The sequence below is a fragment of the Streptomyces sp. CB01580 genome, assembly GCF_001905795.1.
Lineage (GTDB): Bacteria > Actinomycetota > Actinomycetes > Streptomycetales > Streptomycetaceae > Streptomyces.
Genome location: NZ_LIXJ01000045.1, coordinates 5,490 through 62,932 on the forward strand (window position 1 = coordinate 5,490; position 57,443 = coordinate 62,932).

51 protein-coding genes, 1 rRNA gene and 2 pseudogenes (1 of these 54 only partly in view) are annotated in these 57,443 nt (G+C 72.6%); 44 read left to right on the plus strand and 10 right to left on the minus strand.

The features are described 5' to 3' along the window. Window positions 1-196: 196 nt before the first annotated feature. The 3 genes from rrf (at window position 197) to AMK22_RS40335 (ending at window position 2,401) form a co-directional block, all read left to right on the plus strand. A 5S ribosomal RNA gene (gene rrf, locus AMK22_RS35025) occupies window positions 197-313 on the plus strand. Window positions 314-968: 655 nt separating this feature from the next. After that, on the plus strand, window positions 969-1,673 hold the full coding sequence (locus AMK22_RS40330; protein ID WP_199883407.1) for a hypothetical protein: 705 nt from the start codon (window positions 969-971) through the stop codon (window positions 1,671-1,673). Then, complete coding sequence (locus AMK22_RS40335; protein ID WP_199883408.1) at window positions 1,673-2,401, plus strand: hypothetical protein; 729 nt, start codon at window positions 1,673-1,675, stop codon at window positions 2,399-2,401. Before AMK22_RS40330 ends, AMK22_RS40335 begins: the two co-directional genes overlap by 1 nt. A 56-nt stretch (window positions 2,402-2,457) precedes the next feature. On the opposite strand, the gene AMK22_RS35035 is transcribed toward AMK22_RS40335, so the two are convergent. Continuing rightward, the gene (locus AMK22_RS35035; RefSeq protein WP_073791576.1) at window positions 2,458-3,738 is read right to left on the minus strand and encodes a DUF1015 family protein; all 1,281 of its coding nucleotides are present in this window, start codon (window positions 3,736-3,738) and stop codon (window positions 2,458-2,460) included. Window positions 3,739-3,809: 71 nt separating this feature from the next. Here AMK22_RS35035 and AMK22_RS35040 point away from each other — a divergent pair, with 71 nt between their 5' ends. Together AMK22_RS35040 and AMK22_RS35045 are read left to right on the plus strand one after the other, a co-directional pair. Next, window positions 3,810-4,841, plus strand: a complete 1,032-nt coding sequence (locus tag AMK22_RS35040) for an HAD hydrolase-like protein (protein ID WP_073791578.1) — start codon at window positions 3,810-3,812, stop codon at window positions 4,839-4,841. 205 nt (window positions 4,842-5,046) lie between these two features. After that, window positions 5,047-5,880: an ABC transporter ATP-binding protein gene (locus AMK22_RS35045; RefSeq protein ID WP_073791637.1), complete on the plus strand. Its 834-nt coding sequence runs from the start codon at window positions 5,047-5,049 to the stop codon at window positions 5,878-5,880. Window positions 5,881-5,925: 45 nt separating this feature from the next. On the opposite strand, the gene AMK22_RS35050 is transcribed toward AMK22_RS35045, so the two are convergent. Further along, window positions 5,926-6,273, minus strand: coding sequence for an SCP2 sterol-binding domain-containing protein (locus tag AMK22_RS35050; RefSeq protein ID WP_073791579.1), 348 nt, complete (start codon window positions 6,271-6,273; stop codon window positions 5,926-5,928). 43 nt (window positions 6,274-6,316) lie between these two features. Here AMK22_RS35050 and AMK22_RS35055 point away from each other — a divergent pair, with 43 nt between their 5' ends. From AMK22_RS35055 to AMK22_RS35080, 6 genes are all read left to right on the plus strand, one after another. After that, window positions 6,317-6,679 carry an SPOR domain-containing protein gene (locus AMK22_RS35055; RefSeq protein ID WP_073791581.1) on the plus strand — a complete coding sequence of 121 codons (363 nt, stop codon included), beginning with the start codon at window positions 6,317-6,319 and terminating at the stop codon, window positions 6,677-6,679. A gap of 7 nt (window positions 6,680-6,686) precedes the next feature. Beyond that, window positions 6,687-7,502 (plus strand): TlyA family RNA methyltransferase, encoded by an 816-nt coding sequence (locus AMK22_RS35060; RefSeq protein WP_073791583.1) that lies wholly within the window; start codon window positions 6,687-6,689, stop codon window positions 7,500-7,502. Beyond that, window positions 7,499-8,404: an NAD kinase gene (locus AMK22_RS35065; protein WP_073791584.1), complete on the plus strand. Its 906-nt coding sequence runs from the start codon at window positions 7,499-7,501 to the stop codon at window positions 8,402-8,404. The genes AMK22_RS35060 and AMK22_RS35065 overlap by 4 nt, the downstream gene beginning before the upstream one ends. 179 nt (window positions 8,405-8,583) lie before the next feature. Beyond that, the gene (recN, locus tag AMK22_RS35070; RefSeq protein ID WP_073791586.1) at window positions 8,584-10,329 is read left to right on the plus strand and encodes a DNA repair protein RecN; all 1,746 of its coding nucleotides are present in this window, start codon (window positions 8,584-8,586) and stop codon (window positions 10,327-10,329) included. Window positions 10,330-10,488: 159 nt separating this feature from the next. After that, window positions 10,489-11,289: a hypothetical protein gene (locus tag AMK22_RS35075; RefSeq protein ID WP_073791587.1), complete on the plus strand. Its 801-nt coding sequence runs from the start codon at window positions 10,489-10,491 to the stop codon at window positions 11,287-11,289. Window positions 11,290-11,552: 263 nt separating this feature from the next. Continuing rightward, window positions 11,553-12,650, plus strand: coding sequence for a glycosyltransferase family 4 protein (locus tag AMK22_RS35080; RefSeq protein WP_073791589.1), 1,098 nt, complete (start codon window positions 11,553-11,555; stop codon window positions 12,648-12,650). Window positions 12,651-12,675: 25 nt separating this feature from the next. Here AMK22_RS35080 and AMK22_RS35085 read toward each other — a convergent pair whose 3' ends face one another. Next, on the minus strand, window positions 12,676-14,304 hold the full coding sequence (locus AMK22_RS35085) for a PucR family transcriptional regulator (RefSeq protein WP_073791590.1): 1,629 nt from the start codon (window positions 14,302-14,304) through the stop codon (window positions 12,676-12,678). Window positions 14,305-14,422: 118 nt separating this feature from the next. Next, window positions 14,423-16,225 carry a glycoside hydrolase family 15 protein gene (locus AMK22_RS35090; protein WP_073791592.1) on the minus strand — a complete coding sequence of 601 codons (1,803 nt, stop codon included), beginning with the start codon at window positions 16,223-16,225 and terminating at the stop codon, window positions 14,423-14,425. Window positions 16,226-16,649: 424 nt separating this feature from the next. On the opposite strand from AMK22_RS35090, the gene AMK22_RS35095 reads away from it, so the two are divergent. From AMK22_RS35095 to AMK22_RS35160, 14 genes are all read left to right on the plus strand, one after another. Next, a complete protein-coding gene (locus AMK22_RS35095; protein ID WP_073791593.1) occupies window positions 16,650-18,335 on the plus strand; it encodes a CTP synthase in 1,686 nt (561 codons plus the stop codon). An 89-nt stretch (window positions 18,336-18,424) separates the two neighbouring features. After that, complete coding sequence (locus tag AMK22_RS35100) at window positions 18,425-19,051, plus strand: NUDIX domain-containing protein (RefSeq protein ID WP_073791595.1); 627 nt, start codon at window positions 18,425-18,427, stop codon at window positions 19,049-19,051. Window positions 19,052-19,258: 207 nt separating this feature from the next. Next, window positions 19,259-21,322: a tetratricopeptide repeat protein gene (locus tag AMK22_RS35105; RefSeq protein ID WP_073791596.1), complete on the plus strand. Its 2,064-nt coding sequence runs from the start codon at window positions 19,259-19,261 to the stop codon at window positions 21,320-21,322. A 143-nt stretch (window positions 21,323-21,465) separates the two neighbouring features. After that, window positions 21,466-22,581: an alanine dehydrogenase gene (ald, locus tag AMK22_RS35110; RefSeq protein ID WP_073791638.1), complete on the plus strand. Its 1,116-nt coding sequence runs from the start codon at window positions 21,466-21,468 to the stop codon at window positions 22,579-22,581. Window positions 22,582-22,954: 373 nt separating this feature from the next. Further along, window positions 22,955-24,115: a ParA family protein gene (locus tag AMK22_RS35115; protein ID WP_073791598.1), complete on the plus strand. Its 1,161-nt coding sequence runs from the start codon at window positions 22,955-22,957 to the stop codon at window positions 24,113-24,115. After that, on the plus strand, window positions 24,112-24,702 hold the full coding sequence (locus AMK22_RS35120; RefSeq protein WP_073791599.1) for a hypothetical protein: 591 nt from the start codon (window positions 24,112-24,114) through the stop codon (window positions 24,700-24,702). Before AMK22_RS35115 ends, AMK22_RS35120 begins: the two co-directional genes overlap by 4 nt. A gap of 135 nt (window positions 24,703-24,837) precedes the next feature. Further along, window positions 24,838-26,022: a segregation and condensation protein A gene (locus tag AMK22_RS35125; RefSeq protein ID WP_073791601.1), complete on the plus strand. Its 1,185-nt coding sequence runs from the start codon at window positions 24,838-24,840 to the stop codon at window positions 26,020-26,022. Further along, window positions 26,019-26,666, plus strand: coding sequence for an SMC-Scp complex subunit ScpB (gene scpB, locus AMK22_RS35130; protein ID WP_073791603.1), 648 nt, complete (start codon window positions 26,019-26,021; stop codon window positions 26,664-26,666). Before AMK22_RS35125 ends, scpB begins: the two co-directional genes overlap by 4 nt. Continuing rightward, a complete protein-coding gene (locus AMK22_RS35135) occupies window positions 26,666-27,772 on the plus strand; it encodes a pseudouridine synthase (RefSeq protein WP_073791605.1) in 1,107 nt (368 codons plus the stop codon). The genes scpB and AMK22_RS35135 overlap by 1 nt, the downstream gene beginning before the upstream one ends. Before the next feature lie 221 nt (window positions 27,773-27,993). Further along, a complete protein-coding gene (gene pnuC, locus AMK22_RS35140; protein ID WP_073791606.1) occupies window positions 27,994-28,653 on the plus strand; it encodes a nicotinamide riboside transporter PnuC in 660 nt (219 codons plus the stop codon). Continuing rightward, complete coding sequence (locus AMK22_RS35145) at window positions 28,650-29,729, plus strand: AAA family ATPase (protein ID WP_073791608.1); 1,080 nt, start codon at window positions 28,650-28,652, stop codon at window positions 29,727-29,729. The genes pnuC and AMK22_RS35145 overlap by 4 nt, the downstream gene beginning before the upstream one ends. Then, window positions 29,729-30,460, plus strand: a complete 732-nt coding sequence (locus AMK22_RS35150) for an NUDIX hydrolase (RefSeq protein ID WP_073791609.1) — start codon at window positions 29,729-29,731, stop codon at window positions 30,458-30,460. The genes AMK22_RS35145 and AMK22_RS35150 overlap by 1 nt, the downstream gene beginning before the upstream one ends. Window positions 30,461-30,558: 98 nt before the next feature. Beyond that, window positions 30,559-31,581, plus strand: coding sequence for an ADP-ribosylglycohydrolase family protein (locus tag AMK22_RS35155; RefSeq protein ID WP_073791611.1), 1,023 nt, complete (start codon window positions 30,559-30,561; stop codon window positions 31,579-31,581). A gap of 3 nt (window positions 31,582-31,584) precedes the next feature. Further along, window positions 31,585-32,400, plus strand: coding sequence for a nucleotidyltransferase domain-containing protein (locus AMK22_RS35160; protein WP_073791612.1), 816 nt, complete (start codon window positions 31,585-31,587; stop codon window positions 32,398-32,400). Between the two features lie 27 nt (window positions 32,401-32,427). On the opposite strand, the gene AMK22_RS35165 is transcribed toward AMK22_RS35160, so the two are convergent. Next, a complete protein-coding gene (locus AMK22_RS35165) occupies window positions 32,428-33,132 on the minus strand; it encodes a nucleotidyltransferase domain-containing protein (protein ID WP_073791613.1) in 705 nt (234 codons plus the stop codon). 464 nt (window positions 33,133-33,596) lie between these two features. On the opposite strand from AMK22_RS35165, the gene aroH reads away from it, so the two are divergent. From aroH to der, 5 genes are all read left to right on the plus strand, one after another. Further along, on the plus strand, window positions 33,597-33,959 hold the full coding sequence (gene aroH / locus AMK22_RS35170) for a chorismate mutase (RefSeq protein ID WP_073791614.1): 363 nt from the start codon (window positions 33,597-33,599) through the stop codon (window positions 33,957-33,959). Then, entirely contained in the window at window positions 33,956-35,041 is a 1,086-nt protein-coding gene (locus AMK22_RS35175; RefSeq protein WP_073791615.1) for a prephenate dehydrogenase, read from the plus strand. The genes aroH and AMK22_RS35175 overlap by 4 nt, the downstream gene beginning before the upstream one ends. A 182-nt stretch (window positions 35,042-35,223) precedes the next feature. Further along, on the plus strand, window positions 35,224-35,940 hold the full coding sequence (cmk, locus tag AMK22_RS35180) for a (d)CMP kinase (protein ID WP_073791616.1): 717 nt from the start codon (window positions 35,224-35,226) through the stop codon (window positions 35,938-35,940). After that, on the plus strand, window positions 35,937-36,596 hold the full coding sequence (locus tag AMK22_RS35185) for a lysophospholipid acyltransferase family protein (RefSeq protein ID WP_073791617.1): 660 nt from the start codon (window positions 35,937-35,939) through the stop codon (window positions 36,594-36,596). The genes cmk and AMK22_RS35185 overlap by 4 nt, the downstream gene beginning before the upstream one ends. Window positions 36,597-36,706: 110 nt before the next feature. After that, window positions 36,707-38,176, plus strand: a complete 1,470-nt coding sequence (gene der, locus AMK22_RS35190; protein WP_073791618.1) for a ribosome biogenesis GTPase Der — start codon at window positions 36,707-36,709, stop codon at window positions 38,174-38,176. A gap of 413 nt (window positions 38,177-38,589) precedes the next feature. Here der and AMK22_RS35195 read toward each other — a convergent pair whose 3' ends face one another. Together AMK22_RS35195 and AMK22_RS35200 are read right to left on the minus strand one after the other, a co-directional pair. Next, window positions 38,590-38,958 (minus strand): hypothetical protein, encoded by a 369-nt coding sequence (locus AMK22_RS35195; protein WP_073791619.1) that lies wholly within the window; start codon window positions 38,956-38,958, stop codon window positions 38,590-38,592. A gap of 490 nt (window positions 38,959-39,448) precedes the next feature. Beyond that, entirely contained in the window at window positions 39,449-40,249 is an 801-nt protein-coding gene (locus AMK22_RS35200) for a hypothetical protein (protein ID WP_073791620.1), read from the minus strand. A gap of 355 nt (window positions 40,250-40,604) precedes the next feature. On the opposite strand from AMK22_RS35200, the gene AMK22_RS35205 reads away from it, so the two are divergent. The 5 genes and pseudogenes from AMK22_RS35205 to AMK22_RS35220 form a co-directional block, all read left to right on the plus strand. Then, on the plus strand, window positions 40,605-41,888 hold the full coding sequence (locus AMK22_RS35205) for a glycosyltransferase family 4 protein (protein WP_073791621.1): 1,284 nt from the start codon (window positions 40,605-40,607) through the stop codon (window positions 41,886-41,888). Continuing rightward, window positions 41,885-42,829 (plus strand): transferase, encoded by a 945-nt coding sequence (locus tag AMK22_RS35210; RefSeq protein ID WP_107430714.1) that lies wholly within the window; start codon window positions 41,885-41,887, stop codon window positions 42,827-42,829. Before AMK22_RS35205 ends, AMK22_RS35210 begins: the two co-directional genes overlap by 4 nt. A 260-nt stretch (window positions 42,830-43,089) precedes the next feature. Further along, complete coding sequence (locus AMK22_RS39315; protein ID WP_143203646.1) at window positions 43,090-43,284, plus strand: hypothetical protein; 195 nt, start codon at window positions 43,090-43,092, stop codon at window positions 43,282-43,284. Window positions 43,285-43,376: 92 nt separating this feature from the next. Beyond that, complete coding sequence (locus tag AMK22_RS35215) at window positions 43,377-43,592, plus strand: I78 family peptidase inhibitor (RefSeq protein WP_073791622.1); 216 nt, start codon at window positions 43,377-43,379, stop codon at window positions 43,590-43,592. Window positions 43,593-43,654: 62 nt separating this feature from the next. After that, window positions 43,655-43,857 (plus strand): annotated as a pseudogene (locus AMK22_RS35220) (I78 family peptidase inhibitor); the annotation flags it as partial. Between the two features lie 95 nt (window positions 43,858-43,952). Here AMK22_RS35220 and AMK22_RS35225 read toward each other — a convergent pair. Next, window positions 43,953-44,990 carry a phosphatase PAP2 family protein gene (locus AMK22_RS35225; RefSeq protein WP_073791623.1) on the minus strand — a complete coding sequence of 346 codons (1,038 nt, stop codon included), beginning with the start codon at window positions 44,988-44,990 and terminating at the stop codon, window positions 43,953-43,955. Window positions 44,991-45,531: 541 nt separating this feature from the next. Here AMK22_RS35225 and AMK22_RS35230 point away from each other — a divergent pair. Then, window positions 45,532-47,289, plus strand: a complete 1,758-nt coding sequence (locus AMK22_RS35230) for an MFS transporter (protein WP_073791624.1) — start codon at window positions 45,532-45,534, stop codon at window positions 47,287-47,289. Window positions 47,290-47,446: 157 nt separating this feature from the next. Further along, complete coding sequence (locus AMK22_RS35235) at window positions 47,447-48,661, plus strand: acyl-CoA dehydrogenase family protein (protein ID WP_073791626.1); 1,215 nt, start codon at window positions 47,447-47,449, stop codon at window positions 48,659-48,661. Window positions 48,662-48,683: 22 nt separating this feature from the next. On the opposite strand, the gene AMK22_RS35240 is transcribed toward AMK22_RS35235, so the two are convergent. Beyond that, entirely contained in the window at window positions 48,684-49,127 is a 444-nt protein-coding gene (locus AMK22_RS35240; RefSeq protein ID WP_073791627.1) for a cell division protein SepF, read from the minus strand. A 369-nt stretch (window positions 49,128-49,496) separates the two neighbouring features. On the opposite strand from AMK22_RS35240, the gene AMK22_RS35245 reads away from it, so the two are divergent. The 4 genes and pseudogenes from AMK22_RS35245 to AMK22_RS35260 all read left to right on the plus strand — a co-directional run bounded on the left by AMK22_RS35245 (window position 49,497) and on the right by AMK22_RS35260 (window position 52,968). Next, the gene (locus tag AMK22_RS35245) at window positions 49,497-50,747 is read left to right on the plus strand and encodes a DUF5685 family protein (protein ID WP_073791641.1); all 1,251 of its coding nucleotides are present in this window, start codon (window positions 49,497-49,499) and stop codon (window positions 50,745-50,747) included. A gap of 24 nt (window positions 50,748-50,771) precedes the next feature. After that, window positions 50,772-50,998 (plus strand): annotated as a pseudogene (locus AMK22_RS35250) (F420-dependent methylene-tetrahydromethanopterin reductase); the annotation flags it as partial. 341 nt (window positions 50,999-51,339) lie between these two features. After that, window positions 51,340-52,236, plus strand: coding sequence for a S1 family peptidase (locus AMK22_RS35255; protein ID WP_073791629.1), 897 nt, complete (start codon window positions 51,340-51,342; stop codon window positions 52,234-52,236). A 252-nt stretch (window positions 52,237-52,488) separates the two neighbouring features. Then, the gene (locus AMK22_RS35260; protein WP_073791630.1) at window positions 52,489-52,968 is read left to right on the plus strand and encodes a hypothetical protein; all 480 of its coding nucleotides are present in this window, start codon (window positions 52,489-52,491) and stop codon (window positions 52,966-52,968) included. 42 nt (window positions 52,969-53,010) lie between these two features. Here AMK22_RS35260 and AMK22_RS35265 read toward each other — a convergent pair whose 3' ends face one another. After that, window positions 53,011-53,937, minus strand: a complete 927-nt coding sequence (locus tag AMK22_RS35265) for a DUF4231 domain-containing protein (RefSeq protein ID WP_242434298.1) — start codon at window positions 53,935-53,937, stop codon at window positions 53,011-53,013. Between the two features lie 275 nt (window positions 53,938-54,212). On the opposite strand from AMK22_RS35265, the gene AMK22_RS35270 reads away from it, so the two are divergent. From AMK22_RS35270 to fxsBH, 3 genes are all read left to right on the plus strand, one after another. Beyond that, entirely contained in the window at window positions 54,213-54,941 is a 729-nt protein-coding gene (locus AMK22_RS35270; RefSeq protein ID WP_073791632.1) for a hypothetical protein, read from the plus strand. A 308-nt stretch (window positions 54,942-55,249) separates the two neighbouring features. After that, complete coding sequence (gene fxsA, locus AMK22_RS35275) at window positions 55,250-55,417, plus strand: FxSxx-COOH cyclophane-containing RiPP peptide (protein ID WP_073791644.1); 168 nt, start codon at window positions 55,250-55,252, stop codon at window positions 55,415-55,417. A gap of 30 nt (window positions 55,418-55,447) precedes the next feature. Then, window positions 55,448-57,443: the 5' portion of a radical SAM/SPASM protein FxsBH, inactivated beta-hydroxylase extension form gene (gene fxsBH / locus AMK22_RS35280; protein WP_199883410.1), read on the plus strand. 254 nt of this gene lie beyond the right edge of the window; only the first 1,996 of its 2,250 coding nucleotides appear in the window; it begins with the start codon at window positions 55,448-55,450; the stop codon falls past the right edge of the window.

Genomic DNA, 57,443 nt, shown 5'->3' on the forward strand with positions numbered 1-57,443 from the left:
CCGCCGCCCGTCGCGCGCTGTAGGCCGGTGGAGTGCCGGGCGGCGGAAACGGAAACGTCTTCAGCCGTTGATCGCAGCGGTATTGCCTCCCGGGCTGCGAACAGTCGCACCGGTTGAACAGATTCACTACTTAATTGAAAAGTGTGCTTGTTCGCTAAGAGCCGATGGCCCGCTTTGCGGGTAGGCCCGATAGTGTTTCGGTGGTCATTGCGTTAGGGAAACGCCCGGTTACATTCCGAACCCGGAAGCTAAGCCTTTCAGCGCCGATGGTACTGCAGGGGGGACCCTGTGGGAGAGTAGGTCGCCGCCGAACAATCTTTCAAGGACCCTTGGTCCCAGCGTTCACGCTGGGACCAAGGGTCCTTTTTTGTGCTGTAGCGCGTCGGGTGACCGACTGCGCGAGAATGTCTTGTAACACCCGATGAACAGGAGTCACCCGATGTCCACCAACTCTCCCGACGATCGTTCGGAGCGCGAGCCGCGTCGCCGGGACGGTGGCGACCGGGGCGGCTTCGCGGGGCGTCGTGACGACCGCTTCGGCGGCCCGCGCCGCGACAACTCGCGCCGTGACAACGACCGTGGTGGGTCCCGTCGGGACGAGGGTCGGCCCGCTGGTGGTGGGTTCCGTCGGGATGATCGTCGGGACGACCGCGATCGTGGGTTCCGTCGGGATGATGATCGGCGTGGTGGTGGGTTCCGTCGCGATGACCGTGATCGGGATCGGGATCGTGGGCCGCGTCGCGACGACGTCCGTGGTGGGTACCAGGGGCCGCGCCGCGATGACGACCGTGGTGGGTACCGGGGTCCGCGTCGCGACGACGACCGCGGCGGACGTCAGGGCGGCGGATACCGGCGCGACGACAGCCACGGTGGCTCCGGTGGTGGGTCCCGTCGGGACGAGGGTCGGCCCGCCGGTGGTGGGTTCCGTCGGGACGAGGGCCGGCCCGCTGGTGGTGGGTTCCGTCGGGATGATCGTCGGGACGACCGGGACCGTGGGTTCCGTCGGGATGATGATCGGCGTGGTGGTGGGTTCCGTCGTGACGACCGTGATCGGGATCGGGATCGTGGGCCGCGTCGCGACGACGTCCGTGGTGGGTACCAGGGGCCGCGCCGCGATGACGACCGTGGTGGGTACCAGGGGCCGCGCCGCGATGACGACCGTGGTGGGTACCGGGGTCCGCGTCGGGACGACGATCGCGGCGGACGTCAGGGCGGCGGATTCGAGCGCAGGGACGACCGGCCTCGCACGCCTCGTCGGGATGATCGTCGGGACGACCGCGATCGTGGGTTCCGTCGGGATGATGATCGGCGTGGTGGTGGGTTCCGTCGTGACGACCGTGATCGGGATCGGGATCGTGGGCCGCGTCGCGACGACGTCCGTGGTGGGTACCAGGGGCCGCGTCGGGATGACGACCGTGGTGGGTACCGGGGTCCGCGTCGGGACGACGACCGCGGCGGACGTCAGGGCGGCGGATACCGGCGCGACGACAGCCGTGGCGGCGGATACCGCGGGCAGCGCGACGACCGCGGTGGCCGTGGTGGCTACCGGGGGCGCGACGACAGGGGCGGGTACGGACGGCGTGACGACCGTGACCGCGAGCCCGTCAAGCGGCTCCCCATCCCGGAGGACGTCACCGGTGACGAGATCGACAAGGACGTGCGGCAGGAGCTGATGAGCCTGCCGAAGACCCTCGCCGTGGACGTGGCCAGGAACCTCGTCATGGTGGCCCGGCTGATCGACGAGGACCCCGAGCAGGCGTACACGTACTCCAGGGTCGCTCTGCGGCTGGCCTCGAGGGTGGCCGCCGTGCGTGAGGCGGCCGGGTTCGCCGCGTACGCGACGCAGAAGTATTCGGAGGCGCTCGCGGAGTTCCGGGCGGCCAGGCGGATGACCGGTTCGGTGGACCTGTGGCCCGTCATGGCCGACTGCGAGCGGGGACTGGGACGTCCCGAGCGGGCGTTGGCCATGGCCGGTGAGCCGGAGGTGCGGAAGCTGGACAAGGCCGGTCAGGTCGAGATGCGTCTGGTGGCCGCCGGGGCCCGCCGTGACCTGGGGCAGATCGACGCCGCCATCGTCACGCTGCAGAGCTCCGAACTCGCCTCGAACGCCGTGCACGCGTGGACGCCGCGACTGCGGTACGCGTACGCGGACGCCCTGCTGGCCGCCGGGCGCGAGGGCGAGGCGCGCGAGTGGTTCGGCAAGGCGCTGGAGGCCGACAAGGACGGCGTGACGGACGCGTCCGACCGGCTGGCCGAGCTGGACGGAGTCGAGTTCGTGGACGCCCTCGACGAGAACGAGGGCGAACACGGGAACGAGCGCGCGGACGCCCCGGCGGCGGACGCCGCCCCGGCCGAGCACGAGCGCGACGCCAAGGACGAGGACGGCTCCTCCAAGGCATGAGACATGGGAGAGGGGCGGCACCCACAGCGGGTGCCGCCCCTCTCCCATGTCCGGAATCAGTCGTCGAGAGCGAGGCTCCGCAGCACCAGTCCGGAGGCCGGCTTGGGGCCGAAGGACGTCGACTTGCGTGGCATGGTCACACCCTGCCGGGCGAGGTCCCGCACCACGTCCTCGCGCACCGGGTGCATCAGGACCGCCGTTCCGCCGCGCCGCTCGGCCTGCTCCACCGCGGCCGCCGTGTCGTGGATGTATCCGATGTGCTCCGGGGCGTCCGGGATCCGCCAGACGTGATCCAGCAGGGCCGCGTGCAGGACCGTCGCGTCGAGGGACCGCCAGGCGGCCGGGCGATCGGCCGGAACCGTACGGCGCAGCAGCGCGGGGTCGGGGCGGTCGACCAGGTGGAAGCCGCCGTCGCCGGCGAGCAGGAAGGCGTTCCCCTCGGCCGCCGCCCCGGCGAGCACGTCCAGGGCGTGGGGCAGCGGGCCCTCGACGTCACGGACGCGGAAGAGACCGGTCAGCGCGGCGAGCGCGTCGGCGACGGGCAGCCGGTGCAGCAGCCGGTGGATGGCGCGGACCCGGAGCGGATAGCGGGCCGTGTCGACGAGCAGGACCAGGCCGAAGTCCCATGGGCCGGGTGCGGTGTGCTCCCGCTGAAGGCGCAGGTAGGTGGCCCAGCGGTGGTGTCCGTCGGCGATCAGGGCCTGGTGGCGGGCCAGGTCCGTCTCGATCTCGGCCCGGTCGGCCGGATCGGTGACCGCCCAGAGCCGGTGGCGGAATCCGTCCTCCGTGGTCGTCGCGAGCAGCGGCGGGCGGTCGACGGTCCGCTCGACGACACCGGCCGCGCCCGAGGCGTCGCCGCCGCCGCGGTAGGTGAGCAGCAGCGGTTCGAGATGGGCGGCCGTGGAGCGCATCAGGTCGGCCCGGTCCTCGACGACGTGCGCCATCACGTCCTCGTGCGGCAGCACCACGCCCTCGGCGGGGGAGGAGAGCGCCAGCGCCCCGACGATGCCGCGCTGCAGGATCTCGGCGTTCCGCTGCTCGTACACGTACAGGGCGGGTGTGGGATCGGGGGCGAGTATCCCCTCGGCCAGCCAGTGGTGCAGGGTCTCGGCGGCCTGCTTGTTGCGGGCCGCGGCCGTGTCCGCCTGCGGCAGGATCAGCCGGACGATGTTGTGCGGGTCCGCCGACTCCAGGTGATGCAGTCCGTCGGGGCGCACGACGACGTCGTACGGCGGCGAGGTCACCGCGGCGAGACTGCCTACCCGCTCGGGGACGTAACGCAGTCCGCGGAACGGAACCAGACGCAGTCCCCGGCGGGCCGGACCTGATGTGTTCATCACTGCATCGTAAGTGCGCGGCCGGGATGCGCGATGATCGGGACAGAAGCCCGTACCGAGGAGCGCAAAGAATGAGTCAGGCGAGCAGGACCAGGCCGAGCGGCAGCGGCACCGCCCTGAGCGAGGCGTACGACACGGCGCTGCTGGACCTCGACGGGGTGGTGTACGCGGGCGGTCGCGCCATCGCGCACGCCGTCGACTCCCTGGGCGCGGCGCGCGACGGCGGGATGCACCTCGCGTACGTGACCAACAACGCGCTGCGCACGCCGGACGCCGTCGCCGCGCACCTGACCGAGCTCGGCATTCCGGCCGGGCCCACCGATGTGATCACCTCCGCCCAGGCGGTTGCCCGGCTGATGGCCGACCAGCTGCCGGCCGGGGCGCGGGTGCTCGTGGTGGGGGGCGAGGGGCTGCGCGTCGCGCTGCGGGAGCGCGGCCTGGTGCCGGTGGAGTCGGCGGACGACGATCCGGCCGCGGTGGCGCAGGGGTACGGCGGGCCCGACATGACATGGGGGCGGCTCGCGGAGGCGGCGTACGCGATCAGGCGCGGGGCGCCGTGGTTCGCGTCCAACACGGACCTGACGATTCCGAGCGCCCGGGGCATCGCGCCGGGGAACGGGGCGGCGGTGGAGGTCGTACGCATCGCGACCGGGGCCGAACCGCAGATCGCCGGGAAGCCGCTGCCGCCGATGCACCGGGAGACGGTGCTGCGGACCGGGGCCGAGCGGCCGCTGGTCGTCGGGGACCGGCTGGACACGGACATCGAGGGCGCGCTCAACGGCGGTGTGGACTCCCTCCTCGTGCTCACCGGGGTGACGGACGCGGCCCTGCTGCTGGCCGCCGGGCCGGAGCACCGGCCCACCTACGTCGACGCGGACCTGCGGGGGCTGCTGACGGGGCAGCCCGAGGTGACAGGGGCGGGAGACCGGTTCGGCTGCCGCGGCTGGAGCGCCTCGGTGCGCGGCGAGGAACTGGTACTGGAGGGGGACGGCGACGACGTGCTCGACGGGCTGAGGGCGTTGTGCGGCGCGGCGTGGTCGTACGCAGGGAACGGTTCGTGCGGCCTGGACGCGGGGAAGGCGCTCGCCCGGCTGGGCCTGTAGCGTCGGCGGCGCCCCGGCGGTCGGCCGGCGCGCCCCGACGGTCGGCCAAAGGGAGAGGGTAGGCTAACCTAACTTCGTGGTGCCGGGTGCGCCGCCGTCCGCACGGCCGGCCCGGTACGGCGGGACGGGACGGAGCCCGGTCGTCGTCCGCGGTGGCGGACGACGGTTCCGCCGCCCGATCACCTCCGACTCCGGGAGTACGACCATGCAGCGCCTCACCGTGGACTCGGCGACCCTCGGCTACGACCGGCGGCTCATCGCGGAGAGCCTCTCGGTCGAGATCCCCGACCACTCGTTCACGGTGATCGTGGGCCCCAACGCCTGCGGCAAGTCGACCCTGCTGCGGGCGCTCTCCCGGATGTTGAAGCCGACCGTCGGGCGGGTGCTCCTCGACGGGCAGTCCATTCACGGGATACCGGCGAAGACGGTCGCCAGGACGCTGGGGCTGCTGCCGCAGTCCGCCGTCGCGCCGGACGGCATCGCCGTCGCCGACCTCGTAGGACGCGGTCGTTACCCGCACCAGAGGCTGCTGCGCCAGTGGTCGCCCGACGACGAACGCATCGTCGCGGAATCGATGGCGGCCACCGGGGTCGACACGCTCGCCGATCGCTATGTCGACGAATTGTCCGGCGGGCAGCGGCAGCGCGTCTGGATCGCCATGGCACTCGCCCAGCAGACGCCGCTGCTGCTGCTCGACGAGCCGACCACGTACCTCGACATCCAGCACCAGATCGATGTCCTCGATCTCTGCGCGGAACTGCACGAGACGCAGGGGCGCACGCTGGTGGCCGTCCTGCACGACCTGAACCACGCCGCCCGCTACGCCACCCATCTCATCGCGATGCGTGACGGAGCGGTGATCGCCGAGGGCGCGCCCGGCGACATCGTCACCGCGGAGCTGGTGGAGCGGGTGTTCGGGCTGCGCTGCCAGGTCGTCGACGATCCCGAGACCGGTACGCCGCTGGTGGTTCCGGCCGCGCGCAGGCCGCGGGACGGCAGGGCGGACAGGGTGCCGCAGGGCTCGTCGGCGAAGGGCTGACGGCGGCACGGCCGGTCCGGCCCGGGCCCCGTGCCCGCAGCGCCGTTACAGCAGCGCCCTGAGCCTCAGCAGATCACGGAAGCCGGCCTCCAGACGGACCCGGCCCGTTCCCCACGCCTTCGCGAAGTTCAGCTCGCCGTCCACCATCGCCACCAGATCGTCGCCGTTCATCGCCAGTCGGATCTCGGCCCTCTCACGAGGCGGTCCGTCCACGGTGTTCAGCACCTGGATCCGGCCATCGGTCAGCCGACCGACGAAGGTGACGTCGAGGTCCCTGACGTGACAGCTCAGCGAACGGTCCAGAGCGGCCGCGCTGCGCACGTCGCCGTCCGCCCCCGCGAGATTGTCGGAAAGTCTCTCGAGTGCGCTGCGGCACTCAGCCATGGTCGCCATCGTGACCGACGGTACCGCAGCCCTTCGCGGTAGCGTTTCCCGCATGAGCGACTCGATGCCGGGGCCCGGTGCGGCGGCCGGAACAGTGCCCGCGACGGCGCCCGGGGCCCCGTCCGCCGAAGCGGCGGCGGACCCGGTCGCCGAGGGCGCGTCCCCCGGTGCCGCGCCCCTTCCCGAGCCCGGTGCCCCCGCGCCCCTCGGCATCGCCCGGACCTCCACGGGGGACGCCGGGGTCGACGCCTGGCTGGAACGTCTCGCCGACGCCGACCACCTCCCGGCGGAGGGACACGTCCAGGTGTACGAGGATGTACACGAGGGCCTGCGCTCCACGCTGACCGCGCTGGACACCGGGCCCGCACCCGCACCGGTACCCGCACCGATGCCCTCGTACGACAACAGGAGCTGAACCGAACGTGGCAGGAGTGGCACGTCGCCGCCTCGACGCCGAACTGGTACGCCGCAAGCTCGCCCGCTCGCGCGAGCACGCGAGCCAGCTGATCGCCGCGGGGCGGGTGACCGTCGGGGGCAACACCGCGACCAAGCCCGCCACGCAGGTCGAGACCAGTGCGGCACTCGTCGTGATCAAGGACGACAGCGACCCGGAGTACGTCTCGCGCGGCGGGCACAAGCTCGCGGGCGCCCTCGCCGCCTTCGTGCCCCTCGGGCTCGAGGTCGAGGGGCGGCGCGCCCTGGACGCAGGTGCGTCGACCGGCGGCTTCACCGACGTCCTGCTGCGGGCCGGCGCCGGTCACGTCGTCGCCGTCGACGTCGGCTACGGGCAGCTCGCCTGGTCGCTCCAGTCCGACGACCGCGTCACCGTCAAGGACCGCACCAACGTACGGGAGCTGACGCCGGAGGCGATCGACGGGCAGCCCGTGGACCTGGTCGTCGGCGACCTCTCGTTCATCCCTCTGGGGCTGGTGCTGCCCGCCCTGGCGCGCTGCGCCGCCCCCGACGCGGACCTGGTCCTCATGGTCAAGCCGCAGTTCGAGGTCGGCAAGGAGCGGCTCGGCAGCGGCGGGGTGGTGCGCAGCCCCGCACTGCGGGCGGAGGCGGTGCGTGAGGTGGCACGCCGGGCCTGGGAACTGGGCCTCGGGGTGCGGGGGGTGACGGCGAGTCCGTTGCCGGGGCCCTCCGGGAACGTCGAGTACTTTCTGTGGCTGCGGGCCGGAGCACCGGAGCTGGATCCCGCGGATGTCGACCGTGCAGTGGCGGAGGGGCCTCGTTGACGACGAATGCGGCACGAACTGTCTTTCTTCTGGCACACACCGGCCGCCCGGCCGCGATCCGCAGCGCCGAACTCGTCGTACAGGGACTGCTGCGCAGCGGCCTCGGCGTGCGGGTACTGGCCATCGAAGCGGCGGATCTGCCGCTGCCGCCGTCCGTCGAGACGGTCACGGACGCCACCCCCGGGGCCATGGACGGCTGCGAGCTGCTGATCGTGCTCGGCGGGGACGGGACGTTGCTGCGCGGCGCGGAACTGTCCCGCGCATCCGGGGTGCCGATGCTCGGCGTCAACCTCGGCCGGGTCGGTTTCCTCGCCGAGGCCGAGCGCGACGACCTGGACAAGGTCGTCGACCGGGTCGTCACCCGGGAGTACCAGGTCGAGGAACGGATGACGCTCGACGTCGTGGTGCGCAGCAACGGCGACGTCGTCCACACCGACTGGGCGCTCAACGAGGCGGCCGTGCAGAAGGTGTCGCCCGAGCGGATGCTGGAGGTCGTCCTGGAGATCGACGGCCGTCCGGTGACCGGGTTCGGCTGCGACGGGATCGTCTGCGCGACCCCGACCGGATCGACCGCCTACGCCTTCTCGGCGGGCGGTCCCGTCGTCTGGCCCGAGGTCGAGGCGCTGCTCATGGTCCCCATCAGCGCCCACGCGCTGTTCGCCAAGCCGCTGGTGACCTCGCCGGACTCGGTGCTCGCCGTCGAGGTCCAGCAGCACGCCCCGCACGGGGTGCTGTGGTGCGACGGACGCCGGACCGTGGCGCTGCCGGCCGGTGCGCGGGTCGAGGTGCAGCGTGGCACGGTGCCCGTACGGCTGGCGCGGCTGCACCACGCCTCGTTCACGGACCGGCTGGTGGCCAAGTTCGCCCTGCCCGTCTCGGGGTGGCGCGGCGCCCCACAGTGACCGGTCGTTCCCGGGACCGGGGCGGCCCGTACCGGCCCGTCGTTCCGGGGCCGCGAGGCGCCCCGCACGCACCGTCGGACGTTCCCCCGGCGGCGGTACCGGGCGCGCCGGGTGCACACGGGAGAGTGAACCGCGCAGGCGGGGCCCGTCGCACTCCGGGGCCCGGACCTCGTAAGGTCATGTCCGTGTTGGAGGAGATGCGGATACGGTCGCTCGGAGTCATCGACGACGCGGTGGTCGAGCTGTCGCCCGGGTTCACCGCCGTGACGGGTGAGACCGGCGCGGGCAAGACCATGGTCGTCACCAGCCTGGGGCTGCTGCTCGGCGGACGCGCCGATCCCGCCCTGGTGCGGATCGGGTCCAAGGCGGCGGTCGTCGAGGGACGGATCACGGTGTCCGAGGGCGACGCCGTGGCGTCGCGGGCGGAGGAGGCCGGGGCCGAGTTCGACGACGGGGCCCTGCTGATCAGCCGTACCGTTTCCGCGGAGGGACGTTCCCGGGCGCATCTGGGCGGCAGATCCGTGCCGGTCGGGATGCTCGCCGAACTCGCCGACGAACTCGTCGCCGTGCACGGCCAGACCGACCAGCAGGGGCTCCTCAAGCCCGCCCGGCAGCGGCAGGCCCTCGACCGGTACGCGGGCGACGGCGTCGCCGTCCCGCTGGTTCGGTACACGACGGCGTACCGGCGGCTGCGGGCCGTGCTCACGGAGCTCGACGAGCTGACCACGCGCGCCCGCGAACGCGCCCAGGAAGCGGATCTGCTGCGCTTCGGCCTCGACGAGATCGCCGCGGTCGAACCCCTCGCGGGCGAGGACGCCGACCTGGCCGCCGAGGCCGAGCGGCTCGGCCACGCCGAGGCGCTCGCCTCCGCGGCGGCCCTCGCGCACACCGCGCTCGCGGGCAATCCGGAGGACCCGGAGAGCGTCGACGCGACGACGGTGGTCTCGGCCGCCGGACGTGCGCTGGACGCCGTGCGCTCCCACGACCCGGCCCTGGCCGCGCTCGCCGACCGGATCGGCGAGATCTCGATCCTGCTGGCCGACGTGGCCGGTGAGCTGGCCGGGTACGCCGACCGGCTGGACGCCGATCCGCTGCGGCTCGCCGCGGTGGAGGAGCGCCGCGCCGCGCTCGCCGCGCTCACCCGCAAGTACGGCGAGGACATCACCGCCGTGCTCGCCTGGGCCGAGGAGGGCTCCGCCCGGCTCACCGAGCTGGAGGGCGACGACGACAGGATCGGCGAGCTGACAGCCGAACGCGACACGCTGCGCGCCGAACTCTCCGTCCTGGGGCAGGAGTTGACCGACGCGCGCACGGAGGCGGCGGCACGCTTCGCCGAGGCGGTGACCGAGGAACTGGCCTCGCTCGCCATGCCGCACGCCCGGGTGTCCTTCGCCGTCCGGCAGACCGAGGCGGCCGACGAGGCCTCCGGCATCGACGTCGGCGGGCGCAGCGTGCTCTACGGGCCGTCCGGCGCCGACGAGGTCGAGCTCCTGCTGGCACCGCATCCGGGCGCCCAGCCGAGGCCGATCGCCAAGGGGGCGTCGGGCGGTGAGCTGTCCCGGGTGATGCTCGCCGTCGAGGTGGTCTTCGCCGGTTCCGACCCCGTGCCCACCTATCTCTTCGACGAGGTCGACGCGGGCGTCGGAGGCAAGGCCGCCGTCGAGGTCGGGCGGCGCCTCGCGAAGCTCGCCCGGTCCGCGCAGGTCGTCGTCGTCACGCACCTGCCGCAGGTGGCGGCCTTCGCGGACCGGCAGCTGCTGGTCGAGAAGACGGTCGACGGAGCGGTGACCAGCAGCGGGGTCACGGTCCTCGAGGGCGAGGACCGCGTGCGGGAGCTCTCCCGGATGCTCGCGGGCCAGGAGGACTCGCAGACGGCACGCGCCCATGCGGAGGAGCTGCTGGCCGCTGCTCGGGCGGACGTGTAGCGGACGGACGTCGTCGCGGGCAGGCGTGGCGGCACGGCCGTCCGCGGACTTCACGTCGTGGTCGCCGGTGGGTCGGCCCGGCGTCGGCGGTCGTCCCGTCGTGGTCGTCGCCGGGCTCCGCCGGACGGACTTGGCGGGCCGCCCCGTAGTCTGGCCCGCATGGGAGCGGCCTTCGGCAGAACAGTGGCGTCCGGCGCCGTCGCGGCCGCGGTCGCCACGGGCGCGTACCGCGTGCTGCGGTCCCGTCCGCGTGAGCGCCGGCGGCGCATCAACCACAGGGGCCGGAGCGTCGATCTGTACGCGGGACCGGCCGTCGCCCTCGGCGCCGCGGCCGGAGCGGCCGTCCTGCCGCTGCCGGCCCGTACCCGGGGCGCCGCGTCGCTCGCGGTGCTGGCGGCGGCGGGCTGCGGTGCGTATGACGACCTCGCCGGTGCCGACGATCCGCGCCGGGGGTTCCGCGCCCACCTCGGTGCCCTGCGGGACGGCGAGGTGACCAGCGGTGCCGTCAAGCTGTTCGGGATCGGGGCGGCCGGGCTCGCGGCCGGTGTGCTGATGAAGGAACGTCCCGTCGACCGGCTCCTGGCCGGGGCGGTGATCGCCGCGACCGCGCACCTGGTCAATCTGGTGGACGTACGTCCCGCCGCTGCCGCCGTCACGGTGCTCGCGCTCGGGGCCCCGGGCCTGCCGGGAGGCGGCACCGCCGCAGCCCTCGCGGCCGCGCCGATGGGGGCGGCGGCGGCCCTCGTCGGGGACGACCTGGGCGAGCGCACCATGATCGGGGACACCGGGGCCCACGCCCTGGGCGCGGCGCTCGGTGTCGCCGTCGTCGCGGGACGCGGCCGGGCCGGACTGCTCGTTCACGCGACGGGGCTCGTCGCCGCCACCGTGTACGGGGAGCGGGTGAGCGGGCTCGTCCGGTCGTTGTGGGACCGGGCGGCACCGGACGCCGGGCGCGGCTGACCCCCGGCCCCGGAGCGCCGCGGTCCGGCGGTGCGGCAGCGCCCCCCACCCGTCCCGGCGACGGCCCGCGGGCCACGGACCTTCGACCTGTCATGTCGATGTGGCAACCTCGCGCCGACATTTCACCCATGGGAGTGGTGCGTCGCGGTCGGTCGCCGGAGTACGCGCGGAACGTTGGCCTGACTGTGCCGGAACGTGCGTACGGACTGGCATCCTTGGCGATGCCCTTTTCGCCGACTCGGGAGCCCCGGGAGCCAACCAACGTGTCACAGCTGCGTACGGTCCACGTCCTGGGCGGCGGCAGCGCGGGCAGCAGCGCCCACGTCAGCTCGCTGGCCGCCGGACTGGTGGCGAGGGGTGTGCACGTCACCGTCTGTGCCCCGGCCGGACTCGACCAGTTCCACCACTTCGCCGGTACGGGGGCCTGCTTCGCTCCCGTGCCGCGGCGCAGCGACCCCGCAGCCGTCGCCGCCCTGCGCACCGCCTGCGCGACGGCGGACGTGGTCCACGCGCACGGCCCGCACGCCGCCGTGCGCGCCGCCCTCGCGCTCGGCGGACGCCGGATCCCGCTGGTCGTCACCTGGCACGCCCGCGCTCACGCCGAGGGCGCCCGGGCCCGGCTGCTCCGCCTCATGGAGCGAAGGGCCGCCCGGGCGGCGGCGGTTGTGCTCGGCACGACGTCGGAACTGGTCGACCGGGCACGGATGCGCGGAGCACGCGATGCCCGGCTCTCCCCGGTCTCGGCCCCTGTAGCACACCCGGACGACCGCATCGATCCGGCCAAGACGCGTGCCGAACTCGGTGCGGTAGGACGGTCGTTGGTCTTCTCGTACGGGAGTCTCGTGCCGCATCACGGGTACGACCTGCTGTTCGACGCCGCTCGGGCCTGGCGCGATCCCGGCACCGCACCCCTGCTGATCGTCGCGGGGGAGGGACGGCAACGGCAGGCCCTGCAGCGCCGGATCAGGGACGAGGAGTTGCCGGTCCGGCTCATCGGCGAGCGCGAGGACATCGCGGAACTGCTCACCGCCGCCGACCTGGCCGTGCTGCCCAGCCGGTGGGAGGCGCGCTCGGTGCTGGCCCAGCAGGCGCTGCGGCTGGGCGTCCCCCTGGTCGCCACCGCCGTCGGGGGAGTGCCCGAACTCGTCGGGGACGGGGCGGAGCTCGTGCCGTACGGGAACGCGGAGGCGCTCGCGCGCACGGTGACCGGACTGCTCGGCGACCCGGAGCGGCGTGCGCGACTGGTGGCCGCCGGACGTTCTCAGGCCGCGAGTTGGCCCACGGAGGACGACACCATCGTCCAGGTGCTCAGCATCTACGACGAGTTGACGCGCCCTCTGGTGATGCCGCGGGCGCGGTGAGCGGTCCGCCCGCCGCTCCCCGGCATCACCGCGGCGTGTGACGCCGGGCCCGCAGCGCCAGGCTCAGGGCCAGCACCGTCTGGGGGTCGTCCAGATCGGTGCCGAGCAACTCGCCGATGCGGGCCAGCCGGTTGTACAAGGTCTGGCGGTTCAGATGCAGCTCGCGTGCGGTCTCCGCCTTGCGGCCCGCATGGGCCAGATACGACTCCAGCGTCGGGAGCAGCGGGGGCCGCGAGGTCCGGTCGTGATCGCGCAGCGGACCGATCGCCCGCTCCACGAACGCCGCCAGATCGGGGTGGTCCCGCAGCCGCCACAGCAGCAGGTCGATGTCCAGCCGGCGGGCGTCGTACCAGGGCCGGTCGCCCAGTCCCTGCGCCGCCGTCGCCGTCTCGGCGGCGTGCCGCAGCCCGGCACCGGCCGCCGCCCAGCCACCCGCGACGCCCACCACCACGACCGGCGGATGCGATCCGGCCCGTTCCAGACCCGCGCGTTCCACACCGGCCCGCAGCGCCGCCGCGACCCGGTCCGCGACCGCCGTGCGCTCCGACTCGGCCCGCAGCCCCAGCAGCACCGGAACCCGGCCCTCCACCGGCCGTACCCCGAGCAGCACCGGTACCCCCACGGACGAGAGCTCGTCCAGCACGGCCCGCGCCAGCAGCGCCCAGTTCCCGGACCCGGACAGCTCGGGCGCCAGCCGCATCACCACCGGCAGCAGCGGCGACGCACCCGGTTTGAAGCCGAGTACGCGGGCCTGCGCCGGTGCGTCCTCCGGCGCGATCCGGCCCTCCGCGAGATCCGTCAGGAAGTCGCCCCGACCACGCGCGGCCAGCTCCTCCTCCTGACGTGCCTGCATCAGCACGACGGCGAGGAGCCCGGCCGCCCGCTCCGCCGCCATCCGGTGCACCGGCAGCAGCGGCCCCGACACGGCCGGCACCACCAGCGCCGCCCGTACCGAACCGGTCCCCGGACCACCGCCCGGCACGTCCACCAGCACCGAGCCGACGGGCGGCGACTCACGGGCCGCCCGGCCGCCGCGCAGGCCCTCCCACACCTGGAGCGGATCGGCGCACACCGGGCCGGAGCCGGGGCCCGCCGCGTACAGCAACTGACCGTCCGCCGTCTCCAGGAAGACCGGGGTGGCCGCGAAGTCCGCCAGGATGCCCAGCACCTGCGGCACCCCGCCGCCGCCGAGCAGCGCCTGGGTGCACCGCCGGTGCACGTCCTCGGCCTGCCGCAGCAGCGCGTAGTGACCGTTGACGATCTCGGTGTGGATCTCCTCGGTCACCGTCACGAACGGCACCTCCCGGTGCAGTTGCACCAGCGGCAGACCGGCCGCGCGGGCGGCGTCGACGATGGAGGCGGGCAGCCGGCCGAAGCGCGGCCCGAGCTCCACCACCAGGGCGGCGATGCCCCGGTCGGCGAGCCTGCGGACGAAGGCCCGCTGTTCGGCGGGGCGGGTGCCGAGCCCCAGACCGGTGGTGAGCAGCAGCTCACCGCCCTTGAGCAGCGAGGCGATGTTCGGCACCTCGCCGGCGTGCACCCAGCGCACCGTGCGGTTCAGCCGGTCCGCGCCGGCCACCACCTCGGGGAGCCCGCTGCGCAGTCCCGGCAGTTCGAGCGCCCGCTGCACGGTGATTCCGCCCTGCGTCTCCACGGGGACTGCACCTTGCGTCTCCACTGGCTCCGGCCTCGCGTTTCCACTCGGGTCCTACGGGCGGTCGCCCCGGTCGCGGAAGATACCGGCCGGGGCGCCGAATCGGGCTGCCGGCCCCTCAGCCGACGTACGCCCCGCTCGCCGTCAGGCGAAGCGCGGTGTCGATCAGCGGCACATGGCTGAACGCCTGGGGGAAGTTGCCGACCTGCCGCTGGAGCCGGGGGTCCCACTCCTCGGCGAGCAGCCCCAGATCGTTGCGCAGGGACAGCAGCCTCTCGAAGAGCTGGCGGGCCTCGTCGACCCGGCCGATCATCGCCAGGTCGTCCGCCAGCCAGAACGAGCAGGCCAGGAACGCGCCCTCGTCGCCCTCCAGACCGTCCACTCCAGCATCCTCGCCGTGGGTGGGGTAGCGCAGCACGAAGCCGTCCTCCGTGGACAGCTCGCGCTGGATCGCCTCGATCGTGCCGATCACGCGTTTGTCGTCCGGCGGCAGGAAGCCCATCTGCGGGATCAGCAGGAGGGAGGCGTCCAGCTCCTTCGAGCCGTAGGACTGCGTGAACGTGTTGCGTTCCTCGTCGTAGCCCCGCTCGCAGACGTCGCGGTGGATCTCGTCGCGCAGTTCGCGCAGCCGCTCCACCGGGCCCTCCGCGTCCCCGGACTCGATCAGCTTGATCGTGCGGTCGACGGCCACCCAGGCCATCACCTTGGAGTGGACGAAGTGGCGGCGCGGGCCGCGCACCTCCCAGATGCCCTCGTCCGGCTCGTTCCAGTGCTTCTCCAGGTACTCGATCAGCTTGAGCTGGAGACCCATCGCGTAGTCGTTGCGGGTCAGCCCGGTCATGTGGGCGAGGTGCAGTGCCTCGATGACCTCGCCGTACACGTCCAGCTGGAGCTGGCCCGCCGCGCCGTTGCCGACCCGGACCGGGGCGGAGTTCTCGTAGCCGGGCAGCCAGTCCAGCTCGGCCTCGCCCAGCTCGCGCTCGCCCGCGATGCCGTACATGATCTGCAGGTTCTCCGGGTCGCCGGCGACCGCCCGCAGCAGCCACTCCCGCCAGGCGCGGGCCTCCTCGCGGTAGCCGGTGCGCAGCAGGGAGGACAGGGTGATCGCCGCGTCGCGCAGCCAGGTGTAGCGGTAGTCCCAGTTCCGGGAGCCGCCGATGTCCTCGGGCAGCGAGGTGGTCGGGGCCGCGACGATGCCGCCGGTCGGCGCGTACGTCAGGGCCTTGAGGACGATCAGTGAACGGACCACGGCCTCCCGGTAGGGCCCGTGGTACGTGCACTGCTCGACCCACTCGCGCCAGAACGCCTCGGTGGCCTCCAGCGAACCCTCCGGGTCCGGCAGGCCCGGCGGCTCGTGGTGCGAGGGCTGCCAGCTGATCGTGAACGCGATCCGGTCGCCCGGCGCGACCGTGAAGTCGGAGTACGTCGTCAGGTTCTCGCCGTAGGTGTCGGCGGGGGTGTCCAGCCAGACCGAGTCCGGGCCGGCGACGGCGACCGTGCGGCCGTCGACCTTGTGCACCCAGGGCGTCACACGGCCGTAGCTGAACCGCATCCGCAGCTCGGAACGCATCGGTACCCGGCCGCTGACGCCCTCCACGATCCGGATCACCTGGGGGGCGCCGTCACGCGGCGGCATGAAATCGGTCACCTTGACCGTTCCACGCGGGGTGTCCCATTCCGATTCCAGGACGAGGGAGTCCCCCCGGTACCGGCGGCGGGCCGCGGACGGGGGCCGTTCCTCGCCCTCCCACGCCGGACCCAGGCGCCAGAAGCCATGCTCCTCGGTACCCAGCAGTCCTGCGAAAACAGCGTGAGAATCGAATCGGGGAAGGCACAGCCAGTCCACTGTGCCGTCCCGGCAGACCAGGGCGGCGGTCTGCATGTCTCCGATGAGTGCGTAATCCTCGATGCGCCCGGCCACGTGCGTCTCCAGTCGAACGGCCATGTCACCCCGTAGGGCATTACTGCGGGTCAGGAGGTCACCGCGAGGGATTGTGGTGGGGGAAAAGATGTGGGGGAAAACCTGCGAACCCGATACCTCGCCCGCAGCGAGTGTCCGAGCAGGATACGACGCACCCGGGTGATCTGCGCGACCGTCTCGACAACGGGCCCGCCCCGAACGGTGTGGAGTGGACGGCTTGCGATGATCTTGTGAGCTGAATGTGCGGGATATGGCCGGAAGCAGGCCCCCTTTGTCGCTGATACCCTGGTAGCCCGTGGACCGGTGGTCGTCGGCGACAGCAGACGCGGCCCCCGAACCGCAGCGACTGGCCCCGCCGGGACCCCTCCGGACGGCGAGACCGGAACGCCCCTCAAGACCGCGACCACGGGAGCCCCCTTTGGCTATGCAGCCCACATCCACGACGACCAAGCACATCTTCGTCACCGGGGGTGTCGCCTCTTCCCTCGGCAAGGGTCTGACTGCCTCCAGCCTCGGCGCCCTGCTCAAGGCGCGCGGACTCCGGGTCACCATGCAGAAGCTCGACCCGTACCTGAACGTCGACCCGGGCACGATGAACCCCTTCCAGCACGGCGAGGTGTTCGTCACCAACGACGGCGCCGAGACCGACCTGGACATCGGCCACTACGAGCGCTTCCTGGACGTCGACCTCGACGGCTCGGCCAACGTCACCACAGGCCAGGTCTACTCGCAGGTGATCGCCAAGGAGCGGCGCGGCGAGTACCTCGGCGACACCGTGCAGGTCATCCCGCACATCACCAACGAGATCAAGCACCGCATCCGCCGCATGGCCACCGACGACGTCGACGTCGTGATCACCGAGGTCGGCGGCACGGTCGGCGACATCGAGTCGCTGCCGTTCCTGGAGACCGTCCGCCAGGTCCGCCACGAGGTCGGCCGGGACAACGTCTTCGTCGTGCACATCTCGCTGCTCCCCTACATCGGCCCGTCCGGTGAGCTGAAGACCAAGCCCACCCAGCACTCCGTCGCGGCTCTGCGCAACATCGGTATCCAGCCGGACGCCATCGTGCTGCGCGCCGACCGCGACGTGCCGACCGCCATCAAGCGCAAGATCTCGCTGATGTGCGACGTCGACGAGGCCGCCGTGGTGGCCTGCGTGGACGCCAAGTCGATCTACGACATCCCGAAGGTGCTGCACACCGAGGGCCTGGACGCCTACGTAGTGCGCAAGCTCGACCTGCCGTTCCGTGACGTCGACTGGACCACCTGGGACGACCTGCTGGACCGTGTCCACAACCCCGACCACGAGGTCACCGTCGCGCTCGTCGGCAAGTACATCGACCTGCCCGACGCCTACCTCTCGGTCACCGAGGCCATCCGGGCCGGCGGCTTCGCCAACAAGGCCCGGGTCAAGGTCGAGTGGGTCGCCTCCGACGACTGCAAGACCCCGGCCGGCGCCGCCAAGCGGCTCTCCGACGTCGACGCGATCTGCGTGCCCGGCGGCTTCGGCGACCGCGGCGTCGACGGCAAGATCGGTGCCATCCAGTACGCCCGCGAGCACAAGGTGCCGCTGCTCGGCCTCTGCCTCGGCCTCCAGTGCGTCGTGATCGAGGCGGCGCGCAACCTCGCCGAGATCTCCGACGCCAACTCCACCGAGTTCGACCCGGCCACCGCGCACCCCGTCATCTCGACGATGGAGGAGCAGCTGGCCTACGTCGAGGGCGCCGGGGACCTGGGCGGCACCATGCGGCTCGGCCTGTACCCGGCGAAGCTCGCCGAGGGCTCGCTGGTCCGTGAGGCGTACGACGACGAGCCGTACGTGGAGGAGCGCCACCGCCACCGCTACGAGGTCAACAACGCCTACCGCGCCGAACTGGAGAAGAAGGCCGGACTGGTCTTCTCCGGCACCTCCCCGGACAACAAGCTCGTCGAGTACGTCGAGTACCCGCGCGAGGTCCACCCGTACCTGGTCGCCACCCAGGCGCACCCGGAGCTCCGCTCCCGTCCGACCCGCCCGCACCCGCTCTTCGCCGGCCTGGTGAAGGCGGCCGTCGCGCGCAGGGTGGGCGCGAAGGCCGGCGGCGGGCAGGGTGCCGCCTCGGGCAAGTAGTCCGACGGTACGCAGGCATTAACGTTGACCGGGGTACGGGTCCGACCAGGACGCGTGCCCCGGTTTTCGTTTTCTGCGGAAGGACGTAGATGGGTATCCAGGACACGCCCGAGGAATGGCAGGTCACCGCGACCGAGACGCCCTTCACCGGCAACAAGACCAGTGTCCGCACCGACGAGGTCGTGATGCCCGACGGCACGGTCGTGCGCCGTGACTACCAGGTCCACCCCGGCTCGGTCGCCGTGCTGGCCCTCGACGAGGAGGACCGGGTCCTGGTGCTGCGGCAGTACCGCCACCCGGTGCGCCACAAGCTCTGGGAGATCCCGGCCGGACTCCTCGACGTCCCCGGCGAGAACCCGCTGCACGCCGCGCAGCGCGAGCTCTACGAGGAGGCGTACGCCAAGGCCGAGGACTGGCGGGTGCTGACCGACGTCTACACCACGCCGGGCGGCTGCGACGAGGCCGTACGGATCTTCCTCGCCCGCGGTCTCTCCGAGGCGGACGGGGAGCGCTTCGAGGTCTCCGAGGAGGAGGCCGACATGGAGCTGGCCCGGGTGCCGCTCCAGGAGCTGGTACGGGGCGTGCTCGCCGGGGAGCTGCACAACAACTGCCTCGTCGTGGGGGTCCTCTCGCTCGCGGCGGCGCTCGCGGGCGACGGGGTCGACTCGCTGCGCCCGGCCGGGGCGCCGTGGCCGGCCCGCCCGTTCGAGAGCTGACGGCCCGTCGGTCCGGGCGGTCCGGGCACCGCGGGCGGACCGGGTGGTACAGGCGGATCGGACCTTCTGATCGGACAAGACGATGATCCGAACGGGGGACCTCCGCGCCACGCTCCACACCGTTCGTCCACACGTCTGAACTACGCTCGGAACGCCCTGACCGGACCCTCGGCGGGCGACGCGTGCGGCGGAAGTGGAGCGTGGCCCGTGACGGATCAGGCGGTGGACACCGGAAGCCCGGCCGAGACGGCGGGGAGCGAAGGGACGTCCGACGCCACAGTGCCCCAATTCTTCGGCCGCGAACGCGAGTTGAAGCAGCTGTACGCCGACATCGAACACGTCGGACTGGACACCCTGGCCGGCCGTAAACCCGCCCGCGCCCGGGTTCTGCTGATCGCCGGACGCCCCGGTTTCGGACGCACCGCGCTCGCCGAGGAGCTGGCCCGCCGGCTGCTCGCCGACGACGACCGCCGCGACGGCCCGTTCCGGGCCCGGCTCACCGATCCCGGCGGCGCCCGCGTCCCCACCGAGCGCACCGCCCGGGAACTGCTCGACCAGTTGGGCGTGACGGGGCCGCCCGGCGCCGACGGCGACGAATTGTCCGGAATGGTCCGCGAGGCGCTCGCCGGACGCCGCGCCCTGCTGCTCCTCGACGACGCCGCGGACGCCGAACAGGTCGACCCGCTGCTCCCCGACGACTCCGACTGCCTCGTCGTCGCCACCTCCGAGGGCCCGCTGACCGGCATCCCGGACGTCCGCCCCTGCACGCTCGGCGGCCTGGACGCGGCCTCCGCCGTCCGGCTCCTCGCCGGCCTCATCGGCGACGTGAGGATCACCGTCGACCCGCGCACCGCGGAGTCGCTCGCCGAGGAGTGCGGCGGGCTGCCGGCCGCCCTGCTGATGGCGGGCGGCTGGCTCGCGGCCCACCCCATGGCCTCGGTCTCCGACCTCGCCCGACGGCTCCGAGAGCAGCCGGACGACTCCGAGCAGCCCATCGGTGCCCGCCCCCTGGCCCGGGTCCTGCGGCTGGTCCACGACTCGCTGCCGCCCGCCGCCGCCCGCACGCTGCGCCTGCTCGCCCTCGCCCCCGGCGGGACGGCCGACGTCCACAGCGCCTCGGCGCTCTCGGGCTGTTCCGTCCACACCGCCCGGACGACCCTCGACGACCTCGTCGCCCTCGGGCTGCTGCGCAGCGACGGGACGGACCGGCCGCAGTACGAGGTGCCCGGCTGCCTCGAACCGCTGCTGTGGACCCTGCTGGAGGCCAGGGACCGGCCCGCGGAGGTCCAGCTCGCCCGGGCACGGATGCTGGAGCGGACCGTACGGCTGCTGCAGTCCTGCCGGGCGGTCACCGAGCCGGAGGGTTCCCCGGCCCGACGGGGGCTCGCCGCGCTGCCGCGTTCCCTGCGCTTCCCCGGTCCCGACGAGGCCGCCGCCTGGCTGCGGAGCCGTCGGCCCGCCCTGCTGGCATCGGCCCGGCTCGCCGTGGCGGACGGCGGACTCGACACCCTGGCAAGGCGGTTGGTGTCGGCGCTGGTGCGGGCGCTGGCCGTGCACGAGGGCACCGAGGCCGCCGCGCCCGACCTGTACGGACTGCACGGTCTGGTCCTGGCCGTCGCCGAGCGGCGGGATCTGCCGCGGGAGCGGGCCGCGGCGCTGCTCAACCTCGCCGACCTCGACGCGGGAACCGGCCGCACGCGGGAGGCGCTGGCCCGCTACCGGGCCGCGCTGGACGCCGGACGGGCCGCGAAGGATCCGTACGCCACCGGCCGCGCGATGGAATCCGTGGGCGGCGCCTACGCCGAACTGGGGGACTACCAGCGGGCCGCCGACTGGTACGGCCGGGCCCTGGCCCAGCGCCTCACCCGGGACGAGCGGGCCGACGAGGCGAGGCTGTACGGGCGGCTGGGCGCCGTCCACACCTATGCCGGGAGGTACGGCGAGGCCCTGCGGAACTGGCGGGCCGCCGCGGCCGGGTACCGCAGGCTCGGCGACGTACCGGCCCAGGCACGGGCGCTGAGCGAGGCGGCCCGGGTGCAGGAGTACGCGGGCCGGCCGCGCGAGTCGCTGCAGACCTGCCAGGAGGCCGTGCACTGGGCCGGGCGGGCCGGGGACGTACGGCTCCAGGCGGCGCTCCAGCTGCGGCTGGCCGACACGTTCGAGCGGCTCGGCGACCCGGCCGCGGCCCGGCTGCACCGGGGTCTGGCCGACAGTCTGCTGCGAGACGAGGATGCGACCTACGAAATCCGTAGTGCGGTGACTGAAAATTAGTGCTTTGTAAGGCTAGACAGCGTGAAGTCCTTCATTAGACTGGCTGTACCGCGTGTGTTCGCGGTGTCTCCATTTACGCAGTGTCTATCCGGGTATGTGTAGTCATGTCCGGGTAACCCTCTGAGTCAAGGACCGTGATCGACGTGAAGGTCGGCATCCCCCGCGAAGTCAAGAACAACGAGTTCCGCGTGGCCATCACGCCCGCCGGTGTGCACGAGCTCGTCCGCAACGGCCACCAGGTCCTCGTCGAGCAGAACGCGGGCGCCGGCTCCTCCATCACGGACGAGGAGTACGTCGCCGCCGGGGCGCAGATCCTCCCCGCCGCGGACGAGGTCTGGGCCGCCGCGGACCTGGTGCTCAAGGTCAAGGAGCCGATCGCGGAGGAGTACCACCGCCTCCGCAAGGACCAGACGCTCTTCACCTACCTGCACCTCGCCGCCTCCCGCGAGTGCACGGACGCGCTCGTGAAGTCGGGCACGACGGCCATAGCGTACGAGACCGTCGAGACCGCGAACCGCGCCCTGCCGCTGCTCGCCCCCATGTCCGAGGTGGCGGGCCGGCTGGCCCCGCAGGTGGGTGCCTACCACCTGATGCGCTCGGCCGGTGGCCGCGGCGTGCTGCCGGCCGGTGTCCCGGGCACGGCGGCCGGCAAGGCCGTCGTCATCGGCGGCGGTGTCTCCGGCTGGAACGCCACGCAGATCGCCGTCGGGCTGGGCTTCCACGTCACGCTGCTCGACAAGGACATCAACAAGCTGCGCGAGGCCGACAAGATCTTCGGCACCAAGGTGCAGACCGTCGTGTCCAACGCCTTCGAGCTGGAGAAGGCCGTCGTCGAGGCCGACCTCGTCATCGGTGCCGTGCTCATCCCGGGCGCCAAGGCCCCGAAGCTGGTCACCAACGAGCTCGTCGCCAAGATGAAGCCCGGAAGCGTACTTGTCGACATTGCGATCGACCAGGGCGGCTGCTTCGAGGACTCGCACCCGACGACGCACGCCGAGCCGACCTTCAAGGTCCACGAGTCGGTCTTCTACTGCGTCGCGAACATGCCGGGCGCGGTGCCGAACACCTCCACCTACGCCCTCACCAACGCCACGCTGCCGTACATCGTGGAGCTCGCCAACCGGGGCTGGGTCGAGGCCCTGCGCCGGGACGCCGCCCTCGCCAAGGGTCTCAACACCCATGACGGCAAGGTCGTCTACCGCGAGGTCGCCGAGGCGCACGGCCTGGAGCACGTCGAGCTGAGCACGCTCCTCGGCTGACGTTCCGCGCAGTCCGCGGGCTTCGCAGTCCAAGCGGGGCGGGAGGGTGCCTCCCCACCTCCCGTCAACCTCATACGTCGGGCCGGACCTTGCCGAGCAGGGTCCGGCCCGACGCGTGCCCGGACCCGGGCGGCCGTCGTTCAACTCGTCTCGAACGCGGCCCTTCGACCGATTCGTGCCCCCGATAAAGGTGCGTCTCGATGCCCGTGCACTCTTGACAGCGAGGTGTTCGATTGCCGACACGACCGGCCGGGTCCGGTGGATTGTGTTGCTGCGAAGCGGTGACACGCCATAGAGTCGCCAATCGTCGGCATGGTGCCACGCTGACCTATCGATAAGTTTCCTGGTCACTTCCAAGGAGGTAAGACGACTTGTGAATGAGTCGACATTTACTCCCGGGGGTGTTCGTCCAGGGAAGCCCGCACGGGGCCGGGGCCCGCACGGGCCGGAGGCTGTCGGCTCCGTCGCTGTCCGCACCTTCGCCACCAACCAGCACATGACGACAGCCCCCCAGATGATGGACGGCCTACACGTGAACGCCATGGCCGGCAACGAGAGTGGCCGAGAGACCGCCCGCTTCGCCGACTTCGACGAGGTGCCCCAGGGGCACTTCTACGACCCCGATGCCGAGTACGAGCCCGATCCGGAGTACGCGGCCACCCTCGCGCCCGACGCTGCCCGCCAGCGCCGCGAGCGGGTCGGCCCGACCGGTCGGCCCCTGCCCTACTTCCCGATCCCGGGCCCGCTGACCGACCACGGCCCCGCGAAGATCATCGCGATGTGCAACCAGAAGGGCGGCGTCGGCAAGACCACGTCGACCATCAACCTGGGTGCCGCGCTCGCGGAGTACGGACGCCGGGTCCTGCTCGTCGACTTCGACCCGCAGGGCGCCCTGTCGGTCGGACTCGGCGTCAACCCGATGGAGCTCGACCTCACGGTCTACAACCTGCTCATGGAGCGGGGCATGTCGGCCGACGACGTCCTGCTGAAGACCGCGGTCCCGAACATGGACCTGCTGCCCAGCAACATCGACCTGTCGGCCGCCGAGGTGCAGCTGGTCAGCGAGGTCGCCCGGGAGTCCACCCTGCAGCGCGCCCTGAAGCCGCTGATGGCCGACTACGACTACATCGTGATCGACTGCCAGCCCTCGCTCGGCCTGCTCACGGTGAACGCCCTGACGGCCGCTCACAAGGTCATAGTTCCGCTGGAGTGCGAGTTCTTCGCGCTGCGAGGGGTGGCGCTGCTCACCGAGACCATCGAGAAGGTCCAGGAGCGGCTCAACCCCGAGCTGGAGCTCGACGGCATCCTCGCGACCATGTACGACTCCCGCACGGTGCACAGCCGCGAGGTCCTCGCGCGCGTCGTCGAGGCGTTCGACGACCACGTCTACCACACGGTCATCGGGCGCACCGTGCGCTTCCCCGAGACCACGGTCGCCGGTGAGCCCATCACCACGTACGCCTCGAACTCCGTCGGTGCCGCCGCCTATCGCCAGCTCGCCAGGGAGGTGCTCGCCCGGTGTCACGCCGAGTGAGTCTGCCCGGAGCCGACGAGCTGTTCCGTACCACCGGGGGCATGGGCCTCCAGTCCTCGTCCCCGGTGGACCGGCGGCGCAAGGCGAACGGCGAGGCCCGGGTGCCGGGTCCCGCCGGTGAGAACGACCCCGGGGCCGAAGGGTCCGGGACGGGCGCGGCCGAGGCGGCCGACGTCAGGGAGGAGCACACGGCGGCGGACGCCGACGCGGCGCAGCCGCGCGGACGGGGCGCCGAAGGCGAGCGGGGGACGGCGGCCGGGCAGCCGGTGCGCAGGTCCCGGCCGACCGCGTCCCCGGACCGGGAGGCGGCGTCCGTCCCCGCCGTGCAGCAGCAGCGCAGGCGCGGCGGCGGTCGCGGGGCGAACCGACGGCCCAGCGGCCGGGAGCGCCACGACGAGAAGATCACGGTCTACGTCTCGGCCGAGGAACTGATGGACCTGGAGCACGCCCGTCTCGTGCTGCGCGGTGAGCACGGACTCGCTGTCGACCGGGGCCGGATCGTCCGCGAGGCGGTCGCCGTGGTGCTGGCCGACCTGGAGTCGCGGGGCGACGCGAGCATCCTCGTACGGCGGCTGCGCGGGCGCTGACCGGGTCGCCGGTAGCCTGCCCGGAGTGCCGCCGCGGCCGGCCGCCCGCCCGGGGCCGCCGCGGGCCGATCGGCCGGCCCCTCTTCCGTACGGGCCGCCGCCCGCCGCCCGTATCCCGCTTGCCCCAGGACCCTCATGCCGACGACCGACGAGCCCGCCCGCACCCCCCGCCGCCCCCTGGGCCGCGGTCCGGGCGGCCGGGCCGCGCCGGAGCCCGGGCCGGGGGAGAGGGAGGACCGGGGACCCGGGCAGGAACCGGCCGCCGCATCGCCCGCCGTGGCCGACGTGGCTCCGGGGGGCCCTGCGACCCATGACGGTCGGGCCGACGACGGGCGGATCCCCGGCGGTCGCGCCGATGACGGGCAGGCCTATGGTCGGCAGGCCGATGGTGGGCGGTCCGACGAAGGACGGGCCCCCGACGGGCAGGTCGACGACGGCCGGTTCACCGTGCGGCTGGCGAACTTCGAGGGACCGTTCGACCTGCTTCTCCAGCTGATCTCCAAGCACAAGCTGGATGTGACCGAGGTCGCGCTGTCCAAGGTCACCGACGAGTTCATGGCGTACATCCACGCGAGGGGACCGGACTGGGACCTGGACCAGACCACCGAGTTCCTCGTCGTCGCCGCGACCCTCCTGGACCTCAAAGCCGCCCGGCTGCTGCCCGCCGCCGAGGTGGAGGACGAGGCGGACCTGGCGCTGCTCGAAGCCCGGGACCTGCTGTTCGCGCGGCTGCTCCAGTACCGCGCGTACAAGCGCGTCGCGGAGATCTTCGACGGCCGGCTGGTGTCGGAGGGGCGGCGCTTCCCTCGCACCGTGGGGCTGGAGCGGCACCATGCGGAGCTGCTTCCCGAGGTCGTCATCAGCATCGGGGCCGAGGGCTTCGCCCGGCTCGCCGTGAAGGCGATGCGGCCGAGACCCGAGCCGCAGGTGTACGTCGATCACATCCACACACCGCTGGTCAGCGTGCGGGAACAGGCCGAGGTCGTGGTGGCGCGGCTGCGCGGGGCGGGGGAGATCAGTTTCCGGGAGCTCACCGAGGACGCCCCGGACACCCTCACCGTGGTCGCCCGCTTCCTCGCGCTGCTGGAGCTGTACCGGGAGAAGGCCGTCGCGCTCGACCAGGACGTGGCCCTCGGGGAACTCCTGGTGCGCTGGGCCGGGGGAGAGGGGGCCGGCCCCGTCGTCACGGACGAGTTCGACTCCGGGAACGGGACCGAGGCACAGGAAGCCGGGAACGGTGCCGGGGCGCGGGACGCGCGGGAGGACGGCGCCGGGGACAGGGCCGGGGCGCGGGACGTCCAGGAGGATGGGAAGGCATGACACAGCAGGACACCACCGGCTCCGCCGTCGCGGATCTCGCACTGAAGCCCGCTCTGGAGGCCGTCCTCATGGTCGTCGACGAGCCCGCCACCGAGGAACACCTCGCCAAGGTGCTCCAGCGGCCCCGCGCGGCCGTCGCCGACGCGCTGCGCGAGCTGGCCGGCGAGTACACCGCAGGGCGCCGGGGCTTCGAGCTGCGGCTGGTGGCCGGCGGCTGGCGCTTCTACACCCGGCCCGAGTACGCGGCGGCCGTCGAGGGCTTCGTCCTGGACGGCCAGCAGGCCCGGCTCACCCAGGCGGCACTGGAGACCCTGGCCGTGGTCGCGTACCGCCAGCCGGTCAGCCGGTCCAGGGTCTCCGCGGTCCGCGGCGTGAACTGCGACGGGGTCATGCGGACCCTGCTCCAGCGGGGGCTCGTCGACGAGGCGGGCACGGAACCCGAAACAGGTGCGATCCTGTACAGGACGACGAACTACTTTCTGGAGCGGATGGGCCTGCGCGGCCTGGACGAGCTCCCGGAGCTCGCGCCCTTCCTCCCCGAGGCGGACGCGATCGAGGCCGAGACGCGAGAGGGTGTGCCGTCGTTCGATCCGGACGCACCGGACACCCCCGATACCCACGCAGACGACAAGACGGAATTTTGATGCGAAGCAGTGGCAGGAACAGCGGAAGCGGCGGCGGCCGGAGCGGCGGCGACCGGAATCCCCGGGGTGCCGGTGCCGGTCGCGACGGTCGGCAGGAGCAGCGTCCCCGCAGGCCCCGGCCGGAGGAGCGCCGCTACGACGTGGGCGCCCCGGACGGGCAGGGCGGCGACGGTCCCCGCAAGGGGCGCGGCGCGGCGGCGCGCGGCGGTGCCAAGGGCGGCCCGAAGCCCCCGCAGGCCCGCGACGACCGCGGCGGCGGCCGGCGCAGGCAGGGCGCCCCGTCCCGCCCGCGCGAGCTCGACGCCAAGATCGAGCAGCGCAACCGGGACCGGTACGCGGGCAGGTCCGAGGTCAGGACGCCCAAGACCTTCCCGGGCGCCGAGCAGGAGGGCGAGCGGCTGCAGAAGGTCCTCGCCCGGGCCGGGCTGGGTTCGCGCCGCGCCTGCGAGGAGCTGATCGAGCAGGCCCGCGTCGAGGTCAACGGCGAGATCGTCCTGGAGCAGGGCCGGCGCGTCGACGTGCACAAGGACGAGATCAAGGTCGACGGGCTGACCGTCGCCGCCCAGTCGTACCTCTTCTTCGCGCTGAACAAGCCCGCCGGTGTCGTCTCCTCCATGGAGGACCCGGACGGCCGCCAGTGCCTCGGCGACTACGTCACCAACCGCGAGACGCGGCTGTTCCACGTGGGCCGGCTCGACACCGAGACCGAGGGCATCCTCCTGCTCACCAACCACGGTGAGCTGGCCCACCGGCTGACCCACCCCAGGTACGGGGTGAAGAAGACGTACCTGGCCGCCATCCAGGGGCCGCTCCCGCGCGACCTGGGCAAGCGGCTCAAGGACGGCATCCCGCTGGAGGACGGGTACGCCCGCGCCGACCACTTCCGGGTCGTCGAGAACACCGGCAAGAACTACCTGGTCGAGGTCACCCTCCACGAGGGCCGCAAGCACATCGTCCGCCGGATGCTGGCCGAGGCCGGCTTCCCCGTCGAACGGCTCGTCCGGACGTCGTTCGGGCCGATCCCGCTGGGCGACCAGAAGTCCGGCTGGTTGCGCCGCCTCACGAACACCGAGGTCGGCATGCTGATGCGCGAGGTCGGTCTGTAGTCCCGCGGCTCCGTCCGCCGCGCCACGGCCGGTCCGCGTTCCCGCACCGCCGTCCGTGGCGTTGCACCGCGCTCCCGCGCCCCGTCCGGGGCGCTCCGGCTCCGCCCGTTCCGAGGCCCGCGTCCGGTTCCCGTACTCGCACGTCGAGCGGGAACCGGACGCGGGCCTTTCGTCATGCCCGTTCCTCCTTTATAGTCAGAGTGACTATTAAGGAGGCGGGAGTGAGTCTCGCGGATGTCCTCGATCCTCTGCAGCAACCCCTGGTGACGATCCTCGGCACCCCGGTCAGCTGGACCGAGGTACTCGGTTTCGGCAGCGGGGCGCTCTGTGTCTGGCTCGTGGCCCGCCAGCACATCGCCAACTGGCCGATCGGCATCGCCAACAACCTCTTCTTCATCGTGTTGTTCGCCCAGTCCGGTCTGTACGCCGACGCCGGCCTCCAGGTCGTCTTCATCGCCCTCGCCGTGTTCGGCTGGTGGACCTGGACCCACGGGGGTGGACCAGGTGCGCCCGACCTGCCGGTGCGCCGTACCACGCGCACCGAATGGGTCCTGCTGCTCGCGGCGGGGGCGGTGGGGACCTGCGCCCTCACCGTCCTGCTGGACCGTGCCACCGACTCCACCGTGCCCTTCTGGGACGCCCTGACGACCGCGCTGTCCCTGACGGCCACGTACGGGCAGTGCCGCAAACTCGTCGAGTCGTGGTGGCTCTGGATCGCCGCCGACGTGGTGTACATCCCGCTCTACGCGCACAAGGAGCTCTACCTCACCTCCCTGCTGTACATCGGATTCCTGATGCTGTGCCTGGCCGGCCTGCGCAACTGGCGGCGCGATCTCGCCGCCCGGCAGCAGCCGCAGCGGCCCGTGGAGGTGACGGCGTGAAGCGCTTCGGGCACGGGCTCGTCCTCGGCAAGTTCTATCCGCCGCACGCCGGTCACCACCACCTCGTGCGCACCGCGCGGGACCGGTGCGAGCGGCTGACCGTCCTGGTCTGCGCCGCCTCCGTCGAATCCGTGCCGCTCGCCGAACGGGTGGCCTGGATGCGGGAGACGCACCCGGACGTACGGGTCGTGGGCGCCGTCGACGACATCCCCATGGACCTCCACGACCCGGCGATCTGGGACGCGCACATGGCCGTCTTCACCCGGGCCGTGCCCGAACCGGTGGACGCCGTCTTCACCTCGGAGTCGTACGGGGACGAGCTGGCCCGCAGATTCGGTGCCGTGCCCGTCTGCGTCGATCCCGACCGCACGGTCTTCCCGGTCTCCGGCACCGCCGTCCGCAAGGACCCGGTCGGCTGCTGGGACTTCCTCGAACCGCCCGTCCGGGCCGCGCTCGCCCGCCGGGTCGTCGTCCTCGGCGCGGAATCCACCGGCACCACGACGATGGCCCGCGCGCTCACCGACCACTACCGGCGGCGCGGCGGGGTCTGGGCGCGCACCGGGTACGTCGCCGAGTACGGACGGGAGTTCAGCGAACGGAAGCTGGCCGAGCTGCGCTCCCGGTGGCCCGACGCCCAGTGGGAGGACGTCACCTTCGGCACGGAGGACTTCCCGCTGATCGCCCGGGCGCAGAACGACGCGGAGGAGTCGGCCGCGCGCGCCGGGTCGCCGGTGCTGATCTGCGACACCGACTCCTTCGCCACCACCGTCTGGCACGAACGCTACGTCGGTGGACGCAATCCCCTCGTCGAGGAGATCGCCGACCGGGTCCCGCACCACCTGTGGCTGCTCACCGACCACGAGGGCGTCGCGTTCGAGGACGACGGGCTGCGCGACGGCGAGGAACTGCGGCCCTGGATGACCGACCGCTTCCGCGCCGAACTCGCCCGTACCGGAAGACGGTTCGTCGAACTCACCGGGCCCCACCCGGAACGCCTGGCCACCGCCGTCGACGCCGTCGACGCCCTGCTCGCCGCCGGCTGGGACTTCGCCCCGCCCCTCCCGGAGCGCCGATGATGAGCACCGGTGTCCCCGCGGGCTACGACCCGTACGCCTTCGAACCGTTCGCGGTCACCGTCGATCTCGCCGTCTTCACGGTCCACGCCACCCGGCTCGACGTCCTGCTCGTCGAGCGGGGCGAGGACCCGTACAAGGGCTGCTGGGCACTGCCCGGCGGCTTCGTCCGGCCCCACGAGTCCGCCGAGGACGCCGCCCGCCGGGAACTCGCCGAGGAGACCGGGCTGACCCCGGACACGGCCTCGGCCCTCCACCTGGAACAGCTGCGCACCTACAGCGACCCGGACCGGGACCCGAGGATGCGGGTCGTCTCCGTCGCGTACGCCGCACTCGTCCCCGACCTGCCCGAACCGCGCGGCGGCGGCGACGCGGCCAGCGCCCGCTGGTGGGATGCCGGGGCCACCGGTCCACTCGCCTTCGACCACGACCGGATCCTCGCCGACGCCTACGACCGGATCGGCGCCAAGCTCGAATACACCTGCCTGGCCACCGCGTTCTGCCCGCCCGAATTCACCCTGGGGGAACTCCAGCAGGTGTACGAGACGGTCTGGGGCGTCACGCTCGACCGGCCCAACTTCCGGCGCAAGGTCCTCGCCACACCCGGCTTCGTCCAGGCAGTGGAGGGACCGCCGCGCCGCACCGGCGGACGCGGCAAGCCCGCCGCGCTCTACCGGGCGGGCGCCGCCACCGCCCTGCACCCCCCGCTCCTGAGGCCGGAAGGCCACTCCTGACGCCGGGCAGCCGTTCCCGGCACCGCAAGACCGTTCCCGGCACCGCAAGACCGCTGACACACCGCAAGACCGCTGACGACACCGGAAGGAAGAACCACGTGATCGTGACCAGGACCACCACCAAGCAGGCCGCCACCGGAGCACTCACCGGGCTCGCGCTCGGCGACGCGCTGGGCTTCCCGACCGAGTTCAACAACGTGCCGTCGATCCTCGCCAAGTGCGGTCCATGGCGGCAGATGCGGCTGCCGAATCCCGCGTACGTGACCGACGACACCCAGATGACGCTCGCCCTGGCGCGGGGCATACGCACCGCCATGGACCGCGGGCTGCTCACCCCGCTGCGACTGGTCCGCCCGGTGCGCGAGGAGTTCGTCGACTGGTACCACTCGCCCGACAACAACCGGGCCCCGGGCCGTACCTGCATGACCGCCTGCCGGCTGCTCGACAGCGACCGGCTGTGGCAGGAGGCCAGCCGGACCGGGTCCAAGGGCTGCGGCGCCAACATGAGGGTCGTACCGGTCGGGCTCGTCCCCAGGCTGAGCGACGAACAGCGCTCCGGCGCCGCCCAGTTGCAGGCGGCCCTCACCCACGGCCACCCGACCGCCCTCGCCGCGTCCGACCTGACGGCCCGCGCGGTGTACCTGCTGGCGCAGGGGGCGGAGCCGACGGGCCTGATCGGGCAGCTGCGCAGTTACGCCTACGAGAACAGCGGACGCTATCTCACGCGCTGGCTCGGCGACCTGTGGCGGTACGCGGGCGACTCCTCCCCGGAGCAGTACATCCGGCGCGGCTGGGAGGAATGCCTCGATGCCCTGGCCCGTGTCCAGGACGCGGTGCGCGACCCGTCCCCGGAGACCGACCCCTGCGAGACCACCGGCGACGGCTGGGTCGCGGAGGAGGCGCTCGCCACGGCCCTGCACTGCTTCCTGCTCTTTCCCGAGGACCCCGTCACCGCCCTGCGCCGGGCCGCCTGCACCCGTGGCGACTCGGACTCCCTCGGCTGCCTCACCGGTGCGTTCGCCGGTGCCCACCTGGGAGCGGGCGCCTGGCCCAAGGAGTGGTCGGAGCGGATCGAGTACCGCAGCGACCTGTTGGCACTGGGGGCGCTCTGGGACGCTTGATCCATGCGTACGAAGACGGAACACCTCCAGGAGGCCGGGCTGCCGGTCACGGACCTCGACCCGGTCCTCGCCGGGGAACGCGACCCGCTGGTGTTCGTCACGGTCTCCGGGGCGCATCTGTACGGGTTTCCGTCCAGGGACTCGGACGTGGACCTTCGGGGGGTCCATCTCCTGCCCGCGGAGGATCTCCTCGGGCTGCGCCCGCCCGAGGAGACACGCTCGCGGATGTGGGACCGGGACGGGGTCGAGATGGACCTCGTCACCCACGACCTGCGGAAGTTCGTCCGGCTGATGCTGAAACCGAACGGCTACGTGCTCGAACAGCTGCTGTCCCCGCTCGTGGTGCGCACGAGCGGACCGCACGCGGAACTGGCGGACCTGGCCCCCGCCGTGCTCACCCGCCGCCACGCCCACCACTACCGCGGCTTCGCCCGCACCCAGTGGGCGCTCCACGAGAAGACCGGAGAACTGAAGCCCCTGCTCTACACGTTCCGGGCACTGCTCACCGGCATCCATCTGATGCGCAGCGGCGAGGTGACGGCGCATCTGCCGACGCTGCTCGGCGAGGTCGCCGCCCCGGCGTATCTGCCCGAGCTGATCGCCGCGAAGGCCGAGGCCGAGCACGTGGGAGCGCAGGACGTGGACGGCACGGGGGTGTCCCGGGACGTCGAGAGGCTGCACGAGGTGCTCGACCGGGCGCAGGCGGAGTCCGCGCTCCCCGAGGCGGCCGGAGGACTCGACGCCCTGCACGACCTCGTGGTGCGGACGCGGCCGACGCCCCGTCCCCCGGTCACGCCCTCGGCCGCCGGGCGGACCTGACCGGGACTCGTCCGGCCCGGGAGGCGCTCACCCCTGGTCGTTTCGCAGCGCGGACGCCCGGCGGGTGCGCACGAGGAAGTCCTCCACGCGGGAGCGGTCCGGCTGCGGGGGGAGCGGCGAGGTCCGTACGGCCTCGTCGTTCTCCTCCGCCAGCCGGGTCATCCGGCGTTCGACCTCCGGCCAGGGCACCTCGCCGCGCTTGACCGCCAGCAACTCCTCCCGGGCCGGCCCCACCTCGATCACGAGCTCGCCGGTGCGCAGCAGATCACGGCCGGTGGTCAGCAGCCGCAGCAGATGCATGGCGTGCTTCCAGCGCGGCGCCCCGTACTGCCGGACGTCCGCCTCCAGTTTCCTGCGCTGCCCCAGCGCGTACCGGACGAAGGTCCGATGGGCCAGCCGGGACAGGAACGCGCCGCGCAGGGACAGGAGTTCACGGCCCACGTCGTCGATGCGCTCCACCAGCGGCGAGTGCAGGCACTCCAGCACATTGGGGTTGGCGCGCAGGGCCAGTTCGCAGAAGCGTTCCAGCTCCCAGGAGAACTGCTCCTCCGCCGGCCCCTCGACATGCGTCGGCGGCTTGTCGAACCGCCAGAACAGCGGGGTCGGCACGAGGAAGACGCCGCGCCGGTCGGTGTCACTGCCGTCCGTGGCGAGCCCGAAGGCGCGCGAGCCCATCACACACGAGTAGACCGTGTGATCGCGCACCAGAGCCTCGGGATCGGGGGTGATCATGCCCGCGAGGCTACGCGAGCGGGCGCGTCCCGCGCCGGGAGTTCTCCGCTGCCCGGACCGCCGCGCCCCCGTCGGCGGTCCGGGCCCTCGCGGGTCCGCGCCTCTTCTGCGGCCCGGGCCGATGGCGGCTCCGCCGCGTTCAAGTGGCGGAGGCCGGGGTTCTGATCGACATTGTCGATAAATCATCACCTCCGGAAAGGCGGAACCATGGCGGGAAACGACCTCGGCGGCCTGCTGGGCGCCGCCCTGCCGAGGTCCGTCCCGTCATTCGTGGTGGGCCGGCGCGCGGCGTCGGATGCGGTGGATCGCGAGGCGGCGGGGCGCCCGCCCACCGGACCTGTGCGGGCGTTCCGGCAGCGCGGCGAGGCGCCGCAGCCGTCGTCGGGCGCCCGCCGGCGCTCAGCCGGGCAGACCTTAGGCTGGTCGCGCGGAAGGATCATGTACGCGAGAGTCGGGAGCACGACGTGGTGGTTCGAGCGGTCCGCGGAGCCGTCCAGCTGGATCAGGACGAGGCCGGGCACATGGCCGAGCGGGTCGGCGCCCTGCTCACCTCGGTCCTGGAGCGCAACAGCCTCGTCGCGGACGACCTGATCAGCATCTGGTTCACCGCCACCCCCGACCTGCACAGCGACTTTCCGGCGGCCGCGGTGCGCGGGCTCGGTATCGTCGACGTGCCGCTGATCTGCGCCCAGGAGCTGGACGTCGCGGGAGCCATGCCCCGCGTGGTGCGGATCCTGGCGCATGTCGAGACGTACCTTCCCAAGTCCGAGATCACGCACGTGTACCTCGGTGCCACCGCCGCCCTCCGCAAGGACATCGCCCAGTGAGAACCGCCCTCGTCATCGGAACGGGCCTCGTCGGCACCTCCGCAGCCCTCGCCCTGGCCGGACGCGGCATCCAGGTCCACCTCGTCGACCACGACCCCGAGTCGGCCCGCACCGCGGCGGCGCTCGGCGCCGGTACGGACGAGCCGCCCGAGGACCGTGTCGACCTGGCGGTCGTGGCCGTGCCGCCCGCCCACGTGGCCCCGGTACTGGCGAGTGCCATGCGCGACGGCGTCGCCCGCGGCTACCTCGACGTGGCCAGCGTCAAGGGCGGCCCGCGCCGCGAGCTGGAGGCGCTCGGCGTCGACCTCGCCCCGTACATCGGCACGCATCCGATGGCGGGCAAGGAGCGGTCCGGCCCCCTCGCGGCCACCGCCGACCTCTTCGAGGGGCGCCCCTGGGTCCTCACCCCGACCCGGGACACCGACACCGAGGTCCTCAATCTCGCCCTGGAACTGGTCGCGCTGTGCCGCGCCGTCCCGGTCGTCATGGACGCCGACGCCCACGACCGGGCCGTCGCCCTGGTCTCCCACACCCCGCAGCTGATCTCGTCGATGGTCGCCGCCCGCCTGGAGGAGGCCGACGAGACCGCCGTGCGCCTCTGCGGCCAGGGCATCAGGGACGTCACCCGGATCGCCGCGTCCGATCCCCGGATGTGGGTGGAGATCCTCTCCGCCAACCCCGGGCCGGTCGCCGACGTGCTGGCCGGGGTCGCCGCCGATCTCGACGAGACGGTACGGGCGCTGCGCGCCCTGGAGTCCGCCGACGGCGAGCGGCGGCGCGAGGGCACCGAGGGCATCGAGGACGTCCTGCGCCGCGGCAACGCGGGCCGGGTGCGGGTGCCCGGCAAGCACGGGGCGGCCCCCGCCTCGTACGAGATGGTGTCCGTGCTCATCAGCGACCGGCCGGGCGAGCTGGCCCGGATCTTCGTCGACGCCGAACAGGCCGGGGTCAACGTCGAGGACGTGCGCATCGAGCACGCCACCGGGCAGCAGGCGGGCCTGGTCCAGCTGATGGTCGAGCCCAGCGCCGCTCTCGGGCTGAGCGCGGCCCTGCGCGAGCGCGGCTGGGCCATACGGCAGTAGGCCGTACGCCGTCCGTCCGGAGCGGGCCCGTCCCCGGCGGGCGGCGAGCCCGGCGACGGGCGCTCCGGGCGGCGGTCCCGGGCGGTTGTCCACAGGGGTGCGGAGGACCGTCCCGACACTCGGTAACCTTGTGCGGGGCGGGTTCGCGCGCGCCCTGTCCGCCCACCCCGTGTACCAGGAAGGTGTCCACCGCCGTGGAAACCGCAAGCGCCGCCGCCCGGACGGCCCCGGCCGCAGTGATCGTCGCCATCGACGGCCCCTCCGGCACCGGCAAGTCGAGCACGTCCAAGGCCGTCGCCGCCCAGCTCGGTCTGAGCTACCTGGACACCGGCGCCCAGTACCGGGCGATCACCTGGTGGATGCTGAACAACGGCATCGACGTCGCGGACGCCGCGGAGGTGGCGACCGCCGCCGCCAAGCCGGTCATCGTCTCCGGCACGGACCCGGCCGCCCCGACGATCACCGTCGACGGCGCGGACGCCTCGGGCCCGATCCGTACCCAGGAGGTCACCGCCAAGGTCAGCGCCGTCAGCGCGGTCCCCGAGGTGCGCACCCGGATCACCGAGCTGCAGCGCACCATCGCCGCGGCGGCCGAGCTGGGCATAGTGGTCGAGGGCCGCGACATCGGCACCACGGTGCTGCCCGACGCCGACCTGAAGATCTTCCTCACCGCGTCCCCGGAGGCACGTGCCGCCCGCCGCAGCAAGGAGATCAAGGGCTCCGACCTCGCCACCACGAAGGAGGCGCTGATCAAGCGCGACACGGCGGACTCCGGCCGCAAGACCTCGCCGCTGGCGAAGGCGGACGACGCCGTCGAGGTGGACACCACCGAGCTGACCCTCCAGCAGGTCATCGAGTGCGTCGTCACCCTCGTCGAGGAGAAGCGGACCGCGAAGTGACCCGAGCCACCACGGGCTCGCCCTCACCGCGCGGCGCCGCAGTCGGACGCGGGATCGGGATCGGCCTGATGTACGGGCTGTGGAAGCCCCGCGTCCTCGGCGCGTGGCGGGTGCCCACCACCGGACCGGTCATACTCGCGGTGAACCACTCCCACAACATCGACGGTCCGATGCTGATGGGCACCGCGCCCCGGCCCGTCCACTTCCTGATCAAGAAGGAGGCGTTCGTCGGCCCGCTCGACCCGTTCCTGCGCGGAATCGGGCAGCTGAAGGTGGACCGCACAACCGCCGACCGCACCGCCATCACCAACGCCCTCGGGGTGCTGGAGAACGGCGGTGCCCTCGGGATATTCCCCGAGGGCACCAGGGGCGAGGGCGACTTCGCGGCCCTGCGCGCCGGGCTCGCGTACTTCGCGGTGCGCAGCGGGGCACCGATCGTGCCGGTGGCCGTCCTGGGCAGCACCGAGCGCCGCGGTCGGCTGGTACGTGCGCTGCCGCCGCTGCGCAGCCGGGTCGACGTCGTGTTCGGGGACCCCTTCGAGGCGGCGGCGGTGGGCGGCCGCCGGACCCGCGCGGCGCTGGACGCGGCGACGGCGCGGATCCAGGCGAGGCTGACCGCCCACCTGGAGGAGGCCCGGCGTTTCACCGGGCGGTGAAGGGCGTCCCGTGCGCCCGCAGAGGGGCATGGGGCTCCCTTGCGTAAGACTTGAGTAGTGGGCCGCTCGATGGCGGCCCATCGATGATGAGGCAAAGAGGAACGGACTTCATGAACGACCAGATTCACTCCGGGGGCTCGGACCACGAGCACGGAGCGCTTGGCGACGCCGAGTACGCGGAGTTCATGGAGCTCGCCGCGGAGGAGGGCTTCGACGCCGAGGAGATCGAGGGCGCGATCGACGCCGCGGGGCACGGGCCGCTGCCCGTCCTCGCCGTCGTCGGACGCCCCAATGTCGGCAAGTCGACACTGGTGAACCGGATCATCGGCCGCCGCGAGGCGGTCGTCGAGGACCGGCCCGGGGTCACCCGCGACCGCGTCACCTACGAGGCCGAGTGGGCGGGCCGCCGCTTCAAGGTCGTCGACACCGGCGGCTGGGAGCAGGACGTGCTGGGCATCGACGCCTCCGTCGCCGCCCAGGCCGAGTACGCGATCGAGGCGGCCGACGCGGTCGTCTTCGTGGTCGACGCGAAGGTCGGCGCCACCGACACCGACGAGGCCGTCGTCAAGCTGCTGCGCCGGGCCGGCAAGCCCGTCGTGCTGTGCGCCAACAAGGTCGACGGCCAGAGCGGCGAGGCGGACGCCGCCATGCTCTGGTCGCTGGGTCTCGGCGAACCGCACCCGGTCTCCTCGCTGCACGGCCGCGGCACCGGCGACCTGCTCGACGCCGTGCTCGAAGCACTGCCCGAGGCCCCGGCACAGAGCTTCGGCGCCGTGGTCGGCGGCCCCCGCCGGATCGCCCTCATCGGCCGTCCGAACGTCGGCAAGTCCTCGCTGCTCAACAAGGTGGCCAACGAGGACCGCGTCGTCGTCAACGAGCTCGCGGGCACCACGCGCGACCCGGTCGACGAGCTGATCGAGCTCGGCGGCGTCACCTGGAAGTTCATCGACACGGCCGGCATCCGCCGCCGCGTCCACCTCCAGGAGGGCGCGGACTACTACGCGTCGCTGCGCACCGCCGCCGCCGTGGAGAAGGCCGAGGTCGCCGTCGTCCTGATCGACGCGGGCGAGACCATCAGCGTCCAGGACCAGCGCATCATCACCATGGCCGTGGAGGCCGGGCGTGCCCTGGTGATCGCGTACAACAAGTGGGACACCCTCGACGAGGAGCGGCGCTACTACCTGGAGCGCGAGATCGAGACGGAGCTGGCGCAGGTCGCGTGGGCCCCGCGGGTCAACGTCTCCGCGGCCACCGGCCGCCACATGGAGAAGCTGGTCCCCGCGATCGAGACCGCGCTCGCCGGCTGGGAGACCCGTGTCCCCACCGGACGGCTGAACGCGTTCCTCGGCGAACTCGTCGCCTCCCACCCGCACCCGATCCGCGGCGGCAAGCAGCCCCGGATCCTCTTCGGCACCCAGGCGGGCACCAAGCCGCCGCGGTTCGTGCTGTTCGCCTCCGGCTTCCTGGAGCACGGCTACCGGCGCTTCGTCGAGCGTCGGCTGCGTGAGGAGTTCGGCTTCGAGGGCACGCCGATCCACATCTCGGTGCGGGTCCGCGAGAAGCGCGGTCGCAACAAGTAACGGCCCGGGGCCGACAGGGAGCGTCGTCGTGCGGCTTCGGCCGCTAGTGCCGCTCCCGGCAACGTTTGCCCCGTCGCACCGCCCGGCACGCACTCCCCCAAGGCCTTAAGGGCCAGGGGGGGACCCCCTTCGGCGTTGGCCGAAAGCCCTCGTAGCGGGCTACGTGGGCTTTCGGCCGCCTTGCGATCGCACGCACCGGACGCCGCTCCTTCCGGGCAAACCTTGCCGGCCACAGCACTGGGCGGCGGAGGAGCCGACGGGGCACATCGGCGGCCGACGACAACGCGGTGGGCGCAGCCGCAGGACGGCATGAGCCCGCTCCCTGCCGCCCCCGGCCGCGTAACGCCCATACGTGCGTGACGGAGCCCCGGACCGGTTCGTGAACGATGCGGTCCGGGGCTTCGTCATGCGGCTCAGACGCCGCGCGAGCCCGGTGGGAGAGCGGCCTGGGCCCGCCCGGAATGCCGCCCCACCCGCTGCCAGGCGGCGGGACCGCCGGTGGGGGAGGCCGCGCCGCCATGGCGTCCGGTGGACCCGCCGTGCGCGGAGGACACGCTGTGTACGGACAGGCCGGTGGAGAGGCCCGCCGGGTGACCGGAGGAGTGGCCGTTCAGCGGGGCGCGCCCGCCGAGCAGTCCGAGGCCGAAAGCCACGAAGCCGAGATTCTCCTCGCCGCTACGATCGCCCGGCAGCGCCCGGAACGACCGGCGGTACTCCGAGTACAGCGCGTCGTAGATCGGGGTCTGGGACTGACCGCCCGAGGGCTCCCGCGAGGGGCGCATGGCAGGGATCGGGCTCGGGCGCTGACGGGAGGAGTCGTATGAGTGCACGTATGTGCCAACGACCCCGGGGTCCGTCGGATGCGGGCCCGGCCGAGAATTAACTGTTCGCCGCGGCCCCGGGCCTGTCTTCGGGCCGTCGCACGCCGTGCGACGGCCCGAAGACAGGCCCGGGGCCCGATGAGCGCGAATCAGGTCCCGGCCAGCGGCATCGCCGCGGCGACCAGGAGTCCGTTCGCGGCGGCCTTGTCCAGGGCGTCGCGCAGCAGGTCCTCGCGGGGCTGCTGGCCGANCGAGGGGCGCATGGCAGGGATCGGGCTCGGGCGCTGACGGGAGGAGTCGTATGAGTGCACGTATGTGCCAACGACCCCGGGGTCCGTCGGATGCGGGCCCGGCCGAGAATTAACTGTTCGCCGCGGCCCCGGGCCTGTCTTCGGGCCGTCGCACGCCGTGCGACGGCCCGAAGACAGGCCCGGGGCCCGATGAGCGCGAATCAGGTCCCGGCCAGCGGCATCGCCGCGGCGACCAGGAGTCCGTTCGCGGCGGCCTTGTCCAGGGCGTCGCGCAGCAGGTCCTCGCGGGGCTGCTGGCCGATCGCCCCCGCCGGAGCGGCGTAGACGAGCACCGTCCGCGTCTTGTTGGCCGCGGTCCGCCAGCCCTCGGTGACCTGGAGCGGTGCGTGCGCCTGCCACCAGGCGACCTGGGGTCCGCCGTCGGTGCCCGGCTGGAGCACGGCGTGCAGCCGACCCATGGCGAGCAGGATCGACCAGCCGGGCAGGGCCGCGGGCACCTGCTCCATCCGATGGACCGGCTGGAAGCCCTGCTCCAGGAGCAGTTGGAGGAACTCGTCGCCCCGGCTGCCGTCCGTGCCCGGGCGGACGATCGCGCCCGTCGGCTCGACGACGAGCGCCGGGTGGAGATCGTCGTCGATCAGCACGAGTCCGCTGGTGATCCCGAGGACGGCCTGCTCGGCGCCGACGCCCTCCGGAAGCACCCGCCGGCCCTGCGGCTCCGTCTCCCCGCCGGTGATGCTGCGCACCGCGCCCTGCAACTGCTCCTCCGCGACCCTGACGACCTGTGAGGGGATGCAGCTCGCGTGGGCGAAGGCGAGGACGGCGGTCTCCTCGCCGACGAAGAGGACCGTGCTGGTGCGTTCCTGTTCGGAGTCGCCGGGGGTACGGCACGAGGTGCAGTCGTAACTGCCTGGGGTGTTGTCGCCGACGAGCAGTCGGTCGGCTTCGGCGTCGCCGATCTCGGCGCGTACGTCCTCGCTGACGTCGAGCATGCGCGGCACGGGTGGCTCCTCGAACTCGGTGCGTGCGCCGGGCGCTTCCCGGCTCATGAAAAGGACAACGGGCGATCCGAGGCAGGGGTCACGCGAGAAAGGGAACGTAATCGAACCATCTGACGTAGAGAGTGAATCTCAGGTTCCGAGGGGTGGTTGCGCCCTATATACAACGATTGGTGCCGGGTGAGGTGGGCCAATCTGCTGTGCAGCGGTTCACCGATACGTCGATAAATCAGGAAAACAGGTGAACGCAAAGGTGGCTGAAACTGGTCCAGGTGCGGAATGAACCGATGGCCGATCCGACCCGTCCTGGCAAGTGCGGCCCGCCGTTGACCCGCCGAACCAGGAGCCATGGCACTTCATGCACATCTCTTTCCTGCTCCACAACGCCTATGGAGTCGGGGGCACGATCCGTACGACGTTCAACCTCGCCGGGACGCTGGCCGAGCACCATGACGTGGAGATCGTGTCAGTGTTCCGGCACCGGGACGTCCCGGTGCTGGGCGCCCCGGCGGGCGTCCGCCTCGGGCACCTCGTCGATCTGCGGAAGAAGAGCCCGACGTACGACGGCGATGCCGCCGACCACGCCCGCCCCGCGTCCGTGTTCCCGCGCGGCGACAGCAGGTACCGGCAGTACAGCAGGCTGACCGACGCCCGGGTGGCGGACCACCTGCGCTCCCTGGACGCGGACGTCGTCGTCGGCACCCGCCCCGGGCTCAACGTGCAGATCAGCAGGCAGACCCGGCGCGGGCCCGTGCGGATCGGGCAGGAGCACCTCACCCTCGACAGCCACGGCTACCGGCTGCGCCGCGAGATCGGGCACCGCTACGCCCTGCTCGACGCGATCACCACCGTCACCGAGGCCGACGCCCGCGCCTACCGGGCCGGGTTCAGGCTGCCCGGCGTGCGCATCGAGGCCATCCCCAACAGCGTGCCCGTGCCGCGGATCGCACCCGCCGACGGCACCGGCAAGTGGGTCGTCGCCGCGGGCCGGCTGCACAGGGTCAAGCGGTACGACCTGCTCGTCCGCGCGTTCGCCGACGTGATCGCCGTCCGCCCGGACTGGCGGCTGCGCATCTACGGATCCGGCGACGCGACCGGGAACGAGCGCCGGGCGCTGCTCGCGCTCGTCGGCGAACTCGGCCTGCACAACCACGTGTTCCTGATGGGCGCGGTCGATCCCCTGGAGGCCGAGTGGCCCAAGGGGTCGATCGCCGCGGTCACATCGGACCGCGAGTCCTTCGGCATGACCATCGTGGAGGCGATGCGCTGCGGCCTGCCGGTCGTCGCCACCGACTGCCCGCACGGCCCGCGCGAGATCATCGGGGACGGCAGCGACGGACGGCTGGTGCCCGTCGGCGACCCGGTGGCGCTGAAGGACGCACTCCTCGGCCTGATCGAGGACGACGAGGCCCGGCGGCGTTTCGGACGCGCCGCGCTGGCCGCATCCGAGCGCTTCGACCCGGCGCGGATCGCCGAACGCCACGAGCGGCTCTTCACCGAACTCGCCTCCCGGGTCCCGCACGACCGCTCGCACGGCGCGCTGCGCACCACACTGCACCGGACCCGGAGCGCCGTACTGGACGGGGCGTACGCCGTGCGCCACAAGGCCGCAGACATCATCCGCAGGAGGAAGTCCGCATGACCGTCCCCGCAGAACGTACGACCCTCGCCGCGGAGCGGCGGGCACCGCGGGCCGACTGCGTCGCGGGTCCGGACGGGTCGATCACCTTCGAGCTCGACGTCCCCGCCCCCGGATCCGACGGCCCCGGTGGCCAGGACCGTCTCGCCGGCCAGGACGGTCCCGGCTCCGCTCACCACGGTCCCGGCTCGGGCCGTGACGATGGGGAGGCCCCCGAGCTGCTCCTCCGGCTGCGTGGCGGCAGGGGCGACGGGGCCGCTCTCCGACTTCCCCTGACACCGGTGGGGGAGGGGCGGTTCCGGGCGGTGCTGCCGAGCACGGTGGAGCCCGCCGAGGGCCGCTGGGACGTTCATGTGCGACGGCCGGGCGCGGGCGACGACGCGGAGACGGCGGTCGAGCCCGGCATCAGGGACCTGCGACTGCTGATGGACCGCGTACCGGAGGGCGGGCGGGTCGCGGTCCGCATCCCCTACCCGACCGTCGACGGCCGGCTCGCCCTGCACTGCTGGATCCGCTCACCGCACGCCGAGGCCGGGCCGGTGACCTTCGAGGGGAACGGGATGACCGTCGAGGGCACCCTGTACGGGGCCGCGCTCGGCGACGGCGCCCATGTGGAGGCGAGGTGGACCGGCGCCCCCGACCAGGTGTGCCGGGTGCCGGCCGGCGGGAGCGACGGGGCGTTCGCCTTCACGCTGCCGTTCGACCGGCTCGTGGACGGGCCGGTGCGCGGCGAGCGGCTGTGGTCGCTCTGGCTGGTCCCCGGGACCGGCGCCGGGGAACGGGCCGGAGCGGTGCGGATCTCCCGCCTCCTCGACGACGTGTGGGACCGCAAGAACGTCTTCGTCTACCCGGGCCGCGACATCGGGGAAGGGGTCCGGGCCACTGCCTGCTACACGGGTGACAACGACCTCTGCGTACGGGTCGGGCCCGGCCCCGGAGCCTGACCGGGAAGGTCGGGGCGGCCACTGCGGACCGGTCGCGGAACCGGGCCTGCCGCGGCCCTCGGCCCTCCGTGACCGGTGGGGCCGGAACGCCGGGGCCTCCCTCCGCAGCCGGTGGAGCCGGATCACCGGGGCGGCCCTCGGCCGCCGCCCGGGCGGCGTACCCGTACCCGTCCGAGCCCTGCCGTCCCGGGATGCCGCCGCCTCTCCGCGCGCCCCCGAAAAGAATTTGTGACCAGACGATAAGGGTGCCATAAGGAAGCGTGAATTCCCGCTGGCACGAGCGTTCACGTCGGATATTGGGCGGAGAAATTCTGGTCTCTCGGAACGAGGTGATTCGCTCGATTTTCCGCGCCCCGCGCATGATTTCCCGAAGTTTTCCGATTACCCTGCGTCGGGGCGTGGGCGGCGTGTTCGGGGCGCGTGACGACGCCGGAACCGATGTCGTGATCCTGTGACACAAGTGTGACCGGCAAGGTATGTGGGGATGCCGCGCGACGGATCCGGTCCCGGCTTTCCCCGCGGCCCCCGGACACCTACGGTGAGGGGTATGACGACTTCGTCGAACCGTCCCGTCCAGCCCCAGGACTCGCCCGGCACGTACGTCGGCCTCGCCGCCGACACGGCCGAACGGCGGGCCCGTGCCCGCGGCTGGACCACCGTCAGATCCGTGCCGCCGGGCACGGTCATCACTATGGAGTTCCGGGCCGGGCGGATCAACTTCGAGGTCGCGGACTCGGTCGTCACCCGCTGCTGGGTGGGCTGAGCCCCTCCCCGCCCGGCTCCCGCACGCCGCCGGCGACCTGATCGCCACCGAGGTCGGCGTCNCGAACCGTCCCGTCCAGCCCCAGGACTCGCCCGGCACGTACGTCGGCCTCGCCGCCGACACGGCCGAACGGCGGGCCCGTGCCCGCGGCTGGACCACCGTCAGATCCGTGCCGCCGGGCACGGTCATCACTATGGAGTTCCGGGCCGGGCGGATCAACTTCGAGGTCGCGGACTCGGTCGTCACCCGCTGCTGGGTGGGCTGAGCCCCTCCCCGGCATGAGTGAGGGCCCCGACCACGTCGGGGCCCTCACTCATGCCGGGGAGGCGGGGTGCGTACCGGCCTCACCGCCCGCGGGGGTCAGCCGCCGGTGACCGGCCGGGCCGACGCCGCTCCGCCGCGCGGCACCCGGTCCGGGTGCGGCGGCCGACGGCTGCCGGTGGGGGTGATCGGGGTCCGCTCCGAGCGCGGCAGATGGACCTGGTGCGACGGCGGACCCGAGTGGGCGTGCGGCCGGGTGCCCGCGACCGCGTTGGTCGCCGGGGGGCCGCCCACGGCGACCGGCTCCGGCACCGGGCCTGCGGCCGGGACGCCGTCGCCGTCCGGCAGCGGGAACGCCTCGGTCCGGGGGCCCGCGACCGGGACGGGCACGGAGGGCACGGGACGGCCGAGACCCCGCAGGCTCTCGCGCTGCGCGAAGATCCAGGTCTCGGTCCGGGCGATCAGCGGCTCGACCCAGGGCAGCGCCAGCAGGATCAGCAGTCCCGCGGCCCAGCCCAGCAGCACATCGCTGAGCCAGTGCGTGCCGAGGTAGACGGTGGTGAGCCCGACGCCGAGCGAGACGATCGCCGAGAGGGCCGACAGGTAGCGCCTGGCCCTCGGCGTGGTGGCCAGATAGGCGAGGATCCCCCAGGTCACCACCGCGTTGGCGGTGTGACCCGAGGGAAATATGTCGCCGCCGGCGAAGAGTTCCGCGGAGCCGATCTGGGTCGCGTAATGCGGCCCGAGCCGCCCCAGGCCGATCTTGACCGCGCCGACCGTCGCGTTGAGCAGCAGCAGTGCCGCACCGAGCGTCAGCAGGGGCCGCAGCGTGTGCTGCCGCCAGGAGCGCCAGCCGAGCCAGCAGGCGACCATGGTGGCGGTGGGACCGCGCTGGCCGAGCACGACGTAGTAGTCGAGGAACGCATGGATTTCCGGCCATTGCTGATACGGCCGGAAGAGCATGACCTTCCAGTCCAGCGCCACCAGCCAGGAGGAGACCAGCACGGCGACGACGATGGCGACATAGAACGCCAACGTCCCGCCGAAGAGAGCGACACGGTGACGGCTCATCCGTGGTGGTTCTATCTTCGGCGGCTCCGGCTCCCGGTCCAGGCGGGCAAAGATGTCGGTACGCACCCAATCGACGTTACAGCGAGTGAGTGCGCGACCAGGACGTTCAGGTCTCTTTGTGATGACGATGTGATGTGGGCTATGTCTCGGCAGGGCCTTAATTTCTGATCCGAAGAAGCTTATCGACGCGCCTTTGCATCATTCATTTCGCACTTATTTCGGAAGGGTGTTTGGCGCGGGCGGAAAATACCAGGAGGCGTCGGTACGAAAACAAACCGCACCACGGGAGGGAGGGCGGACGGTGTCCGTCCGGTCACCGAAAGTTCCCGTGCCGGGCCCGGCGATCGCTCCGCGGACCGGGGCGAGTACCTTCTGTGCCGGGCGCGGAGGTCGTTCGCGCGGGCCGAAGGGGTGAGCGCGACCCGCCGCGTGACGCAGGCCGCACTCCACGGCCCGTCGAGGTATGAGGTGGACCACGTGTGAGTTCTCCGAACTCGCGTACGCTGACGGATCACTCGCCCGTCGATGCCGGGCCCCGAGGGGCGGCACGTCCGCCGCGTACCCGGCCGGCCCGCCGAGCGCGAGGGACCTTTTGGGAGGTACATGCATGTCCGGGACGACCACAGCCCGAGCCCGGTCATGCCCGGTGGGCGGCGGTGCCAATCGATGGGTCGTCCTCGTCGTCCTCTGCCTCAGCCTGCTGCTCGTGGCGCTCGACGCGACCGTGCTGCACGTCGCGGTCCCCTCCCTCACCGAGGACCTGCGGCCCAGCGCCGTCGACCTGCTCTGGATCGTGGACGCCTACCCGCTGGTCTGCGCCTCGCTGCTGATCCTCTTCGGGACGCTCGGCGACCGGGTCGGCCGTCGTCGCGTCCTGCTGCTCGGTTACGCGCTCTTCGGCATCGCCTCCGCGATCGCCGCGCTGGCCGACACCCCCGGCGTGCTCATAGCGGCGCGCGCCCTGCTCGGCGTCGGCGGGGCGATGATCATGCCCGCCACGCTGTCGATCCTCCGCCAGGTCTTCCCCGACCGCCGCGAGCGGGCCGTGGCGATCGGCGTCTGGTCGGCGGTCGCCGCCGTCGGGGCCGCCACCGGGCCCGTGGTCGGCGGCTTCCTCGTCGAGCACTTCTGGTGGGGCTCGGTCTTCCTGATCAACATCCCGCTGATGGCCCTGGTGCTGCCCGTCGGCCGCCTGCTGCTGCCCGAGTCGCGGGGCGGCGGCGACGGCCCGTGGGACGTGTTCGGCGCGCTGATGGCCGCGGCGGGGGTGCTCGGCGTGGTGCTCGGAGTGAAGCGGGCGGGTGCCGGGGAGGGGCTGCTCAGCCCGACCGCGCTGGTCCCGCTGCTCGTCGGGGCGGTGCTGCTCGTCCTGTTCGCGCGCCGCCAGAAGCGGCGAACGCATCCGCTGATCGACATCGGGATGTTCGCCAGGCCCGCCTTCTCCACCGCGGTCGGCTGCACCGTCGTCGCGATGCTGGCCCTGGTCGGGCTGCAGCTGATAGCCGTGCAGTACCTCCAGCTCGTCCTCGGCCTGAGCCCGCTCGAGACCGGTCTGCGGCTGCTGCCGCTCACGTTCGCCGCCATGGCGGCGGGCGCCACCGGCTCGTACACACTGCACCGCGTCGGGCCGCGCCGGATGGTCGGCTGGGGTTTCGTGCTCACCGCCGCCTCGGTGCTGGTCCTGACCGCGATGGGCCGGCACGACCGGCCCGCCCTGCTGGCCGCGGCCTTCGTCGCACTCGGCTTCGGGCTCCAGACCACGCTCTTCGGGGCGTACGAATCCATGCTCAGCGACGCCCCGGCCGACCGGGCGGGCGGCGCGGCGGCCATCGGCGAGACCTCCTACCAGCTCGGCGCGGGCATGGGGATCGCCTTTCTCGGCAGCGTCATGAACGCCGCCTACGCCCCCGGACTCGCGAAACTGTCCGACAAGGGCCTCTCCGCCGCCGACAGGGAGGCCGCCGCGCACTCCCTCGGCGAGGCGTACCAGGTGGCCGACCGGATCGGCGGTCCGCTGGGGGAGTCGCTGCGGACCACGGCCTGCGGCTCCTTCATCACGGGACTGCACGTCACGCTGCTGGTCAGTGCGGCCCTCCTGCTGCTCGGGGCACTCGCCGCGCTGCGGCTGCCGCGCAGGACGGAGGATCCGGCCCTGCCCGCCGTCGAGCCGGAGGACGCGCCCGCCTCCCCCGTCGGACCGGAGGGCCCGGCCACGGCTCACCGTGTGACGAAGGGGGCCGGTGCGGGTGAAGGGGTTCCCGAGGCGCGCCAGGCCCCTTGCGAGGGCTCCGCGCGACGTACGCTCCCGGCGCCGGCCCGCCGCAGGCCCGCGGAGGCGACCGGCTCTGGACGGCCGGGGCGCTGACCCGTAACGTCGCCTCGACGCCATGACCCACACCGCTGGTTCCGGGTCGGCCGGCCCACGGTGCGGGGAGCGGGACCGGTCGGGTGCGCACCCGGCTCCGTGACACCGCCCGCGCCGTCCGGCCCGGCGACTCGTGAGCCGCCCGGAGGCATTCCCCATGTCCACCACCCCGTCCGCGAAGCTCCCGCCCTTCGACCCCGCCGACCCCCTCGGCATCGACGATCTGCTCGGCCCCGAGGACCTGGCCATCCGCGACACCGTCCGGGACTGGGCGGCCGACCGGATCCTGCCGCACATCGCCGAGTGGTACGAGAACGGCGAACTGCCCGGCATCCGTGAACTGGCCCGCGAACTCGGTTCGCTCGGCGCCCTCGGGATGTCCCTGAGCGGCTACGGCTGCGCGGGGGCCACCGCCGTCCAGTACGGGCTGGCCTGTCTCGAACTCGAGGCGGCGGACTCGGGGATCCGCTCGCTGGTCTCCGTACAGGGCTCGCTCGCCATGTACGCCATCCACCGCTACGGCTCCGAGGAGCAGCGGCGGCGGTGGCTGCCCGGCATGGCCGCCGGGGAGATCATCGGCTGCTTCGGCCTCACCGAGCCCGACCACGGCTCCGACCCGGCCGGGATGCGGACGTACGCCCGGCGCGAGAGCGGGGGGGACTGGGTGCTCACCGGCCGCAAGATGTGGATCACCAACGGTTCGGTCGCCGGGGTCGCCGTCGTCTGGGCGCGGACCGACGAGGGCGGGCCGGGTGCCGGGATCCGCGGGTTCGTCGTGCCGACCGACGCCCCGGGCTTCTCCGCGCCGGAGATCAGGCACAAGTGGTCCCTGCGCGCCTCGGTCACCAGCGAACTGGTCCTCGACGAGGTGCGGCTGCCGGCCGATGCCGTGCTTCCCGGGGTCACCGGACTGCGCGGCCCGCTCAGCTGTCTCGGCCACGCCCGCTACGGCATCGTCTGGGGCGCCATGGGCGCGGCGCGCGCCAGTTTCGAGGCGGCGCTCGACTACGCGCGGACGCGGGAGCAGTTCGGCAGGCCCATCGGCGGCTTCCAGCTCACCCAGGCCAAGCTCGCGGACATGGCCGTGGAGCTGCACAAGGGGATCCTGCTCGCCCACCACCTCGGGCGGCGGATGGACGCGGGCACGCTCCGCCCGGAGCAGGTCAGTTTCGGGAAGCTCAACAACGTGCGGGAGGCGATCGGGATCTGCCGCACCGCGCGCACGATCCTCGGCGCCAACGGGATCTCGCTGGAGTACCCCGTGATGCGCCACGCGACGAATCTGGAGTCGGTGCTCACCTACGAGGGGACCGTGGAGATGCACCAGCTGGTGCTGGGCAAGGCGCTCACCGGTCTCGACGCGTTCCGGTAGGACGGTCGGGGGAGCGCCCCGCTCAGCTCTGGTTGAAGAAGCCGTCGGTCGGCCGGCCGACGGCTTCGCCGCTGAGCACCTGGGTGTCGGCCGGGGTCAGCAGGAAGACGCGGGTGGCCACCCGCTCGATCGAACCGCGCAGCCCGAAGGTCAGCCCGGCGGCGAAGTCCACGACGCGCTTGGCGTCGGTGGGGTCCATGGCCGTGAGGTTGACGATCACCGGCACGCCGTCCCGGAACAGCTCCCCGACCGCCCGGGCGTCCCGGAAACTGTCCGGGGTGACGGTGGCGATCCGACGGTCCGTCTCCTCGGCCTTCCCGGCGGTCGCCTGCACCCGGGGGTCGGTCACCCACACCTGACCGGTCCCGGTGTGCGCGACCTCGGCGTACTCGTCGTCGTCGTAGTACCGCTCGTCGTTGTCCTCTACGAGGCCCAGCCAGGCACTCGCCCTGCGCACCGATCCCATGGACGCCTCCTCTCACCGCGGTTCCGTGTTGCTCCGCATCTCTTTCGTATCCCTATGGTCGTCCATGATGCGGATCGTGCGCCAAGTGGATAGTCGGCGCGCAGGGGATTCGTGACGGTACTGGTGCAGAAGATGTGGCGGTTCGTCAGGGTTTGCCCTACATCGATGGTCTGAAAGAAAGAAAATGTGATGCGCCGCTCCGTACGGGTGACATGCAGCACGTACGGGTGAACGGATGGCTCGATTACGATGCTCGTCGCGCGGGTGCACGAACCCGGCGCGACAGTGGACGACATTCGGGGGATCGTCGTGTTCGGAATCGTCAGGCCCTGCGCCCATCGCCTGTCCGAGGGGATGAGGACGGAGTGGATGGCCCATCTCTGCGGGCTCTGCCTCGCGCTTCGCGCGGACCACGGGCAGTTCGCCCGCGTCGTCACCAACTACGACGGCCTGATCGTCTCGGTCCTGACGGAGGCTCAGTCCGAGCGCACCACGGGATGGCGCCGGACCGCGGGGCCCTGCCCGCTGCGCGCCATGCGTACCGCTCCGGTCGCCCGGGGCGAGGGGGCCCGGCTGGCCGCCGCCGTCTCGCTGGTGCTGGCGTCCGCGAAGGTGCGGGACCATGTCGCGGACGGGGACGGCTGGATGAGGCGCCGTCCGGTCGCCGCCGCGGCGCGCCGGGTCGCCGCCGGGTGGGACCGGGCAGGCGCGCGCACCGGCGCGCAACTCGGATTCGACACGATGCTCCTCGTCGATGCGGTCGACCGGCAGAGCGGCATCGAACTGCTCGCCGGGCCCGGAACGCCGCTGCTGACGGTCACCGAGCCGACCGAGACCGCCACCGCCGCGGCCTTCGCCCACACCGCGGTGCTCGCCGGGCGGCCGGGGAACGCGGAGCCGCTGGCCGAGGCGGGCCGCCTCTTCGGGCGCCTGGCGCATCTGCTGGACGCCGTGGAGGACCAGGAAGCTGACGCGGCGTCGGGCGCCTGGAACCCGCTCACCGCGACCGGCACTTCCCGGGACGAGGCCCGGCGGCTGTGCGACGACGCCGTGCGCGGCGTGCGGCTGGCGCTGCGGGACGCCGAGTTCACCGACGGCAGGCTGGCCCATGTGCTGCTGGCCCACGAGCTCCGGCAGTCGGTGGACCGGGCCTTCGGCACCACGACGTGCTCGCACCGGGCGGACGGCGCGGCGCCGTCCGGGAACCTCCGCGGCACGCACACGGACGGGACCGTCCACGGCGTGGCCGAGGACGGGATCGCCGCCGCGCCGGGCACCGGGCCGGCCGGATCATACGGGCCGCCGCCCGGCAACCCGTACGCCCCGAGCCCGGGCAACCCGTACACCCCGGGGCCCGGTGGTCCCGGTGGCCCGCCGCTGCCACCCGAGCCGCCGCGCGACCGGCGCGGGCTGATCGCGGGCTGCCTGGTGTGGGCGGGACTGGCCTGCACCTGCCAGATGTGCTGCGGCACGTTCGAGGACCCGTGGACCCATCAGCGCCGTGAGGGGCTGTGCCGCCAGTGCGACTGCGGCAGCTGCTGCGATGCGTGCGACTGCTGCAGCGGCTGCGGGGACTGCTGCGAGTCCTGCAGTTGCTGCGACTGCGACTGCAGCTGCTGACGGTCACTCGATCTCGGGCGGGGAATCGGCGGTCCGGACACGGTCGCGGCACGGATGTCGGAGTTCGTGGACGCGTGCGCCGCCGACGGGTTCGTCCTCGTACCGCACCTCACCTCACCCCGGGCGGTCTCGACGAATTCGTCGACCGGGTCGTCCCGCTGCTCCAGGAACGCGGCGCGTTCCGCACCGCGTACGCCGGTGCCACACTGCGGTCGCATCTCGGGATCGCCGCACCGCCGTGGAAGGGCTGACCGCATGAGCGCCGAAGCCCCGCCGTCCGGCAACACCCTCCGCCTCGCCGCCGAGGCGGGAGAACGCCACCGCGTCGACCGCTGAACCGATGCCCCGTCGTCCCCTTCCGGAACACCGGCCCCGGCGGCCCCGCACGCCGCCGGGGCCGGTGCGCGACGGAACGCGTCAGGGGTGGTCGACCCTCTTGCGCAGGAAGTTGACCCCTTGAATACTCCCGTGCAGCGCTTGTCAGGAACACGGCATGTTTTCGCCTCCGGCGGACCGTCGTGCGAACGACTGCGCCTCACGGGCCCGACCACCCCACGGGCGGGCCCCCGACTTCCCTCGGGAGGAACGAAAAGTGAGGATCAAGCGCACAACCCCCCACGACATCGTCAGACGCGGCCGGGCCGTCGCCGTCGCCGCAGGCCTCGTCGCCCTCGCGGCCCTGACGGTCCCCAGCGCCCAGGCCGACTCCGCCACCCATTCCGGCGCCGCCCGGCTCGCCGCCGCGAGCGACGCCGTGCTCGAAGCCGACGTGGCGGGCACCGCCTGGAGCGTCGACCCGAAGTCCGGCACCGTGGTGGTCTCCGCGGACAGCACGGTCTCGCAGGCCGAGATCGAGCGGATCAAGCAGTCCGCCGGGGCGAACGCGGACGCCCTGCGCATCGAACGCACCCCCGGGAAGCTCACCAAGCTGCTCTCCGGCGGCGACGCGATCTACGCCCCCGGCTGGCGCTGCTCGCTCGGCTTCAACGTCCGCAGCGGCAGCACCTACTACTTCCTGACCGCCGGTCACTGCACCGACGGCAACCCGCCCTGGTACACCAGCTCCTCGCAGACGACCAGCATCGGCCCGACGGTCGGCTCCAGCTTCCCGACCAACGACTACGGCCTCGTGCGCTACGACAACACCTCCGTCCCGCACGACGGCACCGTCGGCAGTGTCGACATCACCGGCGCGGCCGACGCCACGATGGGCATGTCCGTCACCCGCCGCGGCTCCACCACGGGCACCCACAGCGGCTCCGTCACGGGTCTCAACGCCACGGTGAACTACGGCAACGGGGACATCGTGTACGGCATGATCAAGACCAATGTGTGCGCGGAGCCCGGTGACTCCGGCGGACCGCTCTACTCCGGTTCCAAGGCGATCGGCCTCACCTCCGGCGGCAGCGGCAACTGCTCCTCCGGCGGCACCACGTACTTCCAGCCGGTCACCGAGGCGCTCAGCGCGTACGGGGTCAGCGTCTACTGATCCCGCCGGTCCTGCGCCCCCCTGGCGCTCGTGTTCGTCCCACGGACATGAGCACGGCACCTGCTCGGGCGACACCCTGGAGAGAGACGGAGCCCCTGCCCGAATGCTGGGCGGGGGCTCCCGCTCCCCCCGCGCCTTTTGAGAGGATGTGGGGCAGGTCGGTCATGCAGGAGCGAACGGGGGCGGATGCTGTGCCTTCCGGAGGGTGTCCTCCGGAAACCCCCGGCAGACACCCCAGGGGGTTGCGGATCCGTGAATCGCATCGGAGTGACCGGTCATCGCAGCATTCCGCAGGAGGCACACGCGCATGTGCTGGCGGGCATCCAGACGGTCCTGCGCGGTCTGGAGGGCTCCCTGGAGGCGCTGTCCAGCCTGGCGGTGGGCGCGGACCAGATCTTCGCCGACCTCGCCCTGGCCCGCGGCGCCGAACTGACCGTGGTCGTTCCCAGCGGTGACTACGAGTCCTCCTTCGCCGACGCGGCCGAACTCGCCCGCTACCGGGCCCTCAAGAACCGCGCGGCCCGTGAGGTCCGGCTGGACTTCCCGCACTCCACCGACGAGGCGTACTACGCGGCGGGCGCGTACATCGCCGACCACTGCGACCGGCTGCTCGCCGTGTGGGACGGCAGGCCGGCCCGCGGCCTCGGCGGCACCGGCGACATCGTGACGTACGCCCGCCGTCTGGGCCGCCCGGTCACCGTGATCTGGCGCGAGGGCGTGGAGCGCGGCTGACCGCGGTCCGCGTCCCCCACCCGCGAGTCGTATGACGCACCCTCACATCTGGTGGCGGGCCAGCCAGTCCGTGTGCTGCGGGGAGACGATGCGCTCGGTCTCGAACACGGCACGCGGCCACTGCCGCTCGGCCAGCGTCGTCTCCATCGCCACCTGCATCGACTCCAGGTCCTGCTCCACCAGCGAATGGGCCGAGATCAGCGGGTGGTGGCGGCGGATCTCGGCCCACGCCAGACAGGCCGCCGCGGCGGCCGAGAGGACCCCGGTCAGGGCGAAGGACTGCATGACGGAGAACGTCCGCAACAGGGCGAACAGCAGGGCCAGCGCGGTCAGTACGGCGATCGTGCTCGACCAGAGCAGGGTGGCCCGGCGCGACACCTCCTGACGCCTGCGGTACCACGTGCGCTGCTCGATCAGCCGGTCGCGCACGTACGTCTCCTTGCGCACGGTGAACGCCTTGTTCCGCAACTCCCGCATGGAATCGGTGATCAGACCGCCCGAATCCGCCGTCAGGTCGCGGGGATCGGTCCAGCCCACCTTGCACAGCTCCTGAAGCCCCTCCTCGAGGCGGTTCGCGAACACCGCCTCGGGATGCGGCGTACTGGTGTCGAAGGGGGCGCCGTGCACCGAGTAGCGCCAGCACATCGACTTGATGAACTCTGCGGCCGAGCGGTTGAGCTGCCATTGCGACTTCGCCCTGCGCCGGGTGGCGAGGTAGGTCGTGATCAGCACGCCCGTGTAGGCCAGCACGCCGATGACGTCGACGAGTTGGAAGGTGCCGCCCAGTTCGGCGCGCCAGGGCAGGGCCGCCGGCACCGTGCCCAGGACCAGCAGGATCAGCTGGACGCGGGTGGTGTTCACCGCCTCCCGCTGGTTCGCGACGGCGATCGCGTCCGTGTGGTGGAAGAGCTCCGGCAGGTCAGCGTTCCTGAACACCATGCTCTGGAGCGGTCCGGGAATCGCCGTCATGTTCACTCCCCGTCTGAGGTGATGGAGGCGTTCTGCGGTGGTGGAGGCATGAGGGTAGGTGGCGTCACCGGGCGCGGCAACGGCCCCGGCCGCGCAACGGCTGTTTTCGGTCCCGCCCGGCCGATTCCGGCCCCCGTCGCGCCCCGTTCCCGTCCGCCGCACCCTTCTCGTGCGCCCCGAAGCGTTGTGGGAAGGTCGGTCAACTGGCAATATTTTAAGGCTGGTTACCACTGGTGCACCTCTCGGTTTCCGTTGTCGCGGGGGAGAAGTCGAGGATGAGTCAGACAGGCCGTCAGGGCGCGGATCCGGGGGCCGACGCCCAGCGGCGGATCCGCAGGAGCCCCTTGCTGTTCGCCGTGCCGATGGCCCTCCTCCTCCTGCTGGCCGCCGTGCTCGTCTGGGAGACCGTCCGGGCCAACGTGTCGGCCGGGGCGCGGACCGAGTGGCCGTGGCGTCTGCAACTCCTCGACGGGGAGGCGCTGGGCAGTCTGCTCGCCGTCGCGGCGGGAGCCGTGCTGGCCCGCGCGCAGTACGCCCGCACGGTGCGGCCGTACCTGGGCTGGCGGGCCGCCTGGGTGACCGGCGGGATCACGCGGGACGTGCCCGCGTGGCGGGTCGGGGTCATGAACGGCGGCCAGCACCTCGCCGTCGTCGAATCCTGGGACTGCAGGGTGGTGATGAGGGGCGCGCGGGACCTCCCGGACGCGCCGTGGGGCAGCGTCCCCGCCGCCTGCGACGAACTGGCAGGGGCCGGTCTGGTCGCCGGTGAGGACTTCCGGCTCATCGACTTCGGGGCGGGGTTCCCCCTGGTGGGCGCCGGAGGCCACGAGACGGTGCTGGTGGGGGTGTTCTCGGAGAACTTCGTCGGCCGGGTCGAGTCCGTGTACGTGCGCGCCAGGATCACGGACGTCGTGGGCGACACCCACGAGCGGATCATGGACTGCATGAAGGGCGTACGGGCGACCGAACCCCCACCGGCCGACGGCACGCCCCGCCCGTTGTGACGGGAGCCGTCCGCCGTGCGAAGGCACTCCCCGACGGCCGTCGGCACGACCGGTGTCACGACGGTCGCCGAGCCCGGACGCGCCGGCCCGCGCGCACCTCTTCCACCGGCGCATTTCTCCCGGTCGCGGGCGCCCGCGCGGGTGCTTCCCGTGACGCCTGATGCGTTCTGTATGCCACTCGTGTGACGAGTGGATCTCCGCAGTTGCCAAGCCCGTTGAGGGGAGTAAAGTCGTTTCGCCGGGCACTGTGATGATGCGGAAACCGGCTGCTTTGTTCATGATCCGGAACACTCCCCTCAAGGATGGCCGTGAAGACCTCAGAATCCCCTCGTGCCTTCGCTGTCGCGAAGAAGGGCCGCATGTCGCTCGCCGAGATCGACACCCGCGGCGCAGAAGCCAACCAGAAGCTCGGCCGCGTGTTCTCGGCCCCCGCAGACCGCCACACCCAGGCGTCCACCTTCAGTTCCGCGCTCTGATTCGCGCCGCATGCTGGCTAGACTGAGGGAATGACAGGACCCCTGGTCCCATTCCGCGAATTCGTGCTCAAAGTGCACAGCAGGTGCGATCTTGCCTGCGACCATTGCTACGTCTACGAACATGCAGATCAGAGTTGGCGTACCCGCCCCAGAACAATCTCTGACGAAGTCATCTTCCGGACAGCTCAGCGCCTGGCCGAGCATGCCTCAGCGCATGCGTTGCCCTCCGTGTCAGTGATCCTGCACGGAGGGGAGCCCCTACTGGCGGGCCCCGCCCGATTGCGCCGCGTCTGCGAAGCGCTCACCTCCGCCTTCGAGGGCGTCGCGGAGCTCGACCTCCGCATCCACACCAACGGGACCCAGCTCAGCCCGCGCTATCTCGACCTCTTCGACGAGTTCGGCGTCAGGGTCGGCATCTCCCTCGACGGCGACCGCGCCGCCAACGACCGGCACCGCCGCTACGCCGACGGACGCAGCAGCCACCCCCTGGTCCTCAAGGCCGTCGAACTGCTGCGGCAGGAGCGCTACCGCCACCTCAACCTCGGCCTGCTGTGCACCGTCGACATCCGCAACGACCCGCACGCGGTCCTGGACGCGCTCGTCGAACTCGAACCGCCGCTCATCGACTTCCTGCTGCCGCATGCCACATGGGACCAGCCGCCGCTCCGCCCGGACGGATCGCCCACGGCCTATGCCGACTGGCTCCTCGCGGTCTTCGACCGCTGGGAGGAGCGGGGGCGTCCGGCACCGGTGCGCATGTTCTCCTCGGTGTTCTCCACCCTGAGCGGGGGGCCCAGCCTCACCGAGTCCCTGGGGCTCGCCCCCACAGACCTCGTCGTGGTGGAGACCGACGGCCGGCTGGAACAGGTCGACTCGCTCAAGAGCGCCTACGAGGGCGCGGCCGCCACCGGATTCGACGTCTTCGACCACACCTTCGACGAGGTGGCCGCCCATCCCGGGGTACGGGCCCGCCAGCTCGGGCTGGCCGGCGTCGGCGAGACCTGCCGACGCTGCCCGGTCGTGCGGTCGTGCGGAGGCGGCCTCTACACCCATCGCTACGACCCCGCGGGGCCGGACGGCGCCTTCGACAACCCGTCCGTGTACTGCGCCGACCTGGAGGCCCTGGTGCGCGGCATCGAGGCGCGCACGGCGGAGTCCCTCGTCGCGCCCGCGGTGACCGACCCGGCCGAGCTGGCCGCCGCCCAGCAGGACCTCACCCGCACCCTTCTCGCCCGGTTGAACGCCGACATCGGGCGGGGCGGCGGCGAGGAGTGGGCGACCGCCTGGGAGCTGGCCGCCGCCGTCGAGGAGTCCGAGGAGGGTGCCCGCGGCCTGGACGAGGTGCTGGCCCTGCCGTACACCCGTAGCTGGCTGCTCCATGCGCTGGAACTGGTCCACGAGCACCGCGGGGCCGCACGGGTGGCGCGACGGTTCCCGGCGTACCTCGCGTCGGCCGTCGTACGGGCCGGACTGGATCTGCCCGTACGGGTGACGTTCTCCGACGGCCGTCTCTTCCTGCCCGGCCTCGGCGAGGCGCGGGTCGGGGCCGTGGGGGAGTGCGGCACGGCCCTGGTGCGGGGCACCGGGGACGGCTTCGTCGTGCGGCGCGAGGGGGCCGGTGCGGACGTCGTGCGGCTGGGGGTGGCGACGCCCGCATGGCGGCCGCTGCGCCGGTCGGAGGCGCCCGGCCCGGTGCCCGCCTCCGTTCCGGGCCCGCTCCCCGGCCTGGTGCTCGACGACCTCGACCCGTTCCGCGACTGCTTCCCCAGGCCCGCCGCGCCCGCGCTCGACGACCGCGCCGCCGCCGGTCTGGCGGCCAGGATCGACGAGGCGTGGGCGGTGATCGGATCGAAGGCGCCCGGACGCGTCCGGGAGATGACGGGATTCCTCACCACCCTCACCCCGCTGACCGGGCTGGGTCCGACGGAGTGCTCCGTCGGACGGCACGGACAGGGCGCTCTCGGGATCCCCGTGGACGGCGGCCCCGAGGAGCTGGCGTCCGGACTGCTCCGTGGTTTCCGGCGAG

What these genes read in the sequence shown, in the direction of transcription:
- AMK22_RS35075 (WP_073791587.1), top strand. Translation starts at nt 10,489, where the DNA reads ATGGGAGCGGCCTTCGGCAGAACAGTGGCGTCCGGCGCCGTCGCGGCC.
- AMK22_RS35095 (WP_073791593.1), top strand. Translation starts at nt 16,650, where the DNA reads ATGCAGCCCACATCCACGACGACCAAGCACATCTTCGTCACCGGGGGT.
- AMK22_RS40335 (WP_199883408.1), top strand. Translation starts at nt 1,673, where the DNA reads ATGAGCCTGCCGAAGACCCTCGCCGTGGACGTGGCCAGGAACCTCGTC.
- AMK22_RS35215 (WP_073791622.1), top strand. Translation starts at nt 43,377, where the DNA reads ATGACGACTTCGTCGAACCGTCCCGTCCAGCCCCAGGACTCGCCCGGC.
- AMK22_RS35045 (WP_073791637.1), top strand. Translation starts at nt 5,047, where the DNA reads ATGCAGCGCCTCACCGTGGACTCGGCGACCCTCGGCTACGACCGGCGG.
- AMK22_RS35235 (WP_073791626.1), top strand. Translation starts at nt 47,447, where the DNA reads ATGTCCACCACCCCGTCCGCGAAGCTCCCGCCCTTCGACCCCGCCGAC.
- AMK22_RS35040 (WP_073791578.1), top strand. Translation starts at nt 3,810, where the DNA reads ATGAGTCAGGCGAGCAGGACCAGGCCGAGCGGCAGCGGCACCGCCCTG.
- AMK22_RS35135 (WP_073791605.1), top strand. Translation starts at nt 26,666, where the DNA reads ATGCGAAGCAGTGGCAGGAACAGCGGAAGCGGCGGCGGCCGGAGCGGC.
- AMK22_RS35240 (WP_073791627.1), bottom strand. Translation starts at nt 49,127, where the DNA reads ATGGGATCGGTGCGCAGGGCGAGTGCCTGGCTGGGCCTCGTAGAGGAC.
- AMK22_RS35270 (WP_073791632.1), top strand. Translation starts at nt 54,213, where the DNA reads ATGAGTCAGACAGGCCGTCAGGGCGCGGATCCGGGGGCCGACGCCCAG.
- AMK22_RS35265 (WP_242434298.1), bottom strand. Translation starts at nt 53,937, where the DNA reads ATGACGGCGATTCCCGGACCGCTCCAGAGCATGGTGTTCAGGAACGCT.
- AMK22_RS35210 (WP_107430714.1), top strand. Translation starts at nt 41,885, where the DNA reads ATGACCGTCCCCGCAGAACGTACGACCCTCGCCGCGGAGCGGCGGGCA.
- recN (WP_073791586.1), top strand. Translation starts at nt 8,584, where the DNA reads ATGTCCGTGTTGGAGGAGATGCGGATACGGTCGCTCGGAGTCATCGAC.
- AMK22_RS35205 (WP_073791621.1), top strand. Translation starts at nt 40,605, where the DNA reads ATGCACATCTCTTTCCTGCTCCACAACGCCTATGGAGTCGGGGGCACG.
- AMK22_RS40330 (WP_199883407.1), top strand. Translation starts at nt 969, where the DNA reads ATGATCGTCGGGACGACCGGGACCGTGGGTTCCGTCGGGATGATGATC.
- AMK22_RS35100 (WP_073791595.1), top strand. Translation starts at nt 18,425, where the DNA reads ATGGGTATCCAGGACACGCCCGAGGAATGGCAGGTCACCGCGACCGAG.
- AMK22_RS35150 (WP_073791609.1), top strand. Translation starts at nt 29,729, where the DNA reads ATGAGCACCGGTGTCCCCGCGGGCTACGACCCGTACGCCTTCGAACCG.
- AMK22_RS35245 (WP_073791641.1), top strand. Translation starts at nt 49,497, where the DNA reads ATGGCCCATCTCTGCGGGCTCTGCCTCGCGCTTCGCGCGGACCACGGG.
- der (WP_073791618.1), top strand. Translation starts at nt 36,707, where the DNA reads ATGAACGACCAGATTCACTCCGGGGGCTCGGACCACGAGCACGGAGCG.
- AMK22_RS35055 (WP_073791581.1), top strand. Translation starts at nt 6,317, where the DNA reads ATGAGCGACTCGATGCCGGGGCCCGGTGCGGCGGCCGGAACAGTGCCC.
- AMK22_RS35035 (WP_073791576.1), bottom strand. Translation starts at nt 3,738, where the DNA reads ATGAACACATCAGGTCCGGCCCGCCGGGGACTGCGTCTGGTTCCGTTC.
- AMK22_RS35050 (WP_073791579.1), bottom strand. Translation starts at nt 6,273, where the DNA reads ATGGCGACCATGGCTGAGTGCCGCAGCGCACTCGAGAGACTTTCCGAC.
- scpB (WP_073791603.1), top strand. Translation starts at nt 26,019, where the DNA reads ATGACACAGCAGGACACCACCGGCTCCGCCGTCGCGGATCTCGCACTG.
- AMK22_RS35165 (WP_073791613.1), bottom strand. Translation starts at nt 33,132, where the DNA reads ATGATCACCCCCGATCCCGAGGCTCTGGTGCGCGATCACACGGTCTAC.
- AMK22_RS35230 (WP_073791624.1), top strand. Translation starts at nt 45,532, where the DNA reads ATGTCCGGGACGACCACAGCCCGAGCCCGGTCATGCCCGGTGGGCGGC.
- AMK22_RS35195 (WP_073791619.1), bottom strand. Translation starts at nt 38,958, where the DNA reads ATGCGCCCCTCGCGGGAGCCCTCGGGCGGTCAGTCCCAGACCCCGATC.
- AMK22_RS35125 (WP_073791601.1), top strand. Translation starts at nt 24,838, where the DNA reads ATGCCGACGACCGACGAGCCCGCCCGCACCCCCCGCCGCCCCCTGGGC.
- AMK22_RS35160 (WP_073791612.1), top strand. Translation starts at nt 31,585, where the DNA reads ATGCGTACGAAGACGGAACACCTCCAGGAGGCCGGGCTGCCGGTCACG.